The 55,068-nt window shown below is 69.7% G+C and carries 53 protein-coding genes and 1 pseudogene (1 of these 54 only partly in view); 27 read left to right on the top strand and 27 right to left on the bottom strand.

Features of this window, described 5'->3' with window-relative positions:
• The 3 genes from ABFX45_RS29985 to ABFX45_RS29975 form a co-directional block, all read right to left on the bottom strand.
• Positions 1–379 carry the 5' portion of an acyl-CoA dehydrogenase family protein gene (locus ABFX45_RS29985; protein WP_346133518.1) on the bottom strand. It extends 80 nt beyond the left edge of the window, so the window shows 379 of its 459 coding nt (coding positions 1–379); it begins with the start codon at positions 377–379; the stop codon falls past the left edge of the window.
• 117 nt (positions 380–496) lie between these two features.
• Complete coding sequence (locus ABFX45_RS29980; RefSeq protein WP_346133516.1) at positions 497–706, bottom strand: hypothetical protein; 210 nt, start codon at positions 704–706, stop codon at positions 497–499.
• A gap of 22 nt (positions 707–728) precedes the next feature.
• Positions 729–1,166, bottom strand: coding sequence for a MarR family winged helix-turn-helix transcriptional regulator (locus tag ABFX45_RS29975; protein ID WP_109638632.1), 438 nt, complete (start codon positions 1,164–1,166; stop codon positions 729–731).
• Positions 1,167–1,249: 83 nt separating this feature from the next.
• Between ABFX45_RS29975 and ABFX45_RS29970 the strand changes: the two genes are divergently transcribed.
• Together ABFX45_RS29970 and ABFX45_RS29965 are read left to right on the top strand one after the other, a co-directional pair.
• Entirely contained in the window at positions 1,250–2,014 is a 765-nt protein-coding gene (locus ABFX45_RS29970) for an SDR family NAD(P)-dependent oxidoreductase (RefSeq protein WP_109638633.1), read from the top strand.
• A gap of 55 nt (positions 2,015–2,069) precedes the next feature.
• The gene (locus tag ABFX45_RS29965; protein WP_346133635.1) at positions 2,070–2,861 is read left to right on the top strand and encodes an aldo/keto reductase; all 792 of its coding nucleotides are present in this window, start codon (positions 2,070–2,072) and stop codon (positions 2,859–2,861) included.
• 71 nt (positions 2,862–2,932) lie between these two features.
• Here the strand turns inward: ABFX45_RS29965 and ABFX45_RS29960 are convergent, their stop codons facing one another.
• From ABFX45_RS29960 to ABFX45_RS29950, 3 genes are read right to left on the bottom strand one after another with little or no spacing between them, the layout of a single operon-like run.
• Entirely contained in the window at positions 2,933–4,261 is a 1,329-nt protein-coding gene (locus tag ABFX45_RS29960; RefSeq protein ID WP_170155075.1) for an ABC transporter permease, read from the bottom strand.
• The gene (locus tag ABFX45_RS29955; RefSeq protein ID WP_109638635.1) at positions 4,261–4,959 is read right to left on the bottom strand and encodes an ABC transporter ATP-binding protein; all 699 of its coding nucleotides are present in this window, start codon (positions 4,957–4,959) and stop codon (positions 4,261–4,263) included. Before ABFX45_RS29955 ends, ABFX45_RS29960 begins: the two co-directional genes overlap by 1 nt.
• On the bottom strand, positions 4,959–5,954 hold the full coding sequence (locus tag ABFX45_RS29950; protein ID WP_109638636.1) for an efflux RND transporter periplasmic adaptor subunit: 996 nt from the start codon (positions 5,952–5,954) through the stop codon (positions 4,959–4,961). The genes ABFX45_RS29955 and ABFX45_RS29950 overlap by 1 nt, the downstream gene beginning before the upstream one ends.
• 139 nt (positions 5,955–6,093) lie before the next feature.
• Between ABFX45_RS29950 and ABFX45_RS29945 the strand changes: the two genes are divergently transcribed.
• From ABFX45_RS29945 to ABFX45_RS29935, 3 genes are read left to right on the top strand one after another with little or no spacing between them, the layout of a single operon-like run.
• Positions 6,094–6,888, top strand: coding sequence for an SDR family NAD(P)-dependent oxidoreductase (locus tag ABFX45_RS29945; protein WP_346133512.1), 795 nt, complete (start codon positions 6,094–6,096; stop codon positions 6,886–6,888).
• 16 nt (positions 6,889–6,904) lie between these two features.
• Positions 6,905–7,096 carry a DUF2795 domain-containing protein gene (locus tag ABFX45_RS29940; RefSeq protein ID WP_109638638.1) on the top strand — a complete coding sequence of 64 codons (192 nt, stop codon included), beginning with the start codon at positions 6,905–6,907 and terminating at the stop codon, positions 7,094–7,096.
• On the top strand, positions 7,093–7,569 hold the full coding sequence (locus tag ABFX45_RS29935) for a DUF1360 domain-containing protein (RefSeq protein ID WP_109638639.1): 477 nt from the start codon (positions 7,093–7,095) through the stop codon (positions 7,567–7,569). The genes ABFX45_RS29940 and ABFX45_RS29935 overlap by 4 nt, the downstream gene beginning before the upstream one ends.
• Here the strand turns inward: ABFX45_RS29935 and ABFX45_RS29930 are convergent.
• Entirely contained in the window at positions 7,564–8,121 is a 558-nt protein-coding gene (locus ABFX45_RS29930; protein ID WP_109638640.1) for a hypothetical protein, read from the bottom strand. The two genes, ABFX45_RS29935 and ABFX45_RS29930, sit on opposite strands and share 6 nt — an antisense overlap.
• Before the next feature lie 106 nt (positions 8,122–8,227).
• Here ABFX45_RS29930 and ABFX45_RS29925 point away from each other — a divergent pair, with 106 nt between their 5' ends.
• A complete protein-coding gene (locus ABFX45_RS29925) occupies positions 8,228–8,896 on the top strand; it encodes a HemK2/MTQ2 family protein methyltransferase (protein ID WP_109638717.1) in 669 nt (222 codons plus the stop codon).
• Positions 8,865–9,107 (top strand): CDGSH iron-sulfur domain-containing protein, encoded by a 243-nt coding sequence (locus ABFX45_RS29920; RefSeq protein WP_109638641.1) that lies wholly within the window; start codon positions 8,865–8,867, stop codon positions 9,105–9,107. The genes ABFX45_RS29925 and ABFX45_RS29920 overlap by 32 nt, the downstream gene beginning before the upstream one ends.
• Here the strand turns inward: ABFX45_RS29920 and ABFX45_RS29915 are convergent.
• The 3 genes from ABFX45_RS29915 to ABFX45_RS29905 are packed head-to-tail and all read right to left on the bottom strand — an operon-like array spanning position 9,029 to position 11,418.
• Complete coding sequence (locus tag ABFX45_RS29915) at positions 9,029–10,051, bottom strand: iron-containing redox enzyme family protein (RefSeq protein WP_346133509.1); 1,023 nt, start codon at positions 10,049–10,051, stop codon at positions 9,029–9,031. The genes ABFX45_RS29920 and ABFX45_RS29915 overlap by 79 nt on opposite strands.
• The gene (locus ABFX45_RS29910) at positions 10,026–11,003 is read right to left on the bottom strand and encodes a carboxylate-amine ligase (RefSeq protein ID WP_346133633.1); all 978 of its coding nucleotides are present in this window, start codon (positions 11,001–11,003) and stop codon (positions 10,026–10,028) included. The genes ABFX45_RS29915 and ABFX45_RS29910 overlap by 26 nt, the downstream gene beginning before the upstream one ends.
• Positions 10,987–11,418, bottom strand: coding sequence for a DUF4383 domain-containing protein (locus tag ABFX45_RS29905; protein WP_109638644.1), 432 nt, complete (start codon positions 11,416–11,418; stop codon positions 10,987–10,989). The genes ABFX45_RS29910 and ABFX45_RS29905 overlap by 17 nt, the downstream gene beginning before the upstream one ends.
• A 93-nt stretch (positions 11,419–11,511) precedes the next feature.
• Here ABFX45_RS29905 and ABFX45_RS29900 point away from each other — a divergent pair, with 93 nt between their 5' ends.
• Complete coding sequence (locus tag ABFX45_RS29900) at positions 11,512–11,904, top strand: hypothetical protein (protein WP_215732423.1); 393 nt, start codon at positions 11,512–11,514, stop codon at positions 11,902–11,904.
• A gap of 15 nt (positions 11,905–11,919) precedes the next feature.
• Here the strand turns inward: ABFX45_RS29900 and ABFX45_RS29895 are convergent, their stop codons facing one another.
• The 3 genes from ABFX45_RS29895 to ABFX45_RS29885 all read right to left on the bottom strand — a co-directional run bounded on the left by ABFX45_RS29895 (position 11,920) and on the right by ABFX45_RS29885 (position 17,709).
• Positions 11,920–14,808 carry a helix-turn-helix transcriptional regulator gene (locus tag ABFX45_RS29895; protein WP_109638646.1) on the bottom strand — a complete coding sequence of 963 codons (2,889 nt, stop codon included), beginning with the start codon at positions 14,806–14,808 and terminating at the stop codon, positions 11,920–11,922.
• 105 nt (positions 14,809–14,913) lie between these two features.
• Positions 14,914–15,102, bottom strand: coding sequence for a hypothetical protein (locus ABFX45_RS29890; RefSeq protein ID WP_109638647.1), 189 nt, complete (start codon positions 15,100–15,102; stop codon positions 14,914–14,916).
• 12 nt (positions 15,103–15,114) lie between these two features.
• Entirely contained in the window at positions 15,115–17,709 is a 2,595-nt protein-coding gene (locus tag ABFX45_RS29885; protein ID WP_346133506.1) for a type 2 lanthipeptide synthetase LanM family protein, read from the bottom strand.
• A gap of 155 nt (positions 17,710–17,864) precedes the next feature.
• Between ABFX45_RS29885 and ABFX45_RS29880 the strand changes: the two genes are divergently transcribed.
• Positions 17,865–18,920, top strand: coding sequence for a helix-turn-helix domain-containing protein (locus tag ABFX45_RS29880; protein WP_346133504.1), 1,056 nt, complete (start codon positions 17,865–17,867; stop codon positions 18,918–18,920).
• Here the strand turns inward: ABFX45_RS29880 and ABFX45_RS29875 are convergent.
• Positions 18,917–19,489, bottom strand: coding sequence for a superoxide dismutase family protein (locus ABFX45_RS29875; protein ID WP_346133502.1), 573 nt, complete (start codon positions 19,487–19,489; stop codon positions 18,917–18,919). The two genes, ABFX45_RS29880 and ABFX45_RS29875, sit on opposite strands and share 4 nt — an antisense overlap.
• Before the next feature lie 13 nt (positions 19,490–19,502).
• The gene (locus ABFX45_RS29870) at positions 19,503–21,896 is read right to left on the bottom strand and encodes a hypothetical protein (protein ID WP_346133500.1); all 2,394 of its coding nucleotides are present in this window, start codon (positions 21,894–21,896) and stop codon (positions 19,503–19,505) included.
• A gap of 118 nt (positions 21,897–22,014) precedes the next feature.
• Here ABFX45_RS29870 and ABFX45_RS29865 point away from each other — a divergent pair, with 118 nt between their 5' ends.
• Positions 22,015–23,892 (top strand): S41 family peptidase, encoded by a 1,878-nt coding sequence (locus tag ABFX45_RS29865; protein WP_109638652.1) that lies wholly within the window; start codon positions 22,015–22,017, stop codon positions 23,890–23,892.
• A gap of 53 nt (positions 23,893–23,945) precedes the next feature.
• Here ABFX45_RS29865 and ABFX45_RS29860 read toward each other — a convergent pair whose 3' ends face one another.
• The 3 genes from ABFX45_RS29860 to ABFX45_RS29850 form a co-directional block, all read right to left on the bottom strand.
• The gene (locus ABFX45_RS29860) at positions 23,946–24,515 is read right to left on the bottom strand and encodes a hypothetical protein (RefSeq protein WP_146231663.1); all 570 of its coding nucleotides are present in this window, start codon (positions 24,513–24,515) and stop codon (positions 23,946–23,948) included.
• 94 nt (positions 24,516–24,609) lie between these two features.
• Complete coding sequence (locus ABFX45_RS29855; protein ID WP_346133498.1) at positions 24,610–24,879, bottom strand: hypothetical protein; 270 nt, start codon at positions 24,877–24,879, stop codon at positions 24,610–24,612.
• 151 nt (positions 24,880–25,030) lie between these two features.
• Positions 25,031–25,957: a LuxR C-terminal-related transcriptional regulator gene (locus tag ABFX45_RS29850; protein WP_346133496.1), complete on the bottom strand. Its 927-nt coding sequence runs from the start codon at positions 25,955–25,957 to the stop codon at positions 25,031–25,033.
• A 183-nt stretch (positions 25,958–26,140) separates the two neighbouring features.
• Between ABFX45_RS29850 and ABFX45_RS29845 the strand changes: the two genes are divergently transcribed.
• Entirely contained in the window at positions 26,141–27,931 is a 1,791-nt protein-coding gene (locus ABFX45_RS29845) for a S8 family peptidase (RefSeq protein ID WP_211337478.1), read from the top strand.
• 56 nt (positions 27,932–27,987) lie between these two features.
• Here ABFX45_RS29845 and ABFX45_RS29840 read toward each other — a convergent pair whose 3' ends face one another.
• Entirely contained in the window at positions 27,988–28,899 is a 912-nt protein-coding gene (locus ABFX45_RS29840) for a glycosyltransferase (protein ID WP_346133493.1), read from the bottom strand.
• 225 nt (positions 28,900–29,124) lie between these two features.
• On the opposite strand from ABFX45_RS29840, the gene ABFX45_RS29835 reads away from it, so the two are divergent.
• On the top strand, positions 29,125–29,874 hold the full coding sequence (locus tag ABFX45_RS29835) for a PIG-L family deacetylase (protein WP_346133491.1): 750 nt from the start codon (positions 29,125–29,127) through the stop codon (positions 29,872–29,874).
• A gap of 56 nt (positions 29,875–29,930) precedes the next feature.
• Here the strand turns inward: ABFX45_RS29835 and ABFX45_RS29830 are convergent, their stop codons facing one another.
• A complete protein-coding gene (locus tag ABFX45_RS29830; protein ID WP_346133489.1) occupies positions 29,931–30,539 on the bottom strand; it encodes an LPXTG cell wall anchor domain-containing protein in 609 nt (202 codons plus the stop codon).
• Between the two features lie 133 nt (positions 30,540–30,672).
• Complete coding sequence (locus tag ABFX45_RS29825; protein WP_346133487.1) at positions 30,673–33,537, bottom strand: bifunctional RecB family nuclease/DEAD/DEAH box helicase; 2,865 nt, start codon at positions 33,535–33,537, stop codon at positions 30,673–30,675.
• Positions 33,538–33,686: 149 nt separating this feature from the next.
• Here ABFX45_RS29825 and ABFX45_RS29820 point away from each other — a divergent pair, with 149 nt between their 5' ends.
• A complete protein-coding gene (locus ABFX45_RS29820; protein ID WP_109638660.1) occupies positions 33,687–33,908 on the top strand; it encodes a bacteriocin immunity protein in 222 nt (73 codons plus the stop codon).
• A 124-nt stretch (positions 33,909–34,032) separates the two neighbouring features.
• Here the strand turns inward: ABFX45_RS29820 and ku are convergent, their stop codons facing one another.
• Together ku and ABFX45_RS29810 are read right to left on the bottom strand one after the other, a co-directional pair.
• Positions 34,033–34,695 (bottom strand): non-homologous end joining protein Ku, encoded by a 663-nt coding sequence (ku, locus tag ABFX45_RS29815; protein WP_346133485.1) that lies wholly within the window; start codon positions 34,693–34,695, stop codon positions 34,033–34,035.
• A 143-nt stretch (positions 34,696–34,838) separates the two neighbouring features.
• Positions 34,839–36,224 (bottom strand): SDR family oxidoreductase, encoded by a 1,386-nt coding sequence (locus tag ABFX45_RS29810; RefSeq protein WP_109638662.1) that lies wholly within the window; start codon positions 36,222–36,224, stop codon positions 34,839–34,841.
• A 36-nt stretch (positions 36,225–36,260) separates the two neighbouring features.
• Between ABFX45_RS29810 and ABFX45_RS29805 the strand changes: the two genes are divergently transcribed.
• From ABFX45_RS29805 to ABFX45_RS29790, 4 genes are all read left to right on the top strand, one after another.
• On the top strand, positions 36,261–36,980 hold the full coding sequence (locus tag ABFX45_RS29805; RefSeq protein ID WP_109638663.1) for an HAD family hydrolase: 720 nt from the start codon (positions 36,261–36,263) through the stop codon (positions 36,978–36,980).
• On the top strand, positions 36,977–37,135 hold the full coding sequence (locus ABFX45_RS29800) for a hypothetical protein (RefSeq protein ID WP_170155077.1): 159 nt from the start codon (positions 36,977–36,979) through the stop codon (positions 37,133–37,135). The genes ABFX45_RS29805 and ABFX45_RS29800 overlap by 4 nt, the downstream gene beginning before the upstream one ends.
• A 63-nt stretch (positions 37,136–37,198) precedes the next feature.
• Positions 37,199–38,401 carry a DUF4231 domain-containing protein gene (locus ABFX45_RS29795; RefSeq protein ID WP_109638664.1) on the top strand — a complete coding sequence of 401 codons (1,203 nt, stop codon included), beginning with the start codon at positions 37,199–37,201 and terminating at the stop codon, positions 38,399–38,401.
• A complete protein-coding gene (locus tag ABFX45_RS29790) occupies positions 38,398–38,880 on the top strand; it encodes an SLATT domain-containing protein (RefSeq protein WP_109638665.1) in 483 nt (160 codons plus the stop codon). Before ABFX45_RS29795 ends, ABFX45_RS29790 begins: the two co-directional genes overlap by 4 nt.
• Before the next feature lie 287 nt (positions 38,881–39,167).
• On the opposite strand, the gene ABFX45_RS29785 is transcribed toward ABFX45_RS29790, so the two are convergent.
• Complete coding sequence (locus ABFX45_RS29785; protein WP_346133481.1) at positions 39,168–39,851, bottom strand: DUF2306 domain-containing protein; 684 nt, start codon at positions 39,849–39,851, stop codon at positions 39,168–39,170.
• Positions 39,852–39,941: 90 nt separating this feature from the next.
• Here ABFX45_RS29785 and ABFX45_RS29780 point away from each other — a divergent pair, with 90 nt between their 5' ends.
• The 9 genes from ABFX45_RS29780 (at position 39,942) to ABFX45_RS29740 (ending at position 52,597) form a co-directional block, all read left to right on the top strand.
• The gene (locus tag ABFX45_RS29780) at positions 39,942–40,157 is read left to right on the top strand and encodes an RNA-binding S4 domain-containing protein (protein ID WP_407656971.1); all 216 of its coding nucleotides are present in this window, start codon (positions 39,942–39,944) and stop codon (positions 40,155–40,157) included.
• Between the two features lie 366 nt (positions 40,158–40,523).
• The gene (locus tag ABFX45_RS29775; protein WP_109638668.1) at positions 40,524–42,017 is read left to right on the top strand and encodes a sugar transferase; all 1,494 of its coding nucleotides are present in this window, start codon (positions 40,524–40,526) and stop codon (positions 42,015–42,017) included.
• Positions 42,018–42,031: 14 nt separating this feature from the next.
• A complete protein-coding gene (locus ABFX45_RS29770; RefSeq protein WP_233439843.1) occupies positions 42,032–43,057 on the top strand; it encodes a Gfo/Idh/MocA family protein in 1,026 nt (341 codons plus the stop codon).
• Complete coding sequence (locus ABFX45_RS29765) at positions 43,054–44,028, top strand: NAD-dependent epimerase/dehydratase family protein (RefSeq protein WP_109638670.1); 975 nt, start codon at positions 43,054–43,056, stop codon at positions 44,026–44,028. Before ABFX45_RS29770 ends, ABFX45_RS29765 begins: the two co-directional genes overlap by 4 nt.
• Before the next feature lie 198 nt (positions 44,029–44,226).
• Positions 44,227–45,360, top strand: coding sequence for a DegT/DnrJ/EryC1/StrS family aminotransferase (locus tag ABFX45_RS29760; RefSeq protein ID WP_346133478.1), 1,134 nt, complete (start codon positions 44,227–44,229; stop codon positions 45,358–45,360).
• A 148-nt stretch (positions 45,361–45,508) separates the two neighbouring features.
• Positions 45,509–50,290, top strand: a complete 4,782-nt coding sequence (locus ABFX45_RS29755; RefSeq protein WP_346133476.1) for a DUF4082 domain-containing protein — start codon at positions 45,509–45,511, stop codon at positions 50,288–50,290.
• Complete coding sequence (locus tag ABFX45_RS29750; RefSeq protein ID WP_112228233.1) at positions 50,287–50,949, top strand: acetyltransferase; 663 nt, start codon at positions 50,287–50,289, stop codon at positions 50,947–50,949. Before ABFX45_RS29755 ends, ABFX45_RS29750 begins: the two co-directional genes overlap by 4 nt.
• Positions 50,946–52,025, top strand: coding sequence for a DegT/DnrJ/EryC1/StrS family aminotransferase (locus ABFX45_RS29745; protein WP_109638720.1), 1,080 nt, complete (start codon positions 50,946–50,948; stop codon positions 52,023–52,025). Before ABFX45_RS29750 ends, ABFX45_RS29745 begins: the two co-directional genes overlap by 4 nt.
• Entirely contained in the window at positions 52,022–52,597 is a 576-nt protein-coding gene (locus ABFX45_RS29740; RefSeq protein WP_346133473.1) for an acyltransferase, read from the top strand. The genes ABFX45_RS29745 and ABFX45_RS29740 overlap by 4 nt, the downstream gene beginning before the upstream one ends.
• A 45-nt stretch (positions 52,598–52,642) precedes the next feature.
• Here ABFX45_RS29740 and ABFX45_RS29735 read toward each other — a convergent pair whose 3' ends face one another.
• From ABFX45_RS29735 to ABFX45_RS29725, 3 genes and pseudogenes are all read right to left on the bottom strand, one after another.
• Entirely contained in the window at positions 52,643–53,377 is a 735-nt protein-coding gene (locus ABFX45_RS29735) for a maleylpyruvate isomerase family mycothiol-dependent enzyme (protein WP_346133471.1), read from the bottom strand.
• A 339-nt stretch (positions 53,378–53,716) separates the two neighbouring features.
• The gene (locus ABFX45_RS29730) at positions 53,717–53,983 is read right to left on the bottom strand and encodes an HNH endonuclease signature motif containing protein (RefSeq protein ID WP_346133631.1); all 267 of its coding nucleotides are present in this window, start codon (positions 53,981–53,983) and stop codon (positions 53,717–53,719) included.
• A pseudogene (locus tag ABFX45_RS29725) lies at positions 53,978–54,613 on the bottom strand (DUF222 domain-containing protein); the annotation flags it as partial. The pseudogene ABFX45_RS29725 and the gene ABFX45_RS29730, both read right to left, overlap by 6 nt.
• A gap of 115 nt (positions 54,614–54,728) precedes the next feature.
• Here ABFX45_RS29725 and ABFX45_RS29720 point away from each other — a divergent pair.
• Positions 54,729–54,965, top strand: a complete 237-nt coding sequence (locus tag ABFX45_RS29720) for a hypothetical protein (RefSeq protein ID WP_346133469.1) — start codon at positions 54,729–54,731, stop codon at positions 54,963–54,965.
• The last annotated feature ends 103 nt before the right edge of the window (positions 54,966–55,068 follow it).

Here is a 55,068-nt window from a genome sequence, read left to right as displayed (position 1 = left end):
CGCGCTGCGGGTTTTCGACGGCCAGCGCCACGATCTCGTCGATCGCGCGCCGCGCGACGCCCAGGCCCACCGAGGCGACGCCGGTGGCCAGGAAGCAGAAGAACGGGAAGTGGGGGAGTGGGCCGTTGGTGCCGGGGGTGGTCACTCCCGGCAGCGCGGTCCTGGCGGCCGGGACGAAGGCGTCCGTGACAGAGAACTCGTGCGAACCGGTGGCGCACAGACCGGAGACGTACCAGGTGTCGTGGATCGTCACGTCCGAACGCGGGTACACGGCGAGACGCGGGCCGTCTGGCGTGAGGCTTCCGCCGATGACCCACTGACTGTGCTGGACGGTGCTGCCCCAGCCCCATCGGCCGGACACTCGGTAGCCGCCGTCCACGGCCTCACCATGTCCGAGCGGCGGTGCCCGCGATCAGCGTGCGCGGATCGCAGAAGGTCTCGTCCGCGGCGGCCACCGGCAGGAACCAGGCGAGTGACGACGAGATGGTGGTCGTCATCACGGTGCAGCCCGTCGAGGCGTCCGAGCACGACAGGTTCTGGATCTCCCGGCTCCACTCGGGCAGGCCGAGTTCGAGGCCCCGTGGCGCTCCGGCAGGAGCATCCGGTGCAGACCGTGGTCGACCAGTCCGGTCACCACCGGCTCGGTGAGGGCGCGCTGCTGCTCGGCCAGCGGTGCTTCGGCGCGGATCAGGGCGTGGAGATCCATGCGGGCGATCCTGCCGAGCGGGCTACAGCTTGGCGAGCGCCTCGACGAGCGGCTTGAGCTCCGGGATGCCCTCGGCCTCCTCCAGCGACGCCGCCAGGGCCTGGTCGTGAGTGGGACGGGCGAGGGCGAGCAGTTCGTGGCCCTTCTCGGTGACCTCGGTGTAGATGCCGCGGCGATCCGTCGGGCACAGGTAGCGGGCGAGCAGGCCGCGGTCTTCCAGGCGCGTGACCAGGCGCGTCGTGGCCGACTGGCTGAGCACCACGGCGTTGGAAAGCTGGTTCATCCGGAGGTGGAAGCCGTCCTGGCGGTTGAGGACGTCGAGAACGGTGTACTCGCTGACGGAGAGTTCGTGCGCCTTCTGCAGGGCTCTCTCGAGGCGGTCCTCGATGCGCGCGTGCAACGCCGCGAGCGTGCGCCAGCCCTGAGCGCGCGCCTGGACGGCGTCGTCGTCCAGTGACATAGGTCAACCCTTCTCGAATAGACAGCGTCTGCAACTATTGCGTACGCTCGTTATCGTCTTCAACAAGTCTACCGGGGAGAGACATGGATCTGTCTGGACGCACGGCGCTTGTGACGGGCTCCACCTCCGGCATCGGCTTCGCGACGGCGGAGGCGCTGCTCAAGGTGGGTGCGAAGGTCTTCGTCACCGGCCGCGGCGAGGAGCGGGTGGCGGAAGCCGTCGGCAAGCTCAACGGCCACGGTGACGTGCGCGGCGTCGCGGCGGACATCGCGACCGCCGAGGGCGCCGCGGACCTGATCGAGCAGGTGCCGGACGTCGACGTGCTCGTCAACAACATGGGCATCTACGGCGCGCAGCCGGTGTTCGAGATCGACGACGCCGAATGGCAGCGGTTCTTCGACACCAACGTCATGTCCGGCGTGCGGCTCTCGCGGCATTACACGCCGCGCATGGTCGAGCGCGGCTGGGGCCGGGTGATCTTCGTGAGCAGCGAGTCGTCCGTCTTCACGCCCACCGAGATGGTCCATTACGGCATGACGAAGACCGCACAGCTCGCGATCTCGCGAGGCATGGCGCAGGCCGTGAAGGGCACCGGCGTCACGGTGAACTCGGTGCTGCCCGGCCCGACTCTCACGCCGGGCGTCGAGGAGTTCATCCGCGACCGCGTCGGCGACGGCGGCGAGGCGGAGTTCGTCCGCACCGAACGCCCGACGTTGTTGCTGGGCCGCCTGATCCGCCCGCACGAGGTCGCGAACCTCATCACCTACGTCGCGTCGGACCTGTCGTCCGCGACGACCGGAGCCGCGTTGCGCGTCGACGGCGGCACCGCACCGACGCTGATCCCGTAAGCCAGAGTAAGGAAGATCGCTTGTGAACATCGTGAAGCTCAACAACGGCGTCGAGATGCCCCAGCTCGGTTTCGGTGTCTGGCAGGTGCCGGACGCCGAGGCCACGACCGCCGTCGCGGAGGCGCTGAAGGCCGGCTACCGCAGCATCGACACCGCCGCCGCCTACGGCAACGAGGGCGGCACCGGCGAGGCCATCGCGCGGTCCGGTGTGGACCGTGACGAGGTCTTCGTCACCACCAAGCTGTGGAACTCCGATCACGGGCACGACGCCACGCTGCGCGCGTTCGACGAGTCGGTGAAGAAGCTCGGGCTCGACGTGCTCGACCTCTACCTGATCCACTGGCCGATGCCCGCCCGTGACCTGTACGTGGAGACCTGGAAGGCGTTCGTGCAGCTGCAGAAGGAGGGCCGGGTCCGCGCGATCGGCGTCTCGAACTTCCAGCCAGCGCACCTGCGCCGCCTGATCGACGAGACCGGTGTGGTGCCCGCGGTCAACCAGATCGAGCTGCACCCGTACCTGCAGCAGGCCGAACTGCGCGAGTTCCACGCGAAGCACGGCATCCGGACCGAGGCCTGGTCGCCGCTCGGCCAGGGCGGTGAGCTGCTCGCCGACCCGGTCGTCACCGAGATCGCGGCACGCCACAGCCGTTCAGCGGCGCAGGTCGTGCTGCGCTGGCACCTGCAGCTCGGCAACGTCGTGATCCCGAAGTCCGTGACGCCGTCCCGCATCCGGGAGAACATCGCGGTGTTCGACTTCGAGCTGTCGGACGAGGAGATGGCCGCACTGTCCACCGTCGACCGCGGCGGCCGCATGGGGCCGAACCCGGACGATTTCAACGAAGCCTGACGGAAGTACGAAGCCCCGGACCGCATGCTCGCGGTCCGGGGCTTCGCCGGCAACGGGCCTGCCTCCTGCTCCTAGGCCCGCATGACTGTGGCGATCGGGATGCGTGCCGCCCGGATCGCCGGGATGAGACCGCCCAGCACTCCCGCGACGAGACCCGCGATCACCCCCGCGACGCCCGCCTCCCACGGGAAGGTGGTGCCCTGCAACGACGGGAAGCGGCTGCCGAACATCATCAGCGCGATCTGCAGACCCGCCACACCCGCGCCGATCGCCAGCGCCGCGGTCAGCAGGCCGGTCAGCAACGTCTCGGCGAGCACGATGCCCGCGAGCAGCATGCGGGACATGCCCACCGCGCGGCGCAGCGCGAACTCCTCGACGCGTTCGCCGACCGTGGCGAGACCGACGTTGAGGATGCCCGCGACGCCGATCAGCAGCACCAGGAACGCCATGCCGAGGAAGATCAGCCGCATGATCTTCAGCTGGGACTCCATGCGCTCCTTGGAGTTCACCGCGCGGAAGTGGAGCTGGCTCTGGTCGACGCCGGCCCCGACGAGCTTGGCCTTCAGCAGCTGCTGCAGGTCGTCGGAACCGGGCTGCAGGTACACCTCGAGGCCGGTGCCGCCGCCGCCGTACCGGTTGGCGTTGTTGGTTTCCGTCGCGGTCGGCATCCACGTGCGCAGCTCGTCGAGGCGCAGGTAGACGCGTGGCTGCATGTTGCCGTCCTGCACCACGCCGACGATTTGCGGTGTCACGTGGTGGGTGGCGCCCTCGATCATCATCTCGCCGGGGACGCGGTACTGCTGCAGACCCTTGGCGGCTTCCTCGTTCAGCACGATCCGGGGTGCGAGGGACGGCGCCGAGGTGAAGTCGAGCCAGCTGCCGGAGACAGGACGGAACGGCTTGAACGGCCGGATGTCGCCGGTCAGCGCGACCATGCTGACCTCGATCGCCTGGCCGTCCGGCTTCTTCTCCTGCGGCTTCTGCTCGTGGCACACGCCGCCGACGTCGCAGATCATCGACGGACCGCTGTAGCTGCCGCCTTGGTTCGCGTACTCGAACGGCATGCCGCCCTCGTTGATCGGCCGCACACCCGGCTCACCGATGACGGCCTTCGAACTGATCATCGCCACCGCGTCGGTGCGGCCCTTGAACGTCGCCTCCACGATTCCCGGCGCACCCTTCTCACCGGGGATGTAACCCGTGACCGTGCCGTCCTTGCCCTCCTGGAGCTCGACGTCGGTGAGCATCGCGCGTTCGGCGATCTCGGAACCCGCCTGCACGGCCACGATCGCGAGGACGCCGAGGAACAGCGACACCATCGACAGGAACGTGCGCAGCTTGCGGGCGCGGATGCCCTGTCCGCCGATGACCAGGGCGGACCGCAGCTTGCCGGAGAACATCAGTTGAACCGCCCGTCGCGCAGCTCCAGCACGCGGCCCATCTTGCGCGCGTGGTCGTGGTCGTGCGTGACCAGCACGAGGCCGCAGCCCTGCCTGGTCGTGTTGAGCAGCACCTCGACGACGAGGTTGCCGGTCTCGGTGTCGAGCGCGCCCGTCGGCTCGTCGGCGAGGATCACGCGCGGCTGCCGGACGAGCGCGCGGGCGATCGCCACGCGCTGCTGCTCACCACCGGAGAGCCTGGAGGGCTTGGACTTCGCGAGGTGCGCGATGCCGACCTGCTCCAACGCCTCCATGACCTGCTGCTTGCGCTTGCGGCGCGACGACCAGCCCTGGCCGTTCACCAGCGCCATCGCCACGTTCTGCGCCGCGGTGAGGTGCTTGAGCAGGAAGAACCGCTGGAACACGAACCCGAACTCCGCGCTGCGCAACGCCGCGGCCTTGCGCTCGGGCAGCTTCGTGATGTCGTTGCCGTGCAGGAGGTACTGACCTTCGTCGGCGCGGTCGAAGAGACCGATGAGGCTCAGCAGCGTCGACTTGCCTGAGCCGGAACGGCCGAGGATCGCCACGCTCTGTCCTGGATGGACGGTGAGGTCCACACCGGACAGGATCGTGCGGGGTTCCTCTTGGCCCTTCAGCACTTTCGTGATGCCGTTGAGCTGCAGCAGCGGTGCCTGAACCTGGATCACGGGCGCCGTCATCACGGTCCCGTCGGCTTCTGCTGGTCGCCGCCCTGCTGCTGGCCCTCCGGCAGGTTCGGGCCGGGCACGGCGAGCTCCTCGTCACCGGTGAGGCCGGACTTGACCTCGATGACCTTGCCGTCGGTGAGGCCGAGCGTGACGTCGGTGGTGCGGCGCGAGCCGTCGGGCTGGATCACGTCGACCTTGCCCTTGCCCTGCTGACCCGCCACTGCCTCGACCGGAACGACCAGCGCCTGCGCCGACTTGCCGGTGGTGACCTCGATCGACGCGCTGGCGCCGTTGATCATCTGCACGTCCGCCGGTCCGGTGCACACGATGCGCAGGCCCGTGGAGGAGCTCGGCTGCTGCGGCTGTTCCGGCTGCTTGGGCTGTTCGGGCTGCTTGGGCTGGTCCGTCGGCGGGTTCTTGGTGTCCGGGGTCGGCGTGGGCTTCTCCGGGATGGTGCCCTGCGGCAGCGCGGCGATGGTGCCGAGCACGGTGCACGGGAACGGGCCGGGCCCGTTCTTGATCTGCACGGTGACGTCGGTCAGCGCGCCGCTGATCTTGTACGCCTGGGCGCCGTCGATGTCGCCCACGATCGCGTAGCCGACGTGCTTGGCCGACGCGATCGGCATGCCCGCCGTCACCGTCGCCTTGTCGTCGACGAGCCTGCCGCCGAACGTGGCACCGGCCGGGATCTCGACGTAGTTCGGCGCCCCGTCCTTCCACACCGTCGCGACCCTGGTGGGCTTGGTCGGAGTGCCGTTGGGCGCCTGCAGGTCGAAGTACCGCACCTGACCGGCGACCGGCGCGACGAGTCCGAACGTCGGGTTCATCTCGACCTTGCCGGAGATGCTGAGCTTGGTGGTGAGGTCCTGCCTGGTCGGCTTGACCTTGGTCATCGTCGTGCCGCGCGGCGCCAGCTCCGGGTTGGTCTTCTCCGGACCTGACGGACTGCACGCCGCCACGGCGACCGTGACCAGCGCGCACAGCGGCGCGAGAACGATTTTGCGCACGAATGTCCCCCATGTCGTTTCGACCAACCTACCGATAAGGACACCCGAAGAGACGGGGAGGTTGCATCGGACTTTCGGCCGATGTCGCATCGACCTGGTGGCCACGGGTATCCGGGTGGTGACCGGAAGGAGAGGACCTGTGAATGCGCTTGCCGTGGTGACCGGTGCGTCGAGTGGAATAGGTTACGAGCTCGCGAAAGTTTTCGCGGACAACGGCTTCGACGTGGTGGTCGTGGCTGAGGACGAAAGGATCGACGAGGCGGCCGCGCAACTGAGGCTGCGCAGTGGCGGTGTGCACGTCGAACCGGTGATCGCCGACCTGCGGACCTTCGAGGGCGTGGAGTCGCTCGTCGCGCGTGTTCGCGCGATGGGACGCCCGGTCGACGTGCTCGCGGTGAACGCGGGCGTCGGTGTCGGCGGTGACTTCCTGCGCGACACCTCGCTCGGCGACAACCTGGAGGTCGTGGACCTGAACGTGCGCTCGGCCGTGCACCTGGCCCATCGGCTGATCGGCGACATGGTGGACCGCAAGGAGGGCAAGGTGCTCTTCACGTCCTCGGTGGCCGCGACCGCGCCCGGCCCGTTCCACTCGGTCTACGCGGCCTCGAAGGCGTTTCTGGCGTCGTTCGCGCAGGGGCTGAGGGAAGAGCTGCGTGATACCGGGGTCTCCGTGACGACGCTCATGCCGGGACCGACCGACACCGAGTTCTTCGACCGTGCGGGCATGCAGGACACCAAGGTCGCCACGGGGGACAAGGACGACCCCGCGCAGGTCGCCCAGCAGGGCTTCGACGCGCTGATGAAGGGTGACGACCACGTGGTCGCGGGCTCGTTGATGAACAAGGTCCAGGCGATCGCCGGGAAGGTCGCACCGGACCCGGTGAAGGCGAAGATGATGCGCACGATGACAGAGCCTGGTTCGGCCGGCTCCTGATGGGTACTCGCGCGCCATGAGCCAATCGAATCCCATTCAGATCCAGAAGTACCTCTCCGGCGTGGACTACCCGGTGAGCAAGCGGCAGCTGCTGGAGAAGGCCCGCGACAACGGGGCCGGTCAGGACGTCCTGACCGCGCTCGAGAAGCTGCCGGAACGCGAGTACAACGGCCCGAACGCCGTCAGCGCGGAGGTTTCCGGAGCGTGAGGCGGATCTGGCAGGCGTACGGCGAGGGCAGGCCGCTGCCCGGCTACCTCCTCGCCATCGGCACATACGCGGCTCTGGCCGGCGTCGTATCGGCGGTCGGGCGCCTCACGGGCGTCCGGCTGCCCGAACGGTTCTCGCTGGGCGACACGGCGCTCGTCGGTGTCGCGACGCACAAGGCGAGCCGGTTGCTCACCAAAGAGGCGGTGACGAGCCCGCTGCGGGCTCCGTTCACCCGTTACGAGGAACCGGCGGGGCACGCGGAACTCAAGGAGTCGCCCCGGTCCGACGATCCGGCGCGGCACGCGATCGGTGAGCTGCTCACGTGCCCGTTCTGCGCCGGCGTGTGGATCGCGAGCGGGCTCACCGCGGGTCTCGTGTTCGCGCCACGGGTCACGCGGCTGGTGGCGACGGCGCTCACGGCCGTCGCGGCGTCCGACACGCTGAACCTCGTGTACGACAAGCTGAAGTCATGACTCCGGCTGGTGGCGGCCGCGCCGGCTCCCGTGGTAGGCCTGCTCCCGCAGCACGGCGAGCCAGTGCGGCGCCATCTCCATCTCCGGCGGCCGGTTGAGCACGGGGTCGAACGCCACCGGGGTCGTCACCGGCTTCTCGTGATGGAGCGTCACGTCCGCGATTCGGCGCCACTCGGCGTCCCTGCCCGACACGTGGAGCGTGAACCGGCCGGGCAGTTCGCCGTCGTCCGGCACGGCCATGAACCACAGCAGCTCGTCGCGGTACCGGTAGGGCGCCAGCGTGCCGAGCCTGGCGTCCCGCCAGTGCCGCACGAACTTCGGCAGCAAGCGCGTCCGCTGGCCGGTGCCGGTGCTGGACAGCAGCAGGTCCCAGTCACCGGACGCGGTCGGCACCCGCAACGCGAGGCCGAGCACGTCCGGTTTTCCCGGTCCGGTGCCCGCTCCCTTGGACAGGCGCGCGGTCACGGTGGCCGCCGCGGGAAACGGTTCGGTGCCGGTCAGCTCACCGGTCAGCTGGACGCCGCGCGGATGCAGCGCGCGGTCGTTCCTCACCCGGGCGATCAGGCGGAAAACAGTGGACAGCACATCCCGGTGTACCCGTGGGAAACACCGGGAAACGCGGTGTTTCAAGGTCTTACCGCGAGCCGATTCCCGGATGGTGAGGCTGCTGAGAGCACCGGGCGTGTACGCGCCCCAGGACGACACCGCGCTTCTCGTCGAGGCCATGCACGCCGCGGCGATCCCGGTGGGCGCGCGTGTGCTGGACGTCGGCACCGGCAGCGGAGCGCTGGCGATTGCGGCGATCCGCGCGGGAGCCGCCGAAGTGACCGGTGTGGACGTGTCGCGGCGCGCGGTGTGGACGGCGCGGGTCAACGCGGCGCTGCGGCGGATGCCGTTGCGCGTGCGGCTCGGCAACGCGCTGGAGGTCGTGGCGGACGAGCAGTTCGACCTGGTGCTCGCCAACCCGCCGTACGTGCCGGCCGCCGGTTCCTGTGCGGCGCGCGGGCCCGCGCGGGCGTGGGACGCGGGGCTGGACGGACGACAGCTGCTGGACCCGTTGTGCGCCAGGATGTTCGGCCTTCTGGCGCCGGGCGGCGTGCTGCTGATGGTTCATTCCGCACTGTGCGGAGTGGACACGACGTTGCGGCAGTTGCGGGACAACGGCCTGAAGGCCTCGATCGTGCAACGCCGCCGGGTGCCGTTCGGGCCCGTCATGAACGGCAGGATCGGCTTCCTGGAGCGGCACGGCCTGATCGAGCCGGGCCAGCGGCACGAGGAACTGGTGGTGATCCGCGGTGACCGGCCAGAACGCTCCCAACCGGCGTGAGCGCAGGGTGACGGTGGTGCCGAACGGGCCGGTGCTCGTCGAGGGACCGGTCGAGCTCGTCACCGAGGACGGCGTGACGCACACCAGCGACCGGTTCGTGGTCGCGGTGTGCGCGTGCCGCCGCAGCAAGCGCTACCCGTTCTGCGACACCAGCCATCGCAGGCGCGTGCGCAGCGACGACTCGTCGGCGGCCCACGACGACAGCAGGTGATCGGCGAGGCGTGCTTCGAGCAGTTCCGTCGCCTGGATGCCGAACACCACGTCGGCGCGCAGCTTCGGCTCCTGCTCCAGCAGCGAGCCGATGACGTCACGCCGCATGATCTGCTCGTGCACGGCGTCGGCCTCGATGTGCTCGGTGAAGAACTCGACGCAGCGCGGGTCGGCCTCCAGGCGTTCGAGTGCCTGGGCCAGGCGGATCGCGCTCGGGGCGGTGGTGATCTCCGCGGCGGCGAAGTGGCCGACCAGCGCGCCGCGCAACGACCGGTGCAGGCCGAAGAGCGACATCATGTTGACGATCGCGATGGCCGGTGCCGGCACGTCGTCGAGGTAGTGCAGGTAGTCCGACGACATCCCGGCGCCCTCGAGCAGGTCGGCGTAGAGGCGGGAGTGCATCCGGTCGGCCCGGCCGCCGCCGAACTCGTCGAACTCCACCGCGACCAGTGCCGCCTTCGCCGTGCCGCGCAGCCTCGGGATCACCCACGCGTGCGGGTCGGCCTCCTTGTGGTGGTACACCGAGCGATGCGCGAAGTACTCGCGCATCTCGTCCCAGGTCCCGTGATCCCGCAGGTGATGTGACACCCCGCTGCCGGGGACGTGCTCGACCAGCAACGCGTCCAGCGCCGCATCGAGGTCGTCCCCGCCGTCCACATCGGACCGCAACGCCGCCAGGAACGCCGTTTCGGCATGGGCACGGAGCTTCAGCAGCTCCGGATCCCACTCCCAGGCCTCGTGCACGCCGTCGAAACCGCAGTAGTGCAGCTCGTACAGCACGTGCAGGGCGATGGTGAGGTCCTCGCCGTACGGGTCGGCGTCGGTGTACGGGATCGAACGGCCGTTCGGCGGACCGCCCAAGGTGTCGATGACAGTCTCGGACAGCGGCCCGCGGGGCGAGGGAAGCTTCACCACGTTCTCATACCCGCTGGTCGACGAGGTCATGCACGAGCTCGAGCTCGCCACGTTCCGCCAACGCCGGTGTGACGTGCTCCAGCAGTGCCTCCAACAGCGCTGTCGCGGGCACCCGGCACTCCCGCCACGGATCCACCCCCGCGCCGTCCAAGCCGTACCGGGAAGCCGCCCAGACGGCCGCTGCGCACACGTCGTCACGCACCGGGCGTGGTTCATCGGCCACGGCCGCCGTGTGCACGAGAGCGCGAGACAGAGCCGCTTGCAGCATCGCGTCCTCGACGGTGGCCGCCGCGTCCGCCACGCGGAACTCCACGGTGGGCAGCTTCGGGGACAGCCGGGCGAGCCAGAACGACTGGGCGCGGTCCACCAGGGTGCCGCACGCGACCATGCGGGCGACGTGCGCGTCGTAGCCGGCGGCGTCCGGGAACACCGGCGCCACCCCGGAACCGGGAAAACGGGACTGCTCGACCATGCGCCAGCTCGCGTAGCCGTTGCCGGCGGAGTTCGCCGACAGCGCCAGCAACGTCGGCAGCCACGGCCGGAGGTGGTTGAGGACGCGCACCCCGGTCTCCCGGTCGGGCACGCCGACGTGCACGTGGCAGCCGCAGGCCTCGTAGTGCTCGACGACACCCGCGTAGGTGTCGAGAACCCGGCGGAACCGCGGGTTGTCGTGCGACACGATCGGCTGCAGCGACGGTTTCACCGGCGTGCCACGGGAAACCAGCCCGAGGCCGGCCTCCTCGGCCGCCTTCGCGAGCATCGCACGCGCCTGCCGGAGCGCCTGGCCCAGCTCGGCGACGCTCGTGCACGGACCGGTCGCCGCCTCCACCTGCGTGCTCGCGAGCTCGGCGTGGAACTTCGTCAGGTCCGTGTCCTGCACGCGCGCCAGCACGGCGTCCGCCCGTACCGCGGTACGGGCGGACGCCGTGTCGACGAGCAGGAACTCTTCTTCTACGCCAACGGTGTCAGCGCACTGCAGCACGCCGGCCAAGCGCGACTCCCAATCCGATCATGCCGAGACCGAGGACGAAGTGCAGCCAGTCGTCCGCGGTGTTGAGCGGCACGAAGTTGGCGGAGCTGGTCTTGTCGATCACGAGTCCGTACAGCCACAGCACGAGGTAGATCGCGCCGCCGCCGATCAGGAAGGCTCGCGCACCGGCGGCCGAGCGTGCGGCCAGGAAGCCCGCGACGCCGAACAGCAAGTGCACGATGTTGTGCAGAATCGACACCATGAAGATCCCGAGCAGCATGGCACCTGACTCATGACCGGCGAAGGTCATCTGGTCGTAGTTCGTGGTGATGCCCGGGATGAAGCCCAGCACTCCGACGAGTGCGAACACGGCCGCGACGACCAGGGCTGCCTGCTGGACCCGCGTGCGGGTGGAGACGTCGACCATCGAACTCACCTCGTGGTTTGGTCGTGAACGTGGTCGATCGACGGGCTACCCGGCGGGGGTAGACGCAAACCCTCGGCGGGTATTCGTGTCGGCATGGACGAGGTAACGATCCAGGCGCTCGGCAAGCTCAGCGCGGCCCTGGAGACCACCGAACGGGCACGCGGCCACCTCTACTCGTTCCACCAGCTCACCGGCACGGCGGACTTCATGCTCGACGAGGCGGTCGCGCTGCTGCGCCAGGCCGGCCACCACGAGCACGCGGACCGCGTGCAGGGGGAGCTGCTCGGCAGGAACGTGCTGCCGGGACGGTGGACCTTCGAGATCGTCGAGGAGTACGACGACACGTACTACGAGTGCTTCCGCGAGGTCGAGCGCGCCGCCAGGGACGCCTTGGCGGACGGCAGGCGCCACGACCTCGAAGCGCGCCTCAAACAGGAACGTCAGCGGCTCAGCGCGGCCGTGTCCTACAAGTCTCGTCCGCGATAGTCGCGTCCGAGAGGCTCATCGAACGGACTTGTAGGACACGGCCGCCGCGTACGCCGACAAGGACTCCCGGTCCGGCTGACCCGTCTTCGCGATGAGCGAGGCGACGTGCTTCTCCACCGTGCGCGGCGAGATGTGCAGGCGGGTGCCGATGGCCTTGTTGCCCATCCGGTCGGCGAGCAGCACGAAGACCTCGAACTCGCGGACCGTCACACCGTGCCCGCGCAGCTGTTTCGGCACCTGGTCCGTGCCGCTGCGGCGTTGCTGCACCGGCGCGCCCGCCTGCCGCAGCAGGCCCCGGCACGCCGACGCCACCGCCGGGATCCCCGCCTCGTGGAAGTACTCCTCCGCGGTGCGCAGCCACGTCACCGGATCACCCCACGCCGAGGCCTCCCGCGCGATCAGCCGCAGTCCCAGATGCCGTGCCATGGGGTAGAGGGCAGCGGCCTCCTGGGCGCTCTCGAACGCTTCCAGCGCTTCGGCGCCCCTGCCGTCGCGGCCGAGCAGGACGGCGCGGGCGAGGCCGGCGAACTGGCGGTTCCAGCGCATGCCGGCGGCACTCGACTTCGCCAGCACCTCGTAGTCGGACCAGCCGAAGCGGCCGTCCAGCACCGCGAGGAGCACCCGGATGCCGTGCGTGCCGGAGAGGTGGAACGTGGTGGGGTTCTGCGACTCCTTCGCCTCGGCGGCGTCGAGCTCCTGCGCCGCCAGCGCGTGGTCCTCTTCGAGCAGGGCGCAGAACGCGCGCGCAAGCCCGTGGCACAGCGGGATTTCCTGCGCGCCGCCCTTCGCCACCTCCTCGAACCTCGCGGTGGCGTCGTCGGTCTCCTGCCGGTTGCCGCGGTGCGCGGCGAGCGTTGCCTTCACCATCAGCAGATAGCGGGTCAGCGCGTGGAACTGCAGCCGCGCGGTGGCCTGCAGGCAGCTGTCGATCTGCTCACCGGCCGTCTCGTAGGCGCCGGTCAGCACGTGTTGCAACGCCATGATGGCGTCGACGTTGTACGCCACGGTGATCGCGCCCGCCCGGCACGCCTCGTCGCGCACCCGGCCGAGCGCCGCCGTGCAGCCGGACGCGAGCCAGTCGTTGCCCGCCAGGCGAACCAGCGCGTAGATGTGCTGGATCGGCATCTGGTGCGCGTCCGCGAGCGCGCGGGCCTTGTCGAAGCACCTGTTGGCCTCGTCGAGGTCCTGCTCGCGCGCGATGATGCCGAGCAGCTGCCACGCCTCGCACGCCACCACCGGAAGCTCCGCCCGTGCCGCCGCGTCCGCCGCCTTCCTGGCGAGGCAAGCAGCGGACTCGATCCGGTCGGCGCTCGGGATGTTCAGCGTGAGGTACGCCGAGTTGACGTCCAGCTGGGCGGTCAGCTCGTCCGGCGCCCCGGCGCCGAGCAGTGAGCGGGCGGCGCGGACCTGTTCCACTCCGTCGGTGAACCTGCCCGCCAGGTAGGCGACCCGCGCGAGTCGTGTGTGGAGCTTCGCGCGGCGCGGCCCGTCCAGGCCGCTGAGATCCGCGATCTCCCTCTCCAGCTCGAAGGCGCGTTCGAACTCGCCCGTCTCCGCCAGCGCGGGCAGGAGACTGTCGAGCACGTCGGCGCGCGCCTCGCCGGTGAGCAGCCGCTGCGCCCGGTCGAGCAACGTGACGGCCGACCCCGCCGCGCCGTTGCCCAGCGCGCGCTCACCGGCCTCGGCGAACAGCAGTCCCGCCTCGGCAGGCGATCCGGCGTCGAACCTGAGCTTCGCGACGAGCGGGCACCAGTCGCCGGTCAGGCCGGGGTGCAGATCCTCGACCGCGTCCGCCGCACGCCTGGACAGTTCCGCACGTTCGGTGGGCGTGAGCTGGGCGAGCAACGCGTCCGCGGTGAGCGGATGGCGGAACGCGTACCAGTCCGGTGCGGGCTCGTCGGGTGTCACGAGCTGCGCGGCGACCCCGGCGTGCAGATGACTCAGCAGCGCCCGGTCGCCGGTGCCGGTCACCCGCTGCACCACCGAGAGCGGGAACCGGTGGCCCAGCACCGCGGCGATGGACAGCACCTCACGGCCCTGCGGCCCCAGCCGGTCGATGCGGTGGGCGACGCTGCGGACGAACGCCGCCGGCACCGGCAGCTTGAGCTCGCCGAGCACCTGCCAGCCCCGCGCGCCGGAGACGAGCAGGCCGCTGCTCACCATGCCGTGCAGCAGTTCCTCGACGAGGAACGGGTTTCCGGCGCTGTCCGTCCACAAGCGAGCGCACAGCTCCGCCGGGATCCGCTCGCTCTCCAGGCAGGCGGCGGTCATCCGCTCGACCTCCGCCCGCGTCAGCCTGCGCAGGTCCAGCTGGGCCGCCGCGCCGCGCTGCGCGATCCGGTGGATCAGCTCCAGCGCGTTGCCCGGCTCGGTGCGGATCGTGGCGAGCAGCAGAACCGGCTGGTCCTCCAGGTTGTCCGCCAGGTACTCGATGACCGCGAGCGTCTCGGCGTCGGCGTCGTGCAGGTCCTCCAGCACCAGCAGGCACGGGGTCTTGCGCGCGACGCTCGCCAGCAGCCTGAGCACCGCCTCCGCCAGCACCACCACGGATTCGGTTGTGGACCGGTGGTCGTGCCACTCCGGGATCAGCGTGCCCAGCACCGGTTTGTAGGGGCCGAGCGCGGAGTCGTCGGGCGGTTCACCGCGGAACAGGGCGAGCAGGGCTTCGGCGATCGGGCGGAACGGCACCATCGGGCCGATGCTCGTGCCGCGACCCTTGAGCACTCTGACGCCCGCGTCGTAGGCGTGGCCGGCGGCGTACCGGGCGAGCCGCGACTTGCCGATACCGGCCTCGCCGGTCAGGAAGATCGCGCCACCCCGGCCGGCGCGTGTGCGATCGAGTGCCTCCACGAGAGCCGTGACCTCTCGATCTCGGCCGACCACGTGGGGCGCTCGGGTCTGCATGGCTGGACCTTAACGGCCTCGTGAGGCCGTCCGGATCGGCTGCTCAGGCGTAATTCCGGGGCAATGGGGCCGGGCACCGCCCGGCCCCTCCACCGGTTTCGGGCCTCACACCACGCTGACGGTCGTGTCCGACAGCGCGGGGGTGAGGGACGCGAAGGCACCCGCCGCGAGTGTCAGTCCGGCCAGGGCACGGGCTCTCGCACCGGCGGACGACTTCGGCGCGAGCTCCATTTCCCCGATCACGTGCTCGACCGGCTCTGGCAGGGCGGCCGGGCGGTGCAGGGACTCGTTCATCGGATGTACTCCTCATCGGTTGGCGACAGGTTCGAGCAGCAGGATCGAGGGCACCGGAAACCCTTGGCGCAGCAGGCCGTGGCCGATGCCGGCCAGGCCGGTGAGCAGGCCCGGTGACGGAACGCCGCCGGGGGTGGCGCAGCGGGCGCCGTGTTCGTCCAGTGCTCCCAGCAACAGCGCCGTGCGGCGGGTCGCGGCGCCGGGGTGGCGGGCGGAAAGCGCTTCGACGACGCCGAGTTCGCCGTGGCAGAGACTCATGTCCCGCAACGGCTCCCTGGACGCGAGCACGGTGCACAGGCGGTCGTCGTCGCTTGCCATGGCGGCGCCGGCCAGGCCGGAGCACCAGCCTGTGTCGGTGGGGTCGATGGCGTCGCTCTCCAGGAAGGTTTGTCCTGCCACATCAATTGACTCGTCACAAACCGTTGCCGCGTAACGCCGCAGAGCCCATCCGATTCCCGCATGGCCGCGGGCGAACCCATTCGCCCGGCAAATCGCGCCACGTAGAACCGATGCGTAGTGATCGGCCAGAGCCAGCGACTCCGGCGTGCCCACGGCGAGCATCGCGGCGAGGGATCCCGCGACACCGTCCACCACGCTGAACGACGAGTCCTCCAACGGCATCAACGACACCGCTGTCGAAAGCAGGCCGGGGTCGAGGCCGAGCAACGGCGTCAGGCGCGCCAGGCCGTAGCAGATCCCGCCCAGGCCGTGGAACCCGCCGCCCACCGCCGCGACCAGCCCGGGCGACGCGGCGAAGGAGGAGAGCAACGACCGCAACGGGCGGACGGCGTCCCGCGCGAAGTCGACGTACCGGGCGGCGCCGGTCAGCGCACCCAGTTCGGCGAGGAACAGTGCGACACCTGTGTAGCCGTTGGACAAACCAGCGCCGAGCGGCTGCACGGTCCAGTGCCGGTCGTCGACCAGCTCGAGCCCCAGCCAGTTCACCCGGTCCCGGCCCGTCACGGCGTGCGCGAGGATCTGGTCCGCGATCCCGCACGCGGCCACCAGGAGCCGCGCCGGATCGGGGTCCACCGCGGCGACGTGGCCGGGCAGTGCGCCGCCGCTGTGATGGGACACCGGCCGCGGCCGGGACGCCAGCGACGCCGCGATCACCCACTGCTGGTCGTGCCGGTCGACCTCGCTCATCGCCGCGATCTTGCGTTCGACGGCGTGCAGCCCGGGCTCCGGCAGCATCCCCGGCAGCCGGAGCCCGGACGTGGTCCACAGGTCGCGCGACGACGGCCGGCACGTGAACAGCGGCACGTCACCGTGCCACAGGTCGGAGACCTCGAACGGCACCAGCCGGTCGAGCAACGGGTCGTCGATGACCAGCACGCCGAACGCCAGATCGCGGTCCATCGCGTCGGCGAGCACGCTCGGATGGGTCGACTCGTCCAGCAACACGGCGTACTGACGGGTCGCACGCGCCACGAACCGCACCTCGTCGTCGGCACACGCGCGAACCAGCCGCAGCAGCTCGTCCCTGCCCGTCACGATCGCGTCGTAGCCCGCGCGGAACCCGGCCATCAGCGAGTCCTGGTAGTCGGCTGGCTCGGCGGGCACACCACCCAGCACCGGCCGGTTCGACGCCCCTGACGACTCACGAGGACGCCGCACGAGCCGCATCCGGTCCGTTCCGGCGTCGGCCCAGTCGACGACGTTCAACGGCGACAACACGCCGTGGTCGCCGCCCACACCGGACACGTCCGCGACGCCGTTGTCGCCCAGCAGCACGTGGGGGAGCAGCGCCGTGCGGTGCACGGACCTGGCCAGCGCCAGCGCGGCCGGATCGTCGGACGTCGCCGGCGTCGGGTGGAACAGCGTCTCGACGTCCACCAGCACCGGCTGGTCGCCACACGCGATGAGGTTCTCGTAGTGCATGTCCGTGCCGTCGACCGCGTAGAGCAGGGCCAGCAACGCCCCCAGTCGCCGGTAGAACTCCGCCACGCCGGCCACGTCCGCGCACGGCTCGTAACTCACGAACTCCAGCCACCCGTAGCCGTCGCGGACGAGCAGCCGCGGCGAGCGGAAGCTGATTCCCGTTCGCGTGGAAAGCCAGTCGAGCTGGGCGGAGAAGTGCTCGTGCAACCCGACCGGGCGCGGCCGGTAGACCAGCCGGTCCCCGGACTCGAAGGTCAGCACCGCGACCGTGCGGCCCTGCTGGTGCGCGTCGCCCCTGCCCGTCTCGATCGACGCCAGCGTGCCGGGATCCCGCCCGCCGAAGATCGCCCGCACGATCTCCGGGCGATCACGGGTGAAGCGCGACGACAGCTCGTGATGGGCGGAAACGGCCTGTTCGCAGGCCTGCGCGAGCAACCGCGCCAGCACCGGGTACCTGGCGAACAACGCCGGCAGGTCCAAGGTCCGCGTGAAGGAGGTGAACCGCTGCGCGCCGGTGTCCCCGGCCAGGGTGCCACGTGCCTTGTGCAGCTCCAGCACCAGCGTGCGGGCCGCGATCGCCACCAGGCGGCGGCCGAGCTGCTCGGCGAACGAGGCGTCGAACGGCGGCGCGACCTCGGTGCGGGCGGCGTCGATCAGCGGGCGCAACGCGTGGGCGAAAGCCGCCGTCCAGCTCTCGCTGGTGCTGGTCTCCGCCGGTGAGGTCACCGGCAGAACCTCGCACGCGCGTGCGGAGAGCACATGGGGGCCGAGCCCCCAGATTCTGCGCTGGACTCCGGGCGGGACCTGAATATGGGGGACCGCACCCCATGTTCCGCCGCTCCACCCGCCTCCAGACTCGGGGACCGAGGGAGGGATCGGGCATGAGGGAGTTCGGGGAACTACTGCGCACGCACCGCATCCGGGTCGGGCTCACCCAGCAGCAGCTGGCCGACTTCGCGATGGTGAGCGTGCGGGCCATCCGCGACCTGGAGTGCGGCCGCACGAGGTCACCGCGCGCCGAGACGGTGCGCCTGCTCGCGGACGGGCTCCGGCTGGACGACGACAGCCGTGCGAACCTGCGGGAAGCCGGTGGCCGGCCGGCGGGACCGGTGTCGGTGGCGCCGCCCGCGCCGTCGTCGGCGATCGTGGGCCGCGAGGCGGAGCAGGCCGCGCTGCTCGACCTGTTCGCCGACGGAGGGCGCCTGGTCACGATCACGGGTGTCAGCGGGGTCGGCAAGACGCGGCTCGCGCTGGAGGTGGTGGGTGCGCTGCACTTCCGGCTCGGCTGGTCGGTGGCCTGGCTGCCGTCCTCGCGCACACCGCAGATCGACGACGGCCAGGACACCGTGCTCGTCACCGACCACCTCCCCGACACGGCGTTGCTGGACCGCCACCCGAGGCTGCGGGTCATCGTCACCTCGCTGGCACCGGCCGGGATCGCGGGTGAGCACGTCTTCCCGCTGGCGCCACTGGCCGACGAGGCCGCGGTGCGGCTGCTGGTGATGAACGTGCGGCGGGTGCGGCCGGGGTTCCGGCAGGAGGCCGGGAACTCCGCGGCGCTGATGGGCCTCGTGCGGGAGCTCGACGGGTTGCCGTCCGCGCTGGAGTTCGCCGCCGGGTGGTTCATGGTCTACTCGCCGCAGCACCTGCTGGAGCGGCTGCGCACCAACCCGCTCGACCCGACCTCCGCACACCTGCGCGACTCGCTGCGGCTGTCGCTGTCCACATTGGACGAGGAGGAGCGCGCCGCGCTGACGCGGATGGCCGGCCGGGGTGAAGGGCAGGACGACCACGTCACGCGCGCGCTGAGCGTGCGTGGACTGGTTCGCCGCGCCGGACGCCGGTACGAGGTGCTCAACCTCGTGCGCGCGGCGGTGCTGGAACCGGTGTCAGGGCCATATTCCGCGGGGGGTGTGGCCCTGACCTGGCCTTGTTAGAACTGCGCCGTGAGGCACGCGAGGCGGTCGCCGGCGGTGCCCGCCTTGCCGTGCTCGGTGCTGGAGTGCGTGGCGTGGATGATGACGGCGTTCGCCTCGCCCTTGCGGAACTCCCAGTTCACCGTGGCCGTGGCGGTCGCGGCACCCTGCGCGTCGGTGGTGAAGTCGAGCCAGATCTCGTTCTGCGCGTTGGCGTACTTGGGATCCACGCTCGGCGTGACCGGGTCCTTCTCGTTCTGGTAGTGCGGACCGGAGTCGGCGGGCTTGGCGCCGCACGGCTTGGTGTGCACGTGCGAGCCGTACTTCGTGTCCGGCTGCAGGCCGGACACCTTCAGCTCGACCGTCGTCCGTCCACCCGCGACGGAAGAGCCGGTGGAGAGCTTGGCGCCCAACGGGATCCGCTTGACGTCGTAGGTGATGCCCTTCGGCTGGTCACCGGACGCGGCCGGGCCGGCGACCTCGGTCTCGGCCACCGGCTTGACGGCGGGAGCGGCGGGGGTCTCGCCGGAACAGGCGGTCGCACCGGTGAGCAGGGCGGCACCCACGAGGGCCGCGACGGTCGTGCGCATGGTTCTCCTTGTGTCAGCTGCGTTCCAGGTTCCCACCCCCACCACGTCCCCCATCGGGTGACCGGTTCAGATCAATCGAGACGAGGTCGCGGAACGCGTCTTGATAGGCCGCGCACAGGTGATAGCCGCCGTGAGTCTCCACTTTGTCCGGAGACCCGTTCGTCTCGCTCGCGCGGCGGTCGAGCGGGTTGGACTCCCAGCCGTGCACCGGGAAACCGAGGTAGTCGGTGCGGCGCCACAGGTTGATCCAGCTCGCGCCGAGGAGCGTGCTCAGCCCGCGATCCGGTGTGGCACCGGGACTCCGCCGCCACGGGTCGCGCGAGAACATCGCGCCCGCACGCACTTCCGGTGTGCCGAGCACGGCCGGGCCGAGCAGCTCGGGGAAGATCCGCCCGAAGTACGGCCGCAGCTGCACGCCGTAGGTCAGCAGCTGCGTGCGTTCGAGGTACCCCTCCGGCAACGCGTACAGCGCCGCGACCGCCAGCACGGCGCCCAGGCTGTGCGCGGACAGCACCACCCGGTTGTCCGGTGACTCGTCCAGGAACTCGCGGGTCCGGTCGGCGATCTCCGGCACCGCGCGTTCCGCGTAGCAGGGCGGCGCGAACGGATGCGCGGTGCGCGGCAGGAAGCACATCAGGTCCCACAGCAGGCCGAGCGGACGCCGGTTGGTCAGCATGCCGGCGCCGACGAACGAGCCGATCACCGCGACTCCGGCGAGCCCGGTGACCCAGTCGCCCTTGCCCACCACCCACGTGACGCCCCACCACCCCGTCCAGGACGGCGAGGCGAACGTCAGGTAGCACGTGAGGATCAACGCGAGCACACCGAGCGTCGACAGCACACCGACGACGTTCTCGGCCCGGTGCGTGACGGCGACGACGTGCCGCACCCGCACGACGAGCACGTCGGCCTCGTCGTCGAGCAGGGCGGGCTTGGTCAGCCGCGACAACAACGCCAGCGCCTGCGCGATCACCAGCAGCACCAGCGGAACCAGTGCCACCGCGAAGGCCGCGCTGAACCACGAGTAGAACGACGGAACCCGCAGTCCCGTCCCCACCCAGCCGCGGAACGTCAGCACCAGCACCGCCGCCAGCATCACCGACGTGGTCAGCGACAACCCCAGCAGCACACCGGGTCCGGCGCCGCGCCAGGCCTGCCACTCGTCGCCGGACCGCGGCCGCGCGCGCCACGCGAGCACCCCGCCGGCCACCACGGCGCCGATCCAGGCGAGCGGGAACCAGTAAGTGGCAACCATGAACGCCACGAACAGCACGAGCAGCGCCAACGGGCCCTTGGCGTCGTTGCGCCGCCACGACCATGCCGCCAGCACCGAGCCGAGCAGCGCCACCGTGACGACCGGCGGTCCCCACGAGGCCAGCCAGAGCGGCCCTTCGAAAACGGGTGCGAACCCGTAGAGCCCGAACCCGTGCACCACCAGGACGAGCACGGCCGCGACCACCAGCAGCCACGACCACAGGCCGCCCTTCTCGGTCGACGGCACGTCCGGGCAGTCCGTCGCCGTCACGACCACCCGGCCCACGACCACCGCCAGCAGACCGCCCGCGAACACGGTGAGCACCAGGAAGAACGCGTGCTGTAGTTGCTGGGCGCTCGTCACCAGCGTGACCACGCAACACCCGGCCGCGAGGTGCAGCCGGGTGAGCCGGCGGATCCGCGGGCTGCCCTCCCACATCGACGACCGGCTGAGCATCACGCCCGGCCGCCGCACCGGCGTGCGCCGCATCGTCGCCATCTCGTACCTGCTGCGTGACAACGAGGTCAGCGCCAGCAGGCCGAAGAGCAGCAACACCGGCACGGACGACGCGGCGAGCACCCTGACGTGCCGCGCGGGATCGCCGAGCAGGTCCATGAACTCCGGCAGCCGCTTGCAGGTGGTGCCCGGCAACGAGCACTGGATCGCGTACACGTCGATCGCGACCTCGCACACCGCGAGCACCAGCAGCACCGTGAGCCCGAGCCCGAACAGCCGCGTGCTGGCGGCACCGCGCCCGGCGTTCCACCACACCATCCGCCTGGTCGCCGGCATCGAGTCGTCGGGAAGTTTGCGGGACCAGTAGGCGACGTTCGCGAGCCCGAACGGCAGCAGCAACGCCCATCCGATGCGCCCCAACGCGTTCGCGAGCACGGACGGCACCCCGCTGCCCGGCACGCCCGGGCTGCTGCGCGCCATGCCGCCCCACGAGTACGCCTCGCGACGCACGCCGCCGGGCACCCGTCCGGCGTGCACCGGTGGCAGTTCGGCGACCTTGTCCGGCTTCGGCCGCCAGAAGCTGCCGAACCGATCTCCCCGGAACTGTTCGACGGCGTGGTCGGGAAGGGCCAGCATCGCGTCCGGGGGCGTGTTGTTGACCCCGTGGATGCGCAGTTCGAGGGTGCGTGGACTCATCGCCGGCCTCCCTTTACTCCAGTTGTCGTCCTGTCAGCTGCTCCGGTTAGCGGCCGAACGGGTGAAAAAGGTGTATCCAGGCGCCCTGGAAAGCCTCTACTTGGCAAGGAGGCGCACCATGACCACAACCGCTCACCCGAACGTCGCAAACTCCGTCGGACTCGCCGAGTTCCTGGCCACCGCGGGCAGTCTCACCCTGGCGCAGCGCAAGCTCATCGTCGACCAGGCTCTGATCCTGCTGGAACAGAACTACGCGCACCTGCCGTTGAAAGTCGCCATGCACGCGGTGAACCCCGTGCAAAGACTCAGGGTCCTGAGAGCCAGACTCGAACGGCAGACCGACGCCACGGCGGAGCCCGAGTGGCAGTTCCACCGCGAGCTGTCGAGCACCTTCCACTCGGTGCGCGACCTGCACACGAACTACCTCCTGCCCGCGCCGTTCGCGGGCAAGATCGCCTTCCTGCCGTTCCAGCTGGAGCGCTGCTTCGACGCGGACGGCACCGAGCAGTACCTCGTCGCCCGCACGGTCGCCGGTTTCGACGGTATCGCGGTGGGCGCCGAGGTCACGCACTGGAACGGCACGCCGATCTCTCGCGCGGTCGCGTTGAACGGCGCGATCTTCGCGGGCAGCAACACCGCGGCGAACCTCGCCCGCGGCCTGGAGTCGCTCACGTTGCGCCCCTTGGTGATCCAGCTCCCGCCCGACGAGGACTGGGTCGTCGTGACGTATCGCAACGAGAACGGCGCGTCCGAGGACATCCGCGTCGACTGGCAGGTGACCGACAACCTGCCCCCGATGACCGACACCGACTCGCTGTCACCGGCCGCGGCCGCGCAGGGCGTCGACCTGGACTCCGACGAGAAGGCCCGCGCGAAGAAGTTGTTGCACGCCCCCAAGGTCGTGCAGGCCGAGGCCGCCGGTGGTGCCGTCGCGATGTCCTCGCAGGACGTCCCCACGACCATGCCCGGCGTGTTCCGCGCCCGCCCGGTCACCACGCCGTCCGGCGAGTTCGGCCACCTGCGGATCTTCACCTTCAGCGTCGACGACCCGGACGCGTTCCTCAAGGAGTTCGTGCGGCTCGCGGCTTTGCTGCCGCAGAACGGGCTCATCGTCGACGTGCGCGACAACGGAGGCGGCCACATCTTCGCCTCGGAGTTCCTGCTGCAGACGATGACGCCGCGGCGCATCGAGCCGGAACCGGTGCAGTTCCTGAGCACGCCGCTGAACCTGCGGATCTGCCGCCGCCACGCGGACGACCCGACCGGCCAGATCGACCTCGGCCCGTGGTTCCCATCGCTGGACTCGTCGACCGAGACCGGGCAGGCGTTCTCCTGCGCCCACACCATCACGCCGGTCGCCGGCGCGAACGCCGTGGGCCAGACCTACCACGGCCCGGTGGTGCTGATCACCGACGCGCGGTGCTACTCCGCGACCGACATCTTCGCCGCGGGCTGGGCCGACCACGACCTCGGCCCGATCCTCGGCGTGGACGACAACACCGGTGCGGGCGGCGCGAACGTGTGGACGCACGGACTGCTGATGACGCTGCTGAAGATCCCGGCGCCGGGCGACACCGAGTCGCCGTACAAGTCCTTGCCCAACAAGGCGAACATGCGCGTCTCGATCCGCCGCACGTTGCGCGTGGGCAAGCTCGCCGGCACGCCGGTGGAGGACCTCGGCGTGCGGCCGACGCACCAGCACAAGGTGACGCGGGCGGATCTGTTGCAGGGCAACGTCGATCTGCTGGCGAAGGCGGGCTCGCTGCTCGCCGCGCTACCGGTGCGGCGGCTGGGAGTGGCGGTCGCGGGGACGACCGTCTCGCTGGACACCGTGAACCTCGACCGGGTCGACATCTACGTCGACGGCCGCCCGGCCACCTCGCTGGACGTGACCGACGGCGCGCACACCGCGACGTTGAGCGCGACCGGGAACGAGGTGCGGGTCGAGGGCTTCGCGGACGGGCAGCTGGTGGCCGCGCGCAAGGTCACCGGTTGAAAGAGCGGGCGCTGCCGGTGACTCCACGACCGGCAGCGCCCGCTCCTGTTGTGCTACTTCTTGGTGAACGTGAAGGCGCGGTCGGTGGCCAGAGCCCCCAGCTGTGCCTCGGTGCCCTGCGTCCAGCTCTGAACCCAGACCACCTCACCGTTCGGGCGGAAGTTGCGGGCTTCCACGATGCCGAACCGCTCGTCCTTGCTGAAGACGGTCACGCCACCCTTGTGGTCGCTCACGGTGCTGGTGCACGTGGCGTACTTCTCGCAGTACTCCTTCGGCGACCACTCGTGCATGCCCGGTGCGTTGACCTGCGTGTACGTCGTGACGTCCTGGCCCTTGTAGGTGAACGTCACGGTGTTGCCCATGTACTGCATGCCGTCGAACACGCCTGCCGCCTCGCCGCCCCACGGGCCCGGCTCGACGTTCTGCGCGCCCCGGAAGGCGCGCGGGTAGGTCTTCTCCTGTCGTGCGCTGAACTCGTCGGCCTGCTTCTGCAGTTCCGCCTTGGTCTTGTGAACGGGCGTGACGTCCTTCGGCGGCCACGGGTAGTCCGTGGAGGCGGACGCGGTGCCCGCGAGACCGAGGAGTGCAGCGCCTGCCAGGGCAGCCGCCATTACCTTGCGCATTGATCCCCCACTAGCGAGTTTGTGCTTGCGCAGTAGGAGACGCCGCAAGATCACCAGGGGTTGCACGCGACTTTTCGTGTTCTCACAACGGTGTTTAACGTGTGAACGTGTAGGCGCGGTCGGAGGCCACCGCTCCCAGCAGGGCCGGGTCGTCCTGCCGGGACCCCTGGGTGAAGACCACTTCGCCGTTCGGGCGGAAGTTGTGCGCCGACCTGTTGTCGTAATTGTCGTCCTCGGAGAAGACGATCACGCCACCCTGGTTGTCGCTGACCGTGCCGGTGCACGTGGTCTGCGCGCAGAACTCCTCAGGCGAGTCGGTGACGAAGCCGGGTGCGTTGACCTGTGTGATCACACTGGCCCACACAGCCTGCTCCGCGCCGTGCCCGCGAGTCCGGCGAGTGCCAGGCCCGTCAGGGCAGCCGCCATTGCCTTGCGCATGTGGATCCCATCTGTGAGTTCTCGCTTGCGCGGAGAGACACGCTCTCGGACGGCCGGCTGGTTGCACCCTCGTCCGGCTAAAGCCAACCTCGCCGCATCGCCTGAACACCCGCCTGGAACCGGGTCTGCGCACCGCACCGGTCCATCAGCTGCCGCACCCGCCGCTGCACGGTCCGCGGCGCGAGCCCGAGCTGCCGCGCGATCGACTCGTCGGTCAGCCCGGCGGCGAGCAGCCCGAGCAGGTTCGGGTCCACATCGGCCGCGGCGGCGTAGATCCCTCCCGGACTGAACGGGATCCCCTTGTCCCAGTACAGCTCGAACGTCGACCGCAGCACGTCCAGCAGGGCCGAGGGACGGATCAGCAGCACCTTGTCGACCACGTCGCCGTTCGCGACCGGCAGCACCGCGGCGTGGGTGTCGATCACGGCGAGCTTGAACGGCAGCGTCGGCGTGACGCGGGCACGTTCGCCGGCCGCGACCAGTTCGATGATCTCGGTGACGCGGCCGGGCAGGTCCACCGCGGACCGGTCGTAGACGACGCGCCACTTCACGTCGCGCTGGCGGGTCGCGTCCTCGAGCGCGACGTGCTCGCCCAGCGGCGTCACGTACGGTGGCTGGTCGAGCACGCACACCTCTTCGCGGGCGCCGTTGAGCAGCGTGTTCCACAGTTCGCGGACGGCGCCGAGCCCGCTCACGACCTCGACGAACGCGTTGTCGGCCTGCTCCTCGTCGCGGTTGCGCAGGTAGAGCTCCATCAGCGGGCCGACGTCGGCGCGGGCCCTGCGGTTCTGCTCCTCACGGGCCGCGATGAGCGCCTCCACGGCGAGGTCGGGCGCGACAGCCTGCCACACGTCGCCCGGCAGGTGGCGGACCACGCCGAGCTCGTGCAGCCGCGTGAGCAGCTCGGGGGCGACGCCGATCTCGGCGGTGGTACGGCTGCCTCCCGTTACCAGCAGCTCGTATACGGCAGATAGCTCCGGCGAGACGCCCAGATGTCCGAACACGGCCACATTGTGCGCCATTCAGCGCAACACCCCTGTCGTGAACACGTCAGTGTCGTTATTCGGCCGTCTTAAAAACTGTTTAAGGCGGTCCGCCGCTGCTTACGGTCCTCGGCACCTCCGCAGCCGGTTCAGAACCCTGACGCCCTCCACGGCATGCGGTGGCCCTGTGTGGAAGGACCTCTCGTGAACGGATTGCGACGCACGAGTCTGTGCGCCGCGGCAGTTTCCGCCGCCGTGCTCAGCGTTGTCTCACCAGTCAACGCCGCTCCCTCCCAGGTTCAGTCCCAGCCGGACTCGACCCAGGTGAACCGCCCCTTCGAGCGGCTGATCGTCGGCTACAAGCCGGGCACCGCCGAAGCCTCGTCCGACTCCGCTGCCTCGGACGATGTGAAGAACAAGGGCAAGTCGCTGCACCGCCGCATGGCGAGTGGTGCGGTCGTCGTCGACCTCGGCTCGAAGACCTCGAACGCCGACTCGACCATCCAGGCCTTCAAGGCCGACCCCGATGTCGCCTACGTCGAGCCGGACCTGCTGATGCAGCCGTTCGCCGACCCGAACGACACCGACTACTCCCGGCAGTGGGACCTGTTCGAGGCCACCGCGGGCATGAACGTGCCCGGCGCGTGGTCCAGCACCACCGGCGCGGGCGTGACCGTCGCCGTGATCGACACCGGTTACGTCGCGCACAGCGACCTCTCGGCCCGGGTCGTCGCGGGGTACGACTTCGTGTCGGACGCCACGCGTGCCCGTGACAACAACGGTCGTGACTCCAACCCTGCCGACGAGGGCGACTGGGTCGCTCGCGGCGAGTGCGGCACCGACGCCAACGGCAACCCGGTGCCCGCCGCCGACCAGGGCTCGTCCTGGCACGGCACGCACGTGGCCGGCACCATCGCCGCGTCCACGAACAACGCCAAGGGCATCGCGGGCATCGCCTACGACGCCAAGATCCAGCCGTTGCGCGTGCTCGCCAAGTGCGGTGGCGCGACCTCGGACATCGCCGACGCGATCACCTGGGCGTCCGGCGGCACGGTGAGCGGTGTCCCCGCGAACGCCACGCCCGCCAAGGTCATCAACATGTCGCTGGGCGGTCAGTCGTCCTGCTCGACGACCTACCAGAACGCGATCAACGGCGCGATCAACCGCGGCACCACCGTGGTCGTCGCGGCCGGCAACTCGAACATGAACGTCGCCAACTTCACCCCGGCGAACTGCAGCGGCGTCATCACCGTCGCCGCGTCGTCCCGTGAGGGCAACAAGGCGTTCTACTCGAACTTCGGCACCCGCATCGACATCGCGGCGCCCGGCGGGGAGACCCGTCGCGGCACCGACACCCCCGGCACGATCACCACGCCGGAGAACGGCATCTGGTCGACGCTGAACGCCGGCACCACCACCCCCGGTGCCGAGAACTACAAGCCGTACCAGGGCACGTCGATGGCCGCCCCGCACATCGCGGGCCTCGCGGCACTGCTGGTGGCGAAGAAGCCGTCACTCACGCCGGCCCAGATCAAGGACCTGATCAAGACGAACGCCCGTGCCCTGCCGGGTACGTGCTCCGGTGGCTGCGGTGCCGGCCTGGCCGACGCCACCAAGACCGTGAACGCCGTCGACACGACTCCGCCGCCCTCCGGTGGCCTGGAGAACACGACCGACGTCCCCATCACGGACATGGGCACCGTCACGTCCTCGATCAGCTCCACGGTGACGGGCAACGCGTCCTCCACCACCAAGGTCGGCGTGGACATCGTCCACACCTACCGCGGTGACCTGGTGATCGACCTGATCGCGCCGGACGGCACCGCCTACCGGCTGAAGAACTCGTCCTCTTCGGACAGCGCCGACAACGTGGTGGCGACCTACACGGTCAACGCCTCGTCCGAGGTCGCGGCGGGCACGTGGAAGCTGCGGGTCCAGGACGTGTACTCCGGTGACACCGGGTACATCAACGCCTGGAACCTGACCCTGCGATAGCGCCGCGGGTTCGCCCAGGGGCGGTGCCTTCCTACCTGGGGGAGGCACCGCCCCTTTCACATGCTCACGAGCTTCCGGTCGCGCTGCACGATCCGTTCCAGATAGCCGGCCACCGCGCGGATCGACGGCAGTCCGAGGAGGTGCCGCCGGGCCCTGCGCACGCTGTGCTGAATCCCTGTGCTCGTGAACGCCTGCCGGCACGCAGAAGCCACCGCGCCCGGTGTGAAGTCCTGCACCCGCACGCCGAGCTCGAGCTCATTGACGCGGTGCGCGTTGTGCATCTGGTCGTGCAGCACCGGAAGCACCGCGACGGGCACACCGGCCCGCACGGCCTCGCGGATCGAGTGGTAGCCGCCGTGCGACACCAGCAGGTCCGCGGCCTGCGGCAACAACGCCTGCGGCAGCGACTCGGCGAGGTGCACGTGCGGTGCCGCCTGGGCGACGACGAGCGGTTTCGCCGGGTCGAGGTCGGCCAGCCACTGCGGTAGCCGGTCGCCGGTGCTGTGGTGCGCGGATTGCTGGTAGGCGAACGCGGCGGGCATCGGCCGGCGGGCGAAGGAGTAGGCCGCGGGGACCGCGTCCAACCGGCCGTACCGGTGCGCCGAGTCGAGCGACTCGTGCAGTGGCAGACGGAGCTCCGCCCTGCGTTCGTTCAGGGCGTTCAGCAGCGTCAGGCGGTCCGTGTACTGGCCGACCCCCGTCGGCGCGGCCACGTGCGGCACCCCGAGCCGTTCCGCGACGAGCATTCCCGCGAACTCGATGCCCGCGCGCAGCACGAGATGCGGCCTGAAGTCCGCGGCCACCGGCAGCAGCGCCCTCACCGCGGCGGTGATGTGCGGCCCGGCGGCGAACTCGACGATCATCTCGTCGGCGAACGGGTCGTAGTCCGGTGGGAGCGCGAGCACCTCGCCCTGCAACAGATCGGCCAGCCGGTCGCACACCTCGGGCAACACCCCGGCACAGCGCACTGGCTCGTCCGCGAAGCCGCGCAGGACCGAAACCGGGCCGTGCCACCAGCACCTCGTGCCCCAGCTCGCTCAGCATCGTCACGAGGGGGAGTGTGGCCCGTGCGTGGGCAGCCGAGAACGCGACTGCGCACGACGAACCTCCCCTGCGGGCGTAGATCTTCACGGTAGGAAGCCCGGCGGGCACACGGGAATGGCGAAGTTCCATTCGCGGGTAACGTCGCGGACATGGCGACACTGGTGACGTTCCACGCACATCCCGACGACGAGTGCATCGTCACGGGCGGCGTGATGCGGAAGGCGTTCGAGGAGGGACACCGGGTCGTGCTCGTCGTCGCGACCCGCGGTGAGGTCGGCGAGATCCCGGACTTCCTGGAGCCGGGCGAGGAACTCTGGCAGCGACGGGTGGTGGAGACGCACGCGGCCGCCGACCTGCTGGGCGTGGCGCGCGTGGAGTTCCTGGGGTACCTCGACTCCGGGATGATGGGCGACCCGTTGAACTCGCGTCCCGGCTCGTTCTGGACGGCCGACGTCGAGGAAGCCGCGTGCAAGCTCGCCGCGATCCTCCAGGAGGAGGACGCTTCCACGCTCACGATCTACGACAGGTTCGGCGGCTACGGCCACCCGGACCACATCCAGGTGCACCGGGTGGGCAAACGCGCGGCGGAGATCGCCGGCACGCCCGCGGTCTACCAGGCGATGGTGAGGGAATCCGAGTTCCGAGAGGCGATGCGGCGCGCGGGGGAGGCCGAGCCGCCACCGCTGGGGGAGGACGCCGTGCCCGAGTCGGAGATCAACGTCGGCGTCGACGTCTCCAAGTACCTGGACGTGAAGCGGGCGGCGATGCGGGCGCACGCCTCGCAGATCCCCGAGCAGTCGTTCTTCCTGTCGCTCGACGACGAGACGTTCGCGTACGCGTTCGGCACCGAGTGGTTCATCCGCGAAGGCCACGGCCCGGAGACCACTTTGGACCTCTGAAAGCACGACGGGGGCGGCCCGCGGGACCGCCCCCGTCGTACCTCTGCTCAGCTAGTTCACGCGCTGCGGCGGCGGCGCAGGAACAGCAGGGTGCCGGCACCGGCGCCCACGAGCCCCAGACCCGAGAACAGCAGCCACGTCGGGGACGCACCGGTCGCCGCGAGCGGCGGTTCCGGCGCGCTGCCACCGGGAGCCGGGGCATCCGTCGTCGTCGTCGTTGACGGCGGCGGGACCTCGGAGGACGAGGGCGCCTCCGACGGCGTGCTCGGCTTCGGCTCGCTCGGCTTGGTCGGCTCGCTCGGCTTGGTCGGCGGCGTCTTGACGCACTCCGGGGTCTTGTGCGTCTTCTCGTAGTTGAACCTGTCGCCATCCGACGCCTTCACCGTGATGGTGAAGGTGTGCGCGACCGTGCCGTCGGCCTCGAACTTCTTCTCCCAGCTCTGGCCGAACTTCTCGTCGGCCAGAACCTTGTCCCCGTCCTTGATCAGCACGGTGTTCCTGTTGCCGCCCGCGTACTGGGTCAGCTTGACCTTCAGCACAGCCTTGTCCTTGACGCAGTCCGCTGACGACACCGGGGTGTGCGCGCTGGCCGGGGTGGCCAGTGCCAGCGAAGCGAGGGTCGCGGTGGCGGTCACCGCGAACGCGCCGAGAACTCTTCTAGCCAACGGACATCTCCTGCTCTGGTTGGTGCGTGGCGGATCGAGCACATTTGATTTCTTGATCACCCGACTGGGTGAACCGCGCCACGCTAGCAACACAGAGAGGTTGAAAGGTCACCGTCCGGCAACACTTGACTCGTCAAACAGGGAATTTCTTCACCTGTTCGAGGAGGCCGAGCATCCCTGCCACGAGCCGCATCTGTTCCACACCACGGACATCCGCGTCCAGCAGCCGTGGCGAGCAGATCATCACGGCGAGCGCCTGGGCACGTGACAGTGCCACGTTCAATCTGTTACGTGACAAAAGAAAGTCCAGGCCACGAGGCAGGTCCACGGTGGACGACGACGTCATGGACATGATGACCGCGGGTGCCTCCTGCCCCTGGAAGCGGTCCACCGTGCCGACCCGCGTTTCGTCGAACCCCGCATCGGCGAGCCGTCGCCGGATCACCCTGACCTGGAGGTTGTAGGGCGCCACGACGAGAACGTCCGCATCGGTCAGTTCGCGTGTTCTGCCGTTGTCCGTCCACGTACGACCGACGATCCGCCGCACCGTGTCGACCACGGCGTCTGCCTCTTCGGTCGACGACGTGATGTTGTGCCGGTGATCAACTTCACGCAGGTAGATCCCGGGCTCGATGCCTTCGATACCGCGGTGGCAGGCGGTTTCGTGCGAATGGAGCAGTCCGGCGTACGAGAGCTCCGACACCGGCTTGCAGACCGCCGGGTGCATGCGGCGCGTCTCGGCCAGGAAGTAGCCCAGATGCTCGGGGATCACGTCCGCGTCGCCGAGCAGGTGGCCGAGCGCGGAGGCGTCACTGCCCGGCGGGTGCACACCCTGCACGACCTGCGGCAGCTGCTGCGGATCTCCCAGCAGCACGAGGTTGCGGGCCGCCGTCGCCACCGCCACGGCGTCGGCCAGCGCGAACTGCCCGGCCTCGTCGATGATCATCACGTCGAACGGCTCGGCCTTGATCACCGCGTTGGCGAACGTCCACGCGGTGCCGCCGACGAGGTGTCCCTGCGGGTGCTCCTCACGCCACCGCGCCAGCGCGCCGTTGTCCCTGGGCTGGTCCCAGGGGAGGTCCTCCTCCGGCTTTCCCTTGGGTCGCTTGGCCATCGGGATGTCCGGATCGACGCTGGAGAGGACGTTCTCGACGGCCTTGTGCGACGTGGACGTCACCGCGACCGTCTTGCCCTGGTCGATCAGGTGCCGCACGAGCTTGGTCGCGAGGTACGTCTTGCCTGCGCCGGGAGGTCCCTGCACGGCGAGCGTCCCGCCGTCGAGCTGGTCGACGGCCTTGATCACGGCCTGCACGACGTCGGGGTGCTGCGGCAGCTGCCCAGGCGGGGTCCGCAGCAGCAGGTCGATGCCGGGGTTGCGGGGGAGCAGCGGCAGCAGGTGGACCGCCTGCTCGGCCAGTTCCGCGACCGCCTCGTCCTTGGGTGCCGCCGGAACCGGGCTGCCGGGCAGCACCGCGACCGGCAGCTCGCCGTGTTCCTGCGACGTGCTCTCGGTGAGCACGAGCTCGTACGGGTTGTCGTCCGCCACCACGGCGTTGCGCGTGACGTTGCCCGGGTAGAGCAGCCGGACCTGCTCGTCCTTGCCGAACGGGTGCGGCCGCTCCGGGTCGATCCGCGCGTGCACCTGCCGCTTGTGCGTCCGCACCCGGCCGCTCGGCGGCACCCAGTCCTCGGCCTTGAGCGTGATCGGCACCGCGCAGTTGGAATCGGTCTCCAGGTCGGAGATCGGTGCGCTGGCCTGCCGGAAGAAGTCGCCCCACGCGGGACTCGACTCCCGCCGGTGATAACCGACGGTCGCCGCGAACAACGTGTGGCCTTCGGCCATCAACGGCTCGGTGAGCGCGGCCATCCGGCGCGCCCGTTCCGCCGCCTTCTCCAGTGCGGCCTCGTCGCGTTCCTCCTTCACCGCGGTCTCGACGCCGAGCTCGCGCTTGATCCGCTCCAGCAGGTCCCGGACGCCGCGGGTCGGGTTCTCGTCCCGCAGCAACGGTTTCAGGGCCTGGAGCGTGTACTCCCGCGTGGACACCCGCAGGGCGCGGCGGGTGAGTGCGCCGAGGTCGACGCAGCGCCGGACCAGTTCGTCCACTTCGGACTCCCTGGTGGCGGTGCGCGCGGCCCTGGCGGCGAGGTCGTGCGGCGTGAAGTGGTACACCGTGCCCGTCGGCGTGCGGTCGACGAACTCCGCGAACGTGCCCTCCCAGCCGGGTGTGCGGAACGTGTCGCCCTCGACCTCCAGGAACACGTCGTCCTCAGCCGGTTCCGGCAGGTGCTGCAGCGCTTCCGGGGCGACGACCTCGTAGGTCGTGACGCCGGTGCGTTCCTGCTGCACCTGCAACCGGGCCTGCGCGGTCAGCGCGGTGAAGCTCGCGGGGGAGAGCGTGGCGGGTCGTTCCTCGGTGGCCGCAAGCGCGTCGATGGTGTCAATGCCGACCGAAACCAGCTTCCGTCGCTGGTCGGCCCGCAACCCGGCGACGAGCGAGAGGTCGCGGGCCTCTTCGCGGCCCGTGGCGCAGTGCCGGGCGAACCGGCAGCCGTTGCAGGCGGCCCTGACGTCGCCCCAGGACCGCTTCGGCGCTGGCCCGGGGTTCGCGAGCCGCGCCTTGAGGCGGTTGAGCAGCGGCGTGAAGTCGGCCGCCCGGAACGACGTGCGCCTGCCGTCGACGATCAGGTGCGCCCGCTCGGCGCCCAGCGCCTGTGCCACAGCGGTCAGGCCGAGGACGGCCAGGGGCGTCGCCTCGGCGGCCTCATCGCACGGTTCGTACCCGCTTGGAGTGCGGACGAGGGTCTGCGCCGTGCAGTGGAAGACGCCGTCGAAGAACGTCGCGTTCTCGATGAGGTCCGCGCCGGCACGCAGGTCAGCGGCCGTGCGGGCGGCGGCCTCCCGCAGTTCGCGCGAGTCGCCGTCCCGTCCGGCGCGTGCCAGGTAGCTGCGGTGCTCGCACTCGAGCAGGTCGACGAGGTCGGACGGGCCGGCGTGCATGGCCACTGATGCTAGGCGATCTCCAGGGTCGCCAGGTCGATGGAACCGCCGGTCAGTGGAATGCTCGGCTGCAACGCCTCGACGATCACCCGATCATCCACATCGGACAGCACTTTCGCTCGAGGACCACTGCGGAAGAAGCGAGCCGGATGGAGAAGCTGACCCGTGCGCAGATGATCGCGCTGGTGAACCGGATGCTGCAGCCCGGCTTCCCGGAGGACGAGGATGCTGCGGCCCTGGACGCGCTGACCCGTTCCACGGGTAACCCGCACGTGTCCGATCTGGTTTTTCACCCTGAGCCCGGGAAGGAGAACATGAGCGCGGAGGAGATCGTCGACGAGGCGTTGTCCTACCGCCCCATCGAGCTCTGAGAACGGGCTGCACGCGAGAACCTGGTGCGCCGGATCTCGCTGCGCGACCTGTGAGCCTGGTGGCACGGGCGGACGACCCGCGTTCATCCCCGGTACGCGGGCCGTCCGCCCGCACCGCCAGGAGCTACACGTTGGCCTCGACGAGCTTGAGCAGCGCCTCGTGGCCGGTGTTCGGGTAGTCGTGCGGCCTGAAAGGCCGGGTCTGGGCACGCACCAGCGCCGCCGCGGCGGCCAGTTCGCCGGTGCGGACCTCGGTGTCGCGGTGCAGGAACGGGAAGTGCGGCTCGCGGACCTCCTCCGGCCACAGCAGCGTGTGCAGGACGATCACGCCGTGCTGGGGGCGTAGAGCGGCGAGGGTTTCCTTGCCGCGCAGGCCGAACTTCACGATGGCGGCGGTCTTGGTGCGTTCCAGGGTTTCGCGCAGCAGCACGTACGAGCGCACGGACAGGTCGTCCGGTTCGACGTAGTAGCTGCGGTGCAACGCGATCGGGTCGAGGTCGGTCTGCGGCGCGAACTGCTGGACGTCGATGACGCCGTCCTCCGGTGCCGGCAGGTCGCGCGGGTCTATCTGCACGATGCGGCCGTCTTCGAGCTCGTAGCCGCGGCCGATGTCGTCCGGGGTCAGCCGCAGCGAGCACTCGCCGCAGACCTGCTGATGCCGGACGCGGCCGCTGTCCTCGCGGTGCACCAGGTGCACCCTGCCGCGGTGTTCCGTCGACGCGGCCACCAGCCGCACCGTCATCGTCGTCATGCCGAACCGAAGTGCTCCCCGCCACACAGTTCTCATGACAAATGGGTACTCGAACGCGTGGTCGAATAGGCGCGCATGGTGACGAAAGGGCTCGTTCGGATGCGTCCGACGGGTACCTCGGACACGTGCGCCGCCAGGGCGGCGTTGGTGGTGGGGCGGATGCGCCGCCTGTGGGGGAGCTACCAGGCGGCCGGAGCGTAGTCCTTGAGGAAACAGCCGTACAGGTCCTCGCCCGCCTCACCGCGCACGATCGGGTCGTACACCCGCGCGGCCCCGTCGACCAGGTCGAGCGGCGCGTGGAACCCCTCGTCGGCGAGCCGCATCTTCAGCGGGTGCGGGCGCTCGTCGGTGATCCAGCCGGTGTCGACGGCGGTCATCAGGATGCCGTCGCTGGTCAGCATCTCCTCGGCGCTGGTGCGCGTCAGCATGTTGAGCGCCGCCTTGGCCATGTTCGTGTGCGGGTGCCCGGAACCCTTGTAGGCGCGGGAGAACTGACCTTCCATCGCGGACACGTTCACCACGTACTTGCGGCGGTGCTGGGACTTCGCCATCGACGGGCGCAGCCGCGAGATGAGCAGGAACGGCGCCGTCGAGTTGCACAGCTGCACTTCCAGCAGCTCCACCGGGTCGACCTCGTCGACGTTCTGCACCCACGAGTTGGTCGCGGCGGTGTCCGGCACCAGGCCGCCCGCGTCGATGTCCTTCGAGCCCGCCATCAGCGCGAGCGTCGTCACCGAGTGCGCCTCGGGCACCGCGGTGCCGGGCAGGGCGAGCTGGCCGTGGCCGCCGAACGAGATCAGCTCCGGCCTGCGCGCGTCCCCGGTCAGCGCCTCGTGCTCGGCGGCGGCGAGGGGCGCGTAGGCGCCGGGGGAGCGGCGCACGGTCTGCGCGGCGTTGTTGATGAGGACGTCCAGCGGGCCGTGCGCGGCCACCTCGTCCGCGAGTGCCAGCACCTGGGCCGGGTCGCGCAGGTCGATGCCCACGATCTTGAGCCGGTCGATCCAGTCCGCCGCGTCGGGCATGGAGGCGAACCGGCGCGCGGCGTCCTTCGGGAACCGGGTGGTGATCGTGGTGTGCGCGCCGTCACGCAGCAGGCGCAGCGCGATGTACATGCCGATCTTCGCGCGGCCACCGGTCAGCAGCGCGTTTCGGCCGGTCAGGTCCGTGCGCGCGTCCCGCTTGCCGTGGTTGAACGCGGCGCAGGAGGGGCAGAGGTTGTGGTAGAAGGCGTCCACCTCGACGAACCGCTGCCGGCACGTGTAGCAGGACCGCGCGCGCATCAGCGTGCCCGCCGTGGCGCCCTGGGCGTTCGACACGAGGGGGAGGCCCTGCGTCTCGTCGTCGATGCGGTCGGGTGACCCGGTGGCGGTCAGCGCGGTGACGGCCCGGTCGTTGGCCGTGATGGCGGCCTTGCGCTCGGACTTCCGGAACTTCTTCGCGGCCTTGAAGATCTTCGCGGTGGCCCGGCGGACGCGCACCGCGTCCTCGTGCTCCGCGGGCAGGTCCTCGACCTGGGCAAGCACGCGCAGGCAGACTTCCAGCTCTGCGGGGTCGATCGAGGTCATGAGCAGGCATTTTACGGGTTGAGGGGTGGTGGTCCGGTGACGGGGCCCGAACTGCTGGTGCTGTGGGACATCGACAACACGCTGATCTCGGCGCGCGGCTTCGGCAAGCTGATGTACCGCCAGGCGTTCCTGGACGCGTTCGGCAGGGAGCTGACGGGCTCGCTGGACCTCGGCGGACGCACGGAGCTGGACGTCATCGGCGAGATCCTGCGTCAGCACGACATCGAGCACACGGAGGAGGCCTCGCAGCTCCTGGCGACCGCGCTCGCCAACTCGTTCGAGAGCCGGCGCGGCGACCTGCCCGGTCACGCCGAGGTCCTGCCGGGCGCACTGCGCGCGTTGCGGCACTTCGCGGACGACCCCCGCGTGCACCAGGGCGTGCTGACCGCGAACCTGGCGAGCGTCGCGCGGATCAAGCTGGAGGCGTTCGGGCTCGCGCACCTCGTCGACTGGGACGTGAGCGCGTTCGGCGACGACCACGCGGACCGCGCGGAGCTGGTGACCTTCGCCCGCAGCCGCGCGCGGCACCTCCGCCCTTTCACAGATGACGAAGTGGTGCTCATCGGCGACACCCCGCACGACGTCCACGCAGCGGTGACCTCCGGCGTGCGGCTGGTGGCCGTCGCCACCGGGCGCAGCAGCGCGGACGACCTCCGCATGGCCGGCGCGACCGTGGTCCTCCCAGACCTCAGTGACCTCGACGAGCTGACCAGGCAGGTGTGGAGGAACGCCCCGCAGGGAAACCGCACCGCATGAACCCCGAAGCACCCGACGCGGACGTGCAGGAGCAGCAGCGCGAAGTCGTCCCGCACGAACCACCTGAGACGCCGGACGCACCGCTCGAGGCGAACGAGGCGGACGCCTACGAACAGCTGCAGGAAGTCCCCATGGACGAAGAGGACGAGTTTTGACGGGCGCTGTTGAGGTCTAACGGGCTCTGGTCTGGCGTGGATCACGGCGTTATCGTGCGCGGCATGCCCACAGCAGGCGGCCCGACAGTCAAACGGCTGTCCCAGCCGGACGCCGACATCAAACCCAAGGCCCTCGGTTTGCCCAGGGGGCGGACGGTGATCTCGGTCTTCGGCTCCACAGAAGACATCGAGACGGATCTCGCCGCGAAGTTGTTGCCGGTGCTCAGATCCGTCGTGGTGACCGCGGCCCGCAACGGCGCGGTGTTCGTCACCGAAGGCACCGACAGAGGCGTTGTCCACTTGCTGGGCCTGGCTTTGCAGGCGTGCGAGCAGCGCTGGCCCTTCGTGGTCGGCGTCGCGCCCAGCAGCAAGGTGCACGACCTCACCGAAACCTCCACCAACGGTCAGGTCGCGCTGGAACCCAACCACAGCGTCGCCGTCATCGTGCCCGGTTCGGAGTGGACGGACGCGACCCCCGTGCTGTTCCGCGCGGCCGACGCCATCCGCCACAAGAAGCCCGTGGTCGCTCTCGTCGTCGGAGGCGAGAACGAGAAGGAAGTCGTCGACCACCTCAGCGGCGACAACGCACTCCTGGTGCTCGCCGGCACGGGTGGTCTCGCGGACCGCATCGCGACCGGTGACCTCACCGGCGACCTCGCGGTGCTGGTGCGCAGCGGCAAGATCTTCATCGTCCACGTGGACGAGGGGCCCGGCAAGGTCGTCACCGCGCTGGAACGGTTGCTGGGCAAGGAGAAGCCCGCCAAGCCGCCGAGGATCTGGCCCAAGGTCCGCTACCGGGCACCGGAACCGCGGCCGCTGATCGATCCCGGTTTCGTGGTCGCGTACCCGTTGCTCGCCGACGCCATCCACGACGCCAACGCGGTGGTCGCGCCGGCGTTCCACGAGCTCGACGCGCAGGCCGACGTCGAGCAGAACCGCTACCGGCTCATGGCGGTGCTGGCGATCGCCGGTGGACTGACGACAACGGTCTTCGGCGCGCTGCAGACGTGGCTCAAGGACACGCCGTGGCCAGGAGTTCTCGTCGTGGCGGGCGGTGCGTTCGCCGCCGCCATCACGATCGTGGCGCGCAAGCGGGAGTCGCTCGACAAGTACCTCACCGCGCGGTCGCGTGCGGAACGCCTGAGGGCCCTGTACTTCGCCCACCTCGCCGCCCCCGCGCCGGCGACGGAGGAGGAGCGGCAGGACAAGGTGGCCGATCTGGAAGCCGCGGTCAGCGACCGCAAGCACGAGGTGGTCAGGACATGACAACGCCGACCGAGGTCGAGCGCCAGGAGACCGTCGCCGTCGCTCCCGCGGGCCCGACGGCGGCGACCGTCAAGCAGCGGCAGGCGCAGTTCGTCGATGCCTACCTGCGGCACCGCTTCTCCGACCGTCTCGACCACTTCGAACGCGGCCGCAAGCGGTACTCCAGCGCTCGCACGTGGACGGTCGCGATCTCGGCCGCGCTCTTCATCGCCGCGGCCGCCGCGGCGGCGGTGGGGATGGCGGACGGGCCGCGCAGGGCGTTGTGGGGCTTCGCCGCCACGGCGCTCGCCGCACTGGCCACCGCGGTGTCGCTCTACGAGGCCACGTTCGGCTTCCGCCGTCTGGCGCGGGAGAACGCCACCACTTCCGTTGCACTGCAACGGCTCGCGGTGGACGGTCCCACACCGGACGACGTGGACGACGAAAGGCTCGTCGCATTTGTGACCGAAGTGGAGTCGGTGCTGCGGTACGGACGGTGAAGCTATTCCCGGCGATCGATCAAAGTTCGAGGCCGGAAGAACGCTTTTCGAGTTTGTCCGCCCTGTTGACGCGCTGTGGGTGGCCGATTACGGAAAGCACCTGCGCTGGTGTTTCGGCCACCCCGTTGTCATGATGACCTCATCCCCCGATGCGGAAGCAGGCACGACATGACTTGGGCGCGTCCCGCGATCGCCGAGCCCGAAACCGGCACCTTCGCCGAGGCAAAGGCTCTGGAAAAGGAGCACAGCACGATTCAGAACAGCAAGGCGGCACGGACCGTGGCCTGTCACGCCACGGACGCGCTCGACTGCGCTGACCTGCTCGAGATGCTGGGCCTCAGCGCTGCGGAGGGCAAGGTCCGGGCGTAGCCCCGCGACTGGATCCACCACTCGGCCACCAGCAGGTTCACCACGAACGACAGCCAGTTCGCGGTGGCGAAGACGACGATCCCCTTCTCGTCGGGCAGCAGGCCGCCGAGCAGCAGGCCCCACAGCCGGCCGGTCACGGCGGCGCTGGTGAGGGCGAACCCGCGGATCATCCAGATGCGGTGTTCGCCGAACTTGCGCTGCCGTGCGGTCCGCAGCCCGTACACGGCGCTCACGAACCACAGCGCCGACAGCACCGTCAGCGGCGCCGACGCGGCCAGCCCGTTCAATGAGAGCTGGGCGCACACGACGCCGAGCAGTGACGACGGCAGCACACCCCCGAAGTAGACGCGCCCGAGCACTCGGTGCACCCGTGGATGCCGCGCGCGCGGGCCGGGCCAGAACTGCGAGACACCCGCCAGGATCGCCACCGTTCCGGTGAAGATGTGCGCGACCAGCAGGCCGTAGTGGACCGGTCCGTGCAGATCCGGCCGTGCCATGCCCATGTCCAGCGTCACGTACGCGCTCGCGGCGAAGATCGTTATCGCGACGCAGACCACTCCGGACACCGCCAACCAGGCGACATACCCCCAAGAAGTTTTCATGCGGCAAGGCTGCCAACGACTTCACCCGGATGCGCTGGTGCGCGCCCCCGAGCAAGCGGTGGGGTGCGCCCTACTGGGATGATGTGGCTCATGCGGACGGTGGAGATCTCCGAAGAGCCGATCAGGCTAGGGCAGTTCCTCAAGCTGGCCGCGCTGGCCGAGGACGGCGGCCACGCCAAGGAGCTGATCGAGGACGGGGAAGTCCACGTCAACGGCGCTGTGGAGCTGCGCCGCGGCGCCCAGCTGCGCGACGGTGACGTAGTGGTCGTCGAGGGTGACGAAGTGCGCATTTCTGTGCGAAGGTAGAGCATTACTCCGTTCAGCGGTAAGTGCATGCACATGTGCAGACGATCCGACTAGGGTCTGAAGACCTGTTCTGAACGATTCTCGCCCGGCATACGTAACCACCATGTCCCTTGTGGACATGCGGAATCGTCTTGCAGGACTGTGGTTTCCAGACGGTGAGACGCGCGTCACGTCCGATGTTCGGCCGAACGGGAAGGTTTTTTCCGTGGCCTGTAACGCGGATGCCGGGACGGGCGAATCACCGGTTGCGAGCTTCGGCCGCCGAGCCCGAATGAGGCGTTGCCGGAGATCGAAGACTTGAGGTCCTCGGGGTGACCTGCGTACCAGCACGTCCGGAATCGCCGCTGAGCCGGGGAGAACAGAACGATGAGTGAGCAGGTCCGCGCTGCCCGTGACGTCGATGGGAAGCGCTCCACGCTCAATCCTCTGTCGGAACACAGACAGACGCACCCACCTGTTGCCCGTTGGGAGAGCCGCTACCGCTATGCCGTGATCACCGCCGATGTGCTGACCGTCGCCCTGGTCGTCATCGCCGTCGGTGCCGTCATGAGCATCCGCCACGCCGCTTTCGGCCCGCTTTCCCTTGTCCTGCTGGATCTACTCACAGTGGTCGTGGTCGTCGGCTCGCTCGCGATCAACCGTGTGTGGACGTCGACGGTTCTCGGTCAGGGGGCCGAGGAGTTCCGAAGACTCGGCCGGGGTTTGTTCGGTGCCGTCGTGGCGCTCGGCCTCGGAGCGCTCGCCGTCGACATCCCCGGCGCCCGCCTGTGGGTCTTCGTCGTGGTACCCGCGATCGCCCTGGTCGCGTTCCCCATGCGATACCTCCTGCGCCGCCCCCTGCACCGCGGCCGCAGTGAAGGACGTTTCCTGCTCCCGGTCCTCGCCGCCGGCAACCTCGACACGGTCGAGGACCTCATCCACCGCACCAAGCGCGTCGCTCACCTGGGCTGGCGCGTGGACGCCATCTGCACCATCGACGGCCGCGGCCGCTCCGGCACCGATGTCGACGGCGTGCCCGTCGTCGGCCAGCTGCGCGAGCTCGCCGAGCACGTCCGCCGCGGCGGTTACCGCATCGTCGCCGTGACACCCGACGCCTACTGGACACCTCGCCGGCTGCAGCAGCTCGCCTGGGCCCTCGAGGGTTCCGGCGCGGAGATGGTCGTGTCTCCCGGTCTGATGGAGGTCGCGGGACCCCGCCTGCACATGAGCGCCGTGCTCGGCATGCCGTTGCTGCGGGTGAGCGAACCGGCACTGAGCGGCTTCCGCCGTCTGGTCAAGGAAGTCGTCGACCGCGTGGGCGCCTTCGTGCTCCTGGTCGCGCTGGCACCGCTGATGTTCGCCGTCGCCGCGTTCGTGATGATCGACAGCCGCGGTCCCGTCTTCTACCGCCAGAAGCGGGTCGGCAAGGGCGGTCAGCCGTTCACGATCATCAAGTTCCGCACCATGGTCACGAACGCCGACGCGTTGCGCACCAGGCTCGCAGCCGCCAACGAGGGCCACGGTCTGCTGTTCAAGATGAAGAAGGACCCGCGCATCACCAAGGTCGGCTCGTTCCTCCGCAGGTACTCGATCGACGAGCTGCCCCAGCTGTTCAACGTCCTCGCGGGCAGCATGTCGCTCGTGGGTCCCCGCCCGCCGCTGCCGGAGGAGACCGCGAAGTACTCCTCGGACGTCCGGCGCCGTTTGCTCGTGAAGCCCGGTTTGACCGGTTTGTGGCAGGTGAGCGGACGCAGCGATCTCTCGTGGGAGGAGTCGGTGCGCCTCGACCTGCGCTACGTCGAGGACTGGTCGCTCGCCCTCGACGCCGTGATCTTGTGGAAGACCTTCCGCGCCGTCTTCGGCGGCCAGGGGGCCTACTGATGGAGAACACTCCTGTGATTGGCATCGCCGTCATCGGCGCCGGGTACTGGGGGCCGAACCTCGTGCGCAACGCGCAGGCCACGCCCACGCTGCGCCTGCGCTACCTGTGCGACCTCGACGTGGAGAAGGCCCGGCGCGTTCTCGGGGAGTACTCGACCGTGCGCGCCACGGCGTCGCTGGACGAGGTGCTCGCCGACCCGGAGGTCCAGGCCGTCGCGATCGCGACACCCGCCGCCACGCACCTGCCCGTCGCACTGGCGGCGCTGGAGGCCGGCAAGCACGTCCTGGTGGAGAAGCCGCTCGCCGCCACCTTCGAGGACGGCCTGAAGCTCGTCGAGACCGCGGAACAGCGCGGCCTCACGCTGATGCTGGACCACACGTTCGCGTACACCTCGGCCGTGCAGCACCTGCGCAAGATCATCCGCGCTGGTGAGATCGGTGACATCCAGTACATCGACTCGGTGCGCATCAACCTCGGCCTGGTGCAGCCGGACGTGGACGTCCTGTGGGACCTCGCCCCGCACGACCTGTCGATCTTCGAGGCGATCCTGCCCGACGACGTCACCCCGGTGGAGGTCGCGGCGCACGGCTCCGACCCGATCGGCGCGGGCGTCGCGTGCGTCGGCCACCTGACGGTCCGGCTGTCCAACGGGGCGATCACGCACGTGCACGTCAACTGGCTGTCGCCGACGAAAATTCGCACGATGGTCATCGGCGGTTCGCAGCGCACGGTCGTCTGGGACGACAACAATCCAGCGCAGCGACTGTCCATTTACGACCGCGGTGTCGATCGTTCGGTCGAGCAGCAGAAGATCTCCTACCGCACCGGCGACATGGTGGCGCCGGCGCTGGTGGAGCGTGAGGCGCTGCGCACGATGATGGCGGAGTTCGCGGCGTCCATCACCGAGCAGCGCCCGCCCCTGACCGACGGCCGCGCGGGCCTGCGCGTGCTGGCGGTGCTGGAGGCGGCGTCGGAGTCGCTGCGCTCCGGCGGAGTCTTCGTTCCCGTTCAACAAGTTGAAGGCAGGGTTTCGGCATGACGGCACAGCCCATTTCGGGGCAGCGCGCACTCGTCACGGGTGGCGCGGGCACGATCGGGTCGTCGGTGGTCGACCAGCTGGTCGAGGCGGGCGCCGCCGAGGTCGTCGTGCTGGACAACTTCGTGCGCGGCCGCCGGGAGAACCTGGCAGGTGCGCTGGAGTCCGGTGTCGTCAAGATCGTCGACGGCGACATCAACGACAAGGCGCTCGTCCGCGAGCTGACCGAGGGCCAGGACCTCGTCTTCCACCTCGCCGCCATCCGGATCACCCAGTGCGCGGAGGAACCGCGCCTCGCGCTGGAGTGCCTGGTCGACGGCACGTTCACGGTCATCGAGGCCGCTGCGGCCGCCGGCGTGAAGAAGGTCATCGCGTCGTCGTCCGCGTCGGTGTACGGGCTCGCGGAGCAGTTCCCCACCAACGAGCGGCACCACCCGTACAACAACGACACCTTCTACGGCGCCGCGAAGGCGTTCAACGAGGGCATGCTGCGCAGCTTCAAGGCCATGTACGACCTCGACTACGTGGCGCTGCGCTACTTCAACGTGTACGGCCCGCGGATGGACGTCCACGGTCTGTACACGGAGGTGCTCATCCGGTGGATGGAGCGCATCGCCGACGGCAAGTCGCCGCTGATCTTCGGTGACGGGGCGCAGACGATGGACTTCGTGCACGTGCACGACATCGCCCGCGCGAACATCCTCGCCGCCAAGGCGCCGGTGACCGACACGGTGTACAACATCGCGTCCAGCAAGGAGACCTCGCTCAAGGAGCTCGCCCTCGCGTTGCTTGCCGCGATGGACTCCGACCTGCCGCTGGAGCACGGCCCCGAGCGCAAGGTGAACGGCGTGACCCGCCGGCTCGCCGACATCAGCGCCGCGGCCACCGACCTCGGGTGGAAGCCCGAGATCGAGATGGACGGCGGGCTGCGCGACCTCGTCGCGTGGTGGCGCGCCGAGAAGCAGAACGCCTGAGCGTTCGCCGAGCCGCGGCGCCGGCGCCCGCTGACACCCCCAGGTCCGCGTGGCGCCGCGCCGCACCCCAGTTGGAGCGTCTGCAAGTACCACCGCCTCGCGGTTGGTGGTACCTGCGGACGCCAGAACCGCCGACCGCCAGGTCGACGTGCGCCCCGGCGCACGCCACTGAAAGGCAGTAGAGCTGTGATTCCGGTTATGCGGCCGTTGCTCGGTGAGGAAGAGGCGCTCGCCGCCGCCGAGGCGGTGCGGTCCGGGTGGGTCGCGCAGGGGCCCAGGGTCCGGGAGTTCGAAGAAGCCTTCGCCGGCTCCGTGGGCGCCCGGCACGGCGTCGCCGTCTCGTCCTGCACCACCGGCCTGCACCTCGCCGTGCACCTGCTCGGCGTCGGCCCCGGTGACGAGGTCGTGGTGCCGTCGCTGTCGTTCATCGCGACCGCCAACGCGGTGCGCTACACCGGCGCGACCCCGGTCTTCGCCGACGTCGACGCCGCGACCGGCAACCTCACCGCGTCCACAGTGGAACCGGTCATCACCGCCCGCACGCGTGCGGTGATGGTCGTGCACCAGGCCGGTGTGCCCGCGGACGTCGACGCGCTCAAGGCGTTGTGCGAGCCCCGCGGCATCCCGGTGATCGAGGACGCGGCGTGCGCCGCGGGCTCCACCTACCAGGGCAAGCCGGTAGGCACCGGTGCGCTGCTGGCGGCCTGGTCGTTCCACCCGCGCAAGCTCCTCACCACCGGTGAGGGCGGAATGGTCACAACGGACGACCCGGACTGGGCCGTTCGGCTCAGGCGGTTGCGCGAGCACGGGATGAGCGTGTCCGCGGCGGATCGCCACAACGGCGGCTCCGCGGTCATCGAGCAGTACCTGGAGACCGCGTTCAACTACCGGATGACCGACATCCAGGCCGCCGTCGGCCTGGTGCAGCTGTCCAAACTGGACGCGATCATCGCCCGCCGCCGCGAGCTGGCCGCTCGCTACCACGAGTTGCTGGCCGATGTTCCCGGAGTCACCGCCGTCGGTGACCCCGAGTACGGCACCACGAACTACCAGTCGTTCTGGGTCTGGTTGCCGGAAGAGGCGCCGGACCGTCAGGACATCCTCGCGGGCCTTGCCGAACGCGGAGTGTCGGCACGGCGCGGAATCATGGCGTCACACCTCGAACCCGCCTACGAGGGTCACCCCAGCGCGCCGCTGCCGGTGACGGAGGCCTTCACCGCCAGGACGCTGATTCTCCCGCTGTTCCACGACATGACAAACGACGAGCAGGACACCGTCGTGTCAGCGTTGTCGGAAACTCTTCACACATCCCGTCTGACCGTCCGTGGTTGAAAGATAAAGATTCAGGTTGTTCCGGAACATTTTTGTGTTGCCACGTAACGGTTCCAATGAGATCGCCGACGTTCGGAGTAGCAGCCCTGTGCTGTCCAGCGTAGTGCGCGGATCACACACGGTAACTCTGTCCGAGAGGTGAAACCAAATGGTGGCTCAGCAGTCGCGTCTCGTGCGGGTGCTTGTGATCACGGCACTAATCGCATCCACGATGTTCGTGCTCGGGGTGTTCAACGCCCCCAACGCACACGCTGCTCCGTGTGACTTCCCGGTCACCAACAAGGTCGCGTGCGAGAACACCCGGCCCGGTGCCGACAACTGGCAGGCCCAGTACCGCGACGACGCGATCCTCGGCTACACCACGGACATCAGCTACACGCCCGGCCAGACCGTCAGCTTCAAGATGCTGACGTCGGCGTCGTCCTACAAGCTCGACATCTACCGGCTCGGCTGGTACGCGGGCAAGGGCGCGCGCCACATGGGCACGGTCAGCCGCAACACCCCGCAGAACCAGCCACCGTGTCTGCGGGACGGGCCGACCGCGCTCATCGACTGCGGCAACTGGGCCGTGTCTGTCAGCTGGAACATCCCGTCCACCGCGGTGTCCGGTTTGTACTACGCCCGTCTGACGCGCAACGACACCGGCGCCGAGAACGAGATCGTGTTCGTCGTCCGCGACGACTCGTCGACCTCGAAGATCCTCTTCCAGACCTCCGACGCCACCTGGGTCGCCTACAACCGCTACGGCGGCAACAGCCTCTACTTCGGTGACGGCCCCGGCCAGGGCGGCTCGTCGTACAAGGTCAGCTACAACCGTCCGTACACCGGCGGTGACGGTGACGAGAACTTCATCTTCAACGCCGAGTACCCGATGCTGCGGTTCCTGGAGCGCAACGGGTACGACGTCAGCTACACGACCGACATGGACTCCGCGCGGCGCGGGCACCTGATCAAGAACCACAAGGTGTTCATGGCCGTCGGTCACGACGAGTACTGGTCGAACGAGCAGATGGCGAACGTGATGGCGGCCCGTGACGCGGGCGTGCACATGGCGTTCCTGACCGGCAACGAGATCTTCTGGAAGACCCGCTGGGAGAAGAGCATCGACTCGTCCCAGACGGACTGGCGCACGCTCGCCTGCTTCAAGGAGACCAAGGGCACCCAGAACGACGGCCTGAACGACTGGACCGGCACGTGGCGCGACCCGCGCTACAGCCCGCCGCAGGACGGCGGCAGGCCGGAGAACGCGTTGCTGGGCAACATGTTCACCGTCAACGGCCGCCGGGACGACTCGCTGCAGGTGCCCGCCGAGTACGGCAAGATGCGGCTCTGGCGCAACACCGACCTGCAGAACATGGCGTCCGGCACCACGTACACGTTCCAGCCGGGCACGCTGGGCTACGAGTGGAACACCGTTTACGACAACGGTCACCAGCCCGCCGGTGTCGCGCAGATGTCGCGCACCACGGTGAACCTCGACGGTTACTACGCGCTGAAGAACTACGGCGACGAGTACGGCTCGAGCACCGAGACGCACGCGATCACCTATTACCGCGCGCCTTCCGGTGCGCTGGTGTTCGGCGCGGGCACCGTCCAGTGGGCGTGGGGTGTGGACGACGAACACGCCTTCCTCACGAACACGCCGACGTCGGACAAGCGGATCAAGCAGGCGACCGTCAACTTCCTCGCGGACATGGGCGTGCAGCCCTACCAGCTGTGGGCACCTGACGAGCTGGTGATCTCGGGCGCCATCAACGACAACGCGGCGCCAGCCGTGCTGGTCACGAGCGTGCCCTCGCAGGCGACGGTCGGCCAGCCGTACACGTTCAGCGGCACGGTGATCGACGCGTCCGGCCGCGTGGCGGGCGTCGAGGTCTCGACCGACGGCGGCAACCGCTGGCACTACGCCGACTGGCAGGCCGGCCAGACGACGTGGAGCTACACCTACACGCCGTCGCAGTCCGGCACCGCCGCCCTGCGGGTGCGCGCGGTCGACGACTCGCTGAACCTGTCCACGCCGGCGCAGGCCTCGCCGAACGTGGCCGCCCGCACCTGCCCGTGCGGCATGTTCTCCGGCCAGGAGGTACCGAAGGTCACCTCCGCCAACGACAACTCCCAGCTCGAGCTCGGCGTGAAGTTCCGCGCCGCGAGCGACGGCTACGTCCGCGGCGTGAAGTTCTACAAGGGCACCGGCAACACCGGCACGCACACCGGCTCGCTGTGGTCCGCCACCGGTGACCTGCTCGCCACCGGCACGTTCGCCAACGAGTCGCCGACGGGCTGGCAGACGCTGCTCTTCCCGTCGCCGATCGCGGTGAACGCCAACACGACCTACGTGGTCTCGTACTTCACGCCGACCGGGCACTTCGCGTACGACTCCGGTGGCTTCTACCAGCAGCAGGCCTACATGGAACCGATCACCGGCCTGAAGTCAGGTGTTGACGGGCCGAACGGTGTGTTCCGCTTCGGCGCGGGCTTCCCGAACAACTCGTTCGACCACACCAACTACTGGGTCGACGTGGTGTGGGCGCCGGACCCCGGTCCCGACACCCGCGCGCCGATCCAGACCGCGATGTCCCCGGTGTCCAACGCCGGCTCGGTCGCGCTGAACACCACGGTGTCCGGCACGTTCGACGAGAACGTGACGCTCAACTCGGCGCAGGTGACGGTGACCGGCCCGTCGGGTGCGGTGTCCGGCACGACGTCGCTGTCCGAGAACGCCCGCACGGTGACGTTCACACCGTCCGCTCCGCTGGCGGCCGCCACGTCCTACACGGTCACGATGAGGGCCGCGGACGCGTCGAACAACATGTCCTCGCAGGCGAACTGGACGTTCACGACCGGCTCGCCACGACCGGCGGCCTGCCCGTGCACGATCTGGGACGACTTCGCGGCACCCGCCGTGGTCGACGCCGGTGACACCACCCCCGTCGAGGTCGGCACCAAGGTCCGCTTCGACGGCAAGGGCGAGGTGCTCGGCGTCCGCTTCTACAAGGGCACCGGCAACACCGGCACGCACATCGGCTCGCTCTGGACCGCGTCGGGCCAGCTGAAGGCCCAGGGCACCTTCACGGACGAGACCACGTCCGGCTGGCAGAAGCTGATGTTCAACTCGCCGGTCGCGGTGGACGCGAACACGACCTACATCGTGTCGTACTACGCCCCGAACGGCCGGTACTCGGTCAGCTCCGGCTACTTCAACGGCCAGGGCGCGGACTACCAGTCGCTGCACGCGTTGCAGAACGGCGTGGACGGCGGCAACGGCGTCTACCGCTACGGCACTGGCGGGGGATTCCCGACGGCGTCCTACAACGCGACGAACTACTGGGTCGACGTCATCTACCGCAACGGTCTCAACGGCGACACGACGCCACCGACGCTGACGAACCGCACGCCGGGCGTCGACGCGACGAACGTGGGCCTGCAGACCCCGCTGACGGCGACGTTCAGCGAGCCGATCGACCCGGCGTCGGCGCAGATCTGGCTGACCGACCCCAAGGGCGGGAAGCTCACCGGCTCGGTGTCGCTGTCCGCGGACCAGAAGACGGTGACGTGGACGCCGGCCGGCAAGCTCGTGCCCGGCACGCGGTACCAGGCGCGCGTGGGCATCGCGGACGTCAACGGCATCGCGATGCCGACGCCCGCGGAGTGGGGCTTCACCACCACGACCACGCCGACCTGCCCGTGCTCGCTGTTCAGCACGGCGACGGTGCCTTCCGTGACGTCGGCCGACGACTCCGGTGCCTACGAACTGGGCGTGCGGTTCAGCCCGACCCAGTCCGGCCAGATCACCGGTGTCCGCTTCTACAAGGGCGCGGGCAACACCGGCACGCACACGGGTTCGCTGTGGAGCGCGTCCGGCCAGCGCCTCGCCACCGGCACGTTCTCGAACGAGACAGCGACCGGCTGGCAGACGCTGACGTTCTCGCAGCCGGTGGTCGTGAGCGCCGGGCAGACCTACACCGCGTCGTACACGACCACCACCGGCCACTACGCGGTGAACGGCGGGTACTTCTCGACCGGTCCGGTGAACTCGGGGCCGCTGACGGCACCGCAGGAGCAGAACGGCGTGTTCGTGCCGGGATCCGGGTTCCCGACGATGACGTACGGCTCCGGCAACTACTGGGTCGACGTCGTCTACCAGCCGAACGCGGACAACGACGCCCCGGTGCTGCAGTCGCACACGCCGCTGTCCGGAGCGACCGAAGTGGACCTGACGTCGGCAGTCACCGCGTCGTTCAACGAGCCGGTCGACCTGGGTGGTGCGCAGTTCACGGTCACCGACCCCGGTGGCGCGCGCATCGCGGGCACGCTGGCGTTGTCGCAGGACAGCAGGATGATCACGTTCACGCCCGCTGCCAGGCTCGCGGCGTCCACCGTGTACTCGGTGAGCGTCCGGGTCGCGGACACGTTCGGCAACATGATGGCCGGCCCCGTCACGTGGTCGTTCACCTCGGCGATGACGCAGACCTGTCCGTGTTCGCTGTTCAGCGCGGCGACCGTGCCGACGGTGACCTCGGCTGACGACGGCGGCGCGTACGAGCTCGGCGTGAAGTTCACGTCCACGGCCAACGGCCAGATCACCGGCGTGAAGTTCTACAAGGGCGCTGGCAACACCGGCACCCACACCGGGTCGCTCTGGTCCGCGGACGGCACCCGCCTGGCGACCGGCACGTTCTCCGGTGAAACGGAGTCGGGCTGGCAGACGCTGACGTTCTCGTCGCCGGTGCCGATCACGGCCGGGACCACCTACGTGGCCTCGTACACGACCACCACGGGTCACTACGCGGTGAACGCCGGCTACTTCGGCACGGTGACCTCGCCGCCGCTGAGTGCCACGGCGTCGGCCGGTGTGTTCACGGCCGGGTCCGGGTTCCCGACGACGACCTACAACGGTGGCAACTACTGGGTCGACGTGGTGTTCCAGTGATTCCACGGCCACTGCTGCTCGTCGGAGCAGGCGGACTCGCCCGCGAGGTGCTCGCGGCGGTCCGCCTCCTCCCGGACGTCTGGAACCCCGTCGGGGCGCTGGACGACACCGCTGCCCTGCACGGCACCCTGATCGACGGGGTGCCCGTGCTGGGCGGGCTCGCACAGTTGCCTGCTCTTCTCGAGAACGAACATCCGGACGCGGCCGTCGTATGTTGCGTTGCGAACGCGCGGCGGCCGTTGTCCCGGTTGAACCTGGTGTCCCGGCTCGGGCTGCCGGACGAGCGGTGGGCGACCGTCGTGCATCCGGCGGCCGTCACGTCCGGTGCCTCTCTGGGCGCCGGCACGGTCCTGCTCGCGGGTGTCGTGATCACGACCCCGCTTTCGGTCGGCCGGCACGTGGTGGCGATGCCGCACGTGCTGATCACCCACGACGACGAGGTGTCGGACGGCGTCACGTTCGCCGGCCGCGCCTCGCTCGGCGGGGGTGTGTTCGTGGGGGAGTCCGCGTACCTGGGACAGGGAGCCTTGGTGCGCGAGGGAGTGAAGATCGGCGCCGGTGCCGTGGTGGGCATGGGAGCCGTTGTCCTGCAGGACGTTCCGGCAGGCCAGACGTGGGCCGGGGTGCCGGCCCGCCCGTTGCGTGGGGAGAGCGCGTGATCGAGATTCCGCTGGTGGACCTGCGTGCCCAGCACGAGCAGGTGGCCGACGAGGTGGCCGACGGCTGGGCAGAGGTGCTCAAGACGACAGCCTTCATCAACGGCCCCCAGGTCGCCCGGTTCGAGTCGGAGTTCGCCGCCTACCAGGAAGTTCCGCACGCCATCGGCGTCGGCAACGGCACCGACGCGATCGAGCTCGCGCTGCGTGCGCTCGGCGTGGGTCACGGCGACGAGGTCGTGCTGCCCGCCAACACGTTCATCGCCACGGCCGAGGCGGTGGCCCGCTGCGGCGCCACGCCGGTGCTGGTGGACTGCGTCGACGACACGCTGCTGATCGACGTGTCCCAGGTGTCCTCTGTGGTCACTTCACGCACCAAGGCCGTTGTGCCCGTCCACCTCTACGGCCAGGCCGCGCCGGTCGAGCAGCTGCAGGGTCTGCCCGTCGTCGAGGACGCCGCCCAGGCGCAGGGCGCGCGCCGCAACGGTGTGTCCGTCGGCGGTCTCGGTGTCGCGGCCGCGACCTCGTTCTACCCCGGCAAGAACCTCGGCGCGTACGGCGACGGCGGCGCGGTGCTGACGACGTCGGACGCGGTGGCGGAGTCCGTGCGGTTGCTGCGCGAGCACGGTTCGCCGCGCAAGTACGAGCACCCGGTGCTGGGCTTCAACAGCCGCCTCGACACGCTGCAGGCCGTCGTGCTGTCCGCGAAGCTGCGCCGGCTGGAGGGCTGGAACCAGGCCCGCCGCGCGGCTGCCCTGCGCTACACCGAGATGCTGGCCGACGTGGAGCGGGTGCGCGTCCCCGTGGTGCTCGACGGCAACCTGCCGGTGTGGCACCTCTACGTCGTGCGCGTGCCGGACCGCGACCGCGTGCTGTCTTCCTTGCACGCCGCGGGAATCGGCGCGGGCATCCACTACCCGACGCCGCTGCACAAGACCGGTGCGTTCAGCGGCCTGGGCGGTTCGTTCCCGGTCGCCGAGCAGTCCGCGGCGGAGATCCTGTCGCTGCCGTTGTTCCCGGAGATCACCGAGTCGCAGCAGGCTCGCGTGGTGGAGGCGCTGACGGAGGCCCTGAAGTGACAGAGGCCGCGATGACCGGTGTGCGCGTGCACCCCCACGGGCTGTGCGAGTCCACCGACGTCGGCGACGGCACGCGCGTGTGGGCCTTCGCGCACGTGCTGCCAGGCGCGCGCATCGGTCGTGACTGCAACATCTGCGACGGCGCGTTCGTCGAGTCGCGCGCGGTGCTGGGCAACAACGTGACCGTCAAGAACGGCACGCTGGTGTTCGACGGCGTGACGTGCGAGGACGACGTGTTCCTCGGCCCGAACGTGCTGTTCACCAACGACCTGCGCCCTCGCGCACACATCAAGAAGGCCGGCGACGCCCTCGAGACCACCCTGGTCCGCCGCGGCGCGACGCTCGGCGCTGGCACGGTAGTCGTGTGCGGCACGGAGATCGGCTCGTACGCGTTCGCCGCCGCCGGCTCGGTGATCACCCGCTCGGTGCCCGCACACGCGTTCGTGGCGGGCAACCCGGCGGTGGTGAAGGGCTGGGTCTGCGCGTGCGGTGCGCGGCTCTCAGACGACCTGTCGTGCCCGGAATGCGGTACGAGGCACGAGCGGACCCCCGACGGCCTCAAAGCCGTCTAGCGCGCGGGTGAGGCCGCCGAAGCCGTAGGCTCCGGCGGCCTTCCACTAGGCGGGTTCCCACTCAACGAGCCGGTCCAGCACCCGCAGGTCCCCGTCCAGCTTCAACGACTCCCCCTGCGTGCGGCCGTAGAACCACATCAGAAAATCGGCGGCCGCGCCGCGCCCGGTGGCATCGGGCTCGGCCTCGGTCACGTCGCCCGCCCGTGCACCGTCGGCATCGAGCCAGAGCCGCCACGAACGCCCCTCGGTGACGTGGTAGTCGATGACAGCGGGTTCGTGCGGCCAGGCGCTCGTGGTGGCGACGCAGGTGCTCAGGAACTCGTCGACACCGTCGAGCGCGATCCCGGCCGGCAGCGGCTGCGGATCGCCCGCGGTGAGCTGCGCGTCGTAGGTGTGCATCGAGATCTCCTGGAGCTGGCGCCTGGCGGCGGCACCGCTGGTCTGCGGTGACTGCGAGTCGCCCCAGGGAGTCCAGCAACCGCGCTCCGGACCGGCCTCCTCCAGCGCGTTCAGCAGCTCCCGCGTGGGCTCGGTCATCCACGCCACAGCGGCATCGCGCTCCCGCGGGGCGACCGAGGGAGTCCTGTCCGGGGGAGCAGAGGCGGGCCCCGCGCCGACGATCGCGGCCCACTTGCGGCGTCCGTCACCCAGGTGCTGCACGAGGTCGTAAAGCGTCCACTCAGGACAGCTGGGCACCTGCGCGTCGAGGTCGGACGCGGCGACCGCGGCGCAGAAGGCGGCGGTTCGCTCGTCGATCAGCCGCAGGAAGTCGGGAAACATCAGTTGCACCGCGGCTGTCTACCATCGCGAGCGGCGGCGCGACAGCGATTTTCGCCGACGGCGTGGGCGCGGCCAGGTGACGTGCCCCGCGGGTGCACTGCTGTTGGGTGGCCTGACGCGTTCGGGTGGCTGAGCTGGGTGGTGCTGGAGGTTGGCCAGCGCGGTTGGGTGCCTGTCCGCGTCAAGGGGTTCGGGCTGTGGGTGGTGGGCTGTGAGCGGTGGGGCTGTGGGCTGTGGGCGGTAGGGCTGTGAGCGGTGGGCGCGCGGGCGGTGGGCGCGCCGGCTGTGGGCGGTAGCGGGGCGCCGGGCGGAGGCGTGGTGGTTGGCGCCGGGTCGTGGTTACGCGGCGGTGTGTATTCGGTTTTGCCGGGGTTTTCGTTGCGGGTCGATGAACGCGGGCGGCCGGAAGTGCGGTAGGCCGCTGATCATGTGGATCTGCCAGTCGGAGTGGTGGATGAGGTCGTGGTGGCGGCGGCAGAGCGGTACGAGGTTGTTGAGGTTGGTTGGGCCGCCGTTTGCCCAGTGGTGGATGTGGTGGGCTTCGCAGTGGCTGGGTGGTCTGGTGCAGCCGGGGAAGGCGCAGCCTTGGTCTCGTGTGACGAGCATGCGGCGTAGTCCGGAGTTGAGGGCTCGGGTTTTGCGGCCGACGTCGTGGATTTGGGAGCGGCTGCCGAGCAGCATCGGGATCACGCCGGAGTCGCAGGCGATCTTGCGGACCTGGTTCATCGGGAGGTGGTCGCCGTTGTCGAGCCGTGCGGTGCCGATGGCGGCGCGGAGTTTGTCGTAGTCGACGGTGACGGTGAGCTGGACGCGTTCGCCGCCGTGGATGCGGTGGTGGTCGGCGCGCAGCGCGAGGTCGACGATCTCGCAGAACGCGTCCCCTTCCCGTTCGGGCGCGAACCGGAGGTCCTCGGGGGCGGGTTTGGCCAGTGGGTCGAGTAGCGCGTCGAGCTTGGCGCCGGTGTCCAGGTCGAGGTCGGCGAACAGCTGGTACCGGCCGCCCTGTCTGCGGCGGCGCACGGTGTTGCGCGGCGGGGCCGGTTCGGGGTCTTTGGGTTCGGGCCCGTCCTGGTCGAGGTGGTAGGCGAGGTTCTTGCAGAAGGCTTTGGCTGAGCGGGGTTCGTGTTCGAGCGCGTACCGCACGATGTGTTCTTCGGCCACGGCGGGCAGTTCCGTCATCGCCTCGGCCAGAACATCGACGTGGTCTTCTGACAGCGCGCCCTCGGCCATCGCGGCCGCGACCCCCGGGCAGTACCGGCTCCATCAGGGAGCCGGTCGGGGTCATCGTGGGGTACAAGGCGGCTGCCTGCTTGAGCTTGCGGCGAGTGACCTTGGGGTCCCAGTGCAGGGTGTGCTTGAAGACTTCGACGAGATCCTTGTATCCCAAGCTTTCTGCTGCGCCCTGCTGCTGCAGCGCGCCGACGATCTCCACCACCTGGAACTGAAGCTGTTGCAGCGCACGGACTTTCCGCTTGAGCTCGTCGAGGAGCTCAAGCGGGGAGGCGAGTCCGAGGGGTGGCATGCGTCCATTGTGGCAGGAACACGTGTTCGAATGCCATTCCACGAGCCTGTCACGATTTTTGTGTAAGCCAGAGGTGATTTGCTTACATTTGTAGGTTATCAGAAAAGTATGCGACCGGGGAAGAGGTTGATCAGTGTGTTCAATGCCACCTTCCAGCCGTGCGTTCCCG

This window comes from Lentzea roselyniae, from assembly GCF_039537795.1.
Lineage (GTDB): Bacteria > Actinomycetota > Actinomycetes > Mycobacteriales > Pseudonocardiaceae > Lentzea > Lentzea atacamensis.
The sequence above is the reverse complement of the archived record's forward strand: the minus strand, read 5'-3'. Positions and strand labels throughout refer to the sequence as shown.

What these genes read in the sequence shown, in the direction of transcription:
- ABFX45_RS29900 (WP_215732423.1), top strand. Translation starts at nt 11,512, where the DNA reads ATGGACGAGGTAACGATCCAGGCGCTCGGCAAGCTCAGCGCGGCCCTG.
- ABFX45_RS29970 (WP_109638633.1), top strand. Translation starts at nt 1,250, where the DNA reads ATGGATCTGTCTGGACGCACGGCGCTTGTGACGGGCTCCACCTCCGGC.
- ABFX45_RS29780 (WP_407656971.1), top strand. Translation starts at nt 39,942, where the DNA reads ATGCGGACGGTGGAGATCTCCGAAGAGCCGATCAGGCTAGGGCAGTTC.
- ABFX45_RS29865 (WP_109638652.1), top strand. Translation starts at nt 22,015, where the DNA reads ATGACCACAACCGCTCACCCGAACGTCGCAAACTCCGTCGGACTCGCC.
- ABFX45_RS29825 (WP_346133487.1), bottom strand. Translation starts at nt 33,537, where the DNA reads ATGCACGCCGGCCCGTCCGACCTCGTCGACCTGCTCGAGTGCGAGCAC.
- ABFX45_RS29775 (WP_109638668.1), top strand. Translation starts at nt 40,524, where the DNA reads ATGAGTGAGCAGGTCCGCGCTGCCCGTGACGTCGATGGGAAGCGCTCC.
- ABFX45_RS29915 (WP_346133509.1), bottom strand. Translation starts at nt 10,051, where the DNA reads ATGACCTCGTCGACCAGCGGGTATGAGAACGTGGTGAAGCTTCCCTCG.
- ABFX45_RS29965 (WP_346133635.1), top strand. Translation starts at nt 2,070, where the DNA reads ATGCCCCAGCTCGGTTTCGGTGTCTGGCAGGTGCCGGACGCCGAGGCC.
- ABFX45_RS29820 (WP_109638660.1), top strand. Translation starts at nt 33,687, where the DNA reads ATGGAGAAGCTGACCCGTGCGCAGATGATCGCGCTGGTGAACCGGATG.
- ABFX45_RS29860 (WP_146231663.1), bottom strand. Translation starts at nt 24,515, where the DNA reads ATGCGCAAGGTAATGGCGGCTGCCCTGGCAGGCGCTGCACTCCTCGGT.
- ABFX45_RS29735 (WP_346133471.1), bottom strand. Translation starts at nt 53,377, where the DNA reads ATGTTTCCCGACTTCCTGCGGCTGATCGACGAGCGAACCGCCGCCTTC.
- ABFX45_RS29800 (WP_170155077.1), top strand. Translation starts at nt 36,977, where the DNA reads ATGAACCCCGAAGCACCCGACGCGGACGTGCAGGAGCAGCAGCGCGAA.
- ku (WP_346133485.1), bottom strand. Translation starts at nt 34,695, where the DNA reads ATGAGAACTGTGTGGCGGGGAGCACTTCGGTTCGGCATGACGACGATG.
- ABFX45_RS29730 (WP_346133631.1), bottom strand. Translation starts at nt 53,983, where the DNA reads ATGCTCGTCACACGAGACCAAGGCTGCGCCTTCCCCGGCTGCACCAGA.
- ABFX45_RS29960 (WP_170155075.1), bottom strand. Translation starts at nt 4,261, where the DNA reads ATGTTCTCCGGCAAGCTGCGGTCCGCCCTGGTCATCGGCGGACAGGGC.
- ABFX45_RS29875 (WP_346133502.1), bottom strand. Translation starts at nt 19,489, where the DNA reads ATGCGCACGACCGTCGCGGCCCTCGTGGGTGCCGCCCTGCTCACCGGT.
- ABFX45_RS29905 (WP_109638644.1), bottom strand. Translation starts at nt 11,418, where the DNA reads ATGGTCGACGTCTCCACCCGCACGCGGGTCCAGCAGGCAGCCCTGGTC.
- ABFX45_RS29765 (WP_109638670.1), top strand. Translation starts at nt 43,054, where the DNA reads ATGACGGCACAGCCCATTTCGGGGCAGCGCGCACTCGTCACGGGTGGC.
- ABFX45_RS29785 (WP_346133481.1), bottom strand. Translation starts at nt 39,851, where the DNA reads ATGAAAACTTCTTGGGGGTATGTCGCCTGGTTGGCGGTGTCCGGAGTG.
- ABFX45_RS29795 (WP_109638664.1), top strand. Translation starts at nt 37,199, where the DNA reads ATGCCCACAGCAGGCGGCCCGACAGTCAAACGGCTGTCCCAGCCGGAC.
- ABFX45_RS29895 (WP_109638646.1), bottom strand. Translation starts at nt 14,808, where the DNA reads ATGCAGACCCGAGCGCCCCACGTGGTCGGCCGAGATCGAGAGGTCACG.
- ABFX45_RS29975 (WP_109638632.1), bottom strand. Translation starts at nt 1,166, where the DNA reads ATGTCACTGGACGACGACGCCGTCCAGGCGCGCGCTCAGGGCTGGCGC.
- ABFX45_RS29870 (WP_346133500.1), bottom strand. Translation starts at nt 21,896, where the DNA reads ATGAGTCCACGCACCCTCGAACTGCGCATCCACGGGGTCAACAACACG.
- ABFX45_RS29790 (WP_109638665.1), top strand. Translation starts at nt 38,398, where the DNA reads ATGACAACGCCGACCGAGGTCGAGCGCCAGGAGACCGTCGCCGTCGCT.
- ABFX45_RS29835 (WP_346133491.1), top strand. Translation starts at nt 29,125, where the DNA reads ATGGCGACACTGGTGACGTTCCACGCACATCCCGACGACGAGTGCATC.
- ABFX45_RS29980 (WP_346133516.1), bottom strand. Translation starts at nt 706, where the DNA reads ATGGATCTCCACGCCCTGATCCGCGCCGAAGCACCGCTGGCCGAGCAG.
- ABFX45_RS29880 (WP_346133504.1), top strand. Translation starts at nt 17,865, where the DNA reads ATGAGGGAGTTCGGGGAACTACTGCGCACGCACCGCATCCGGGTCGGG.
- ABFX45_RS29955 (WP_109638635.1), bottom strand. Translation starts at nt 4,959, where the DNA reads ATGACGGCGCCCGTGATCCAGGTTCAGGCACCGCTGCTGCAGCTCAAC.
- ABFX45_RS29940 (WP_109638638.1), top strand. Translation starts at nt 6,905, where the DNA reads ATGAGCCAATCGAATCCCATTCAGATCCAGAAGTACCTCTCCGGCGTG.
- ABFX45_RS29755 (WP_346133476.1), top strand. Translation starts at nt 45,509, where the DNA reads ATGGTGGCTCAGCAGTCGCGTCTCGTGCGGGTGCTTGTGATCACGGCA.
- ABFX45_RS29760 (WP_346133478.1), top strand. Translation starts at nt 44,227, where the DNA reads ATGCGGCCGTTGCTCGGTGAGGAAGAGGCGCTCGCCGCCGCCGAGGCG.
- ABFX45_RS29890 (WP_109638647.1), bottom strand. Translation starts at nt 15,102, where the DNA reads ATGAACGAGTCCCTGCACCGCCCGGCCGCCCTGCCAGAGCCGGTCGAG.
- ABFX45_RS29810 (WP_109638662.1), bottom strand. Translation starts at nt 36,224, where the DNA reads ATGACCTCGATCGACCCCGCAGAGCTGGAAGTCTGCCTGCGCGTGCTT.